This window comes from Caulobacter sp. FV1ye6ST, from assembly GCF_058681225.1.
Genome location: NZ_CM178733.1, coordinates 2,404,243 through 2,461,730 on the forward strand (window position 1 = coordinate 2,404,243; position 57,488 = coordinate 2,461,730).

General features: G+C 67.7%; 50 protein-coding genes and 1 pseudogene (1 of these 51 running past the window's edge). 26 read left to right on the top strand and 25 right to left on the bottom strand.

Annotated elements, in window-relative coordinates:
• Both ACW175_RS11820 and ACW175_RS11825 read right to left on the bottom strand, forming a co-directional pair.
• Positions 1-1,139 carry the 5' portion of an IS1182 family transposase gene (locus ACW175_RS11820; RefSeq protein WP_492102035.1) on the bottom strand. It extends 298 nt beyond the left edge of the window, so only the first 1,139 of its 1,437 coding nucleotides appear in the window; its start codon is at positions 1,137-1,139; the stop codon falls past the left edge of the window.
• Between the two features lie 121 nt (positions 1,140-1,260).
• Positions 1,261-2,559 carry an ISNCY family transposase gene (locus ACW175_RS11825; RefSeq protein WP_492102945.1) on the bottom strand — a complete coding sequence of 433 codons (1,299 nt, stop codon included), beginning with the start codon at positions 2,557-2,559 and terminating at the stop codon, positions 1,261-1,263.
• A 481-nt stretch (positions 2,560-3,040) separates the two neighbouring features.
• Between ACW175_RS11825 and ACW175_RS11830 the strand changes: the two genes are divergently transcribed.
• Positions 3,041-5,359 (top strand): alkaline phosphatase family protein, encoded by a 2,319-nt coding sequence (locus ACW175_RS11830; protein WP_492104649.1) that lies wholly within the window; start codon positions 3,041-3,043, stop codon positions 5,357-5,359.
• 63 nt (positions 5,360-5,422) lie between these two features.
• Here ACW175_RS11830 and ACW175_RS11835 read toward each other — a convergent pair whose 3' ends face one another.
• The gene (locus ACW175_RS11835) at positions 5,423-5,788 is read right to left on the bottom strand and encodes a helix-turn-helix domain-containing protein (protein ID WP_492104650.1); all 366 of its coding nucleotides are present in this window, start codon (positions 5,786-5,788) and stop codon (positions 5,423-5,425) included.
• 391 nt (positions 5,789-6,179) lie between these two features.
• Here ACW175_RS11835 and ACW175_RS11840 point away from each other — a divergent pair, with 391 nt between their 5' ends.
• The 4 genes from ACW175_RS11840 to ACW175_RS11855 all read left to right on the top strand — a co-directional run bounded on the left by ACW175_RS11840 (position 6,180) and on the right by ACW175_RS11855 (position 11,169).
• On the top strand, positions 6,180-9,131 hold the full coding sequence (locus tag ACW175_RS11840; RefSeq protein WP_492104651.1) for a LodA/GoxA family CTQ-dependent oxidase: 2,952 nt from the start codon (positions 6,180-6,182) through the stop codon (positions 9,129-9,131).
• A complete protein-coding gene (locus ACW175_RS11845) occupies positions 9,132-10,265 on the top strand; it encodes an NAD(P)/FAD-dependent oxidoreductase (RefSeq protein WP_492104652.1) in 1,134 nt (377 codons plus the stop codon). It abuts the gene before it with no gap.
• A 92-nt stretch (positions 10,266-10,357) separates the two neighbouring features.
• The gene (locus tag ACW175_RS11850; RefSeq protein ID WP_492104653.1) at positions 10,358-10,795 is read left to right on the top strand and encodes a lasso peptide biosynthesis B2 protein; all 438 of its coding nucleotides are present in this window, start codon (positions 10,358-10,360) and stop codon (positions 10,793-10,795) included.
• Positions 10,796-10,869: 74 nt separating this feature from the next.
• A complete protein-coding gene (locus ACW175_RS11855; RefSeq protein WP_492104654.1) occupies positions 10,870-11,169 on the top strand; it encodes a DUF6916 family protein in 300 nt (99 codons plus the stop codon).
• A gap of 9 nt (positions 11,170-11,178) precedes the next feature.
• On the opposite strand, the gene ACW175_RS11860 is transcribed toward ACW175_RS11855, so the two are convergent.
• The 4 genes from ACW175_RS11860 to ACW175_RS11875 all read right to left on the bottom strand — a co-directional run bounded on the left by ACW175_RS11860 (position 11,179) and on the right by ACW175_RS11875 (position 13,528).
• The gene (locus tag ACW175_RS11860; protein WP_492104655.1) at positions 11,179-11,709 is read right to left on the bottom strand and encodes a GNAT family N-acetyltransferase; all 531 of its coding nucleotides are present in this window, start codon (positions 11,707-11,709) and stop codon (positions 11,179-11,181) included.
• 88 nt (positions 11,710-11,797) lie between these two features.
• Positions 11,798-12,346 (bottom strand): phage tail protein, encoded by a 549-nt coding sequence (locus ACW175_RS11865; protein WP_492104656.1) that lies wholly within the window; start codon positions 12,344-12,346, stop codon positions 11,798-11,800.
• A 15-nt stretch (positions 12,347-12,361) separates the two neighbouring features.
• Positions 12,362-12,913 (bottom strand): phage tail protein, encoded by a 552-nt coding sequence (locus ACW175_RS11870; protein ID WP_492104657.1) that lies wholly within the window; start codon positions 12,911-12,913, stop codon positions 12,362-12,364.
• Positions 12,914-12,970: 57 nt separating this feature from the next.
• The gene (locus tag ACW175_RS11875; RefSeq protein ID WP_492104658.1) at positions 12,971-13,528 is read right to left on the bottom strand and encodes a phage tail protein; all 558 of its coding nucleotides are present in this window, start codon (positions 13,526-13,528) and stop codon (positions 12,971-12,973) included.
• A gap of 94 nt (positions 13,529-13,622) precedes the next feature.
• Between ACW175_RS11875 and ACW175_RS11880 the strand changes: the two genes are divergently transcribed.
• Both ACW175_RS11880 and ACW175_RS11885 read left to right on the top strand, forming a co-directional pair.
• On the top strand, positions 13,623-15,557 hold the full coding sequence (locus tag ACW175_RS11880; RefSeq protein ID WP_492104659.1) for an O-linked N-acetylglucosamine transferase, SPINDLY family protein: 1,935 nt from the start codon (positions 13,623-13,625) through the stop codon (positions 15,555-15,557).
• Between the two features lie 22 nt (positions 15,558-15,579).
• A complete protein-coding gene (locus ACW175_RS11885; protein ID WP_492104660.1) occupies positions 15,580-16,332 on the top strand; it encodes a polyamine aminopropyltransferase in 753 nt (250 codons plus the stop codon).
• Here the strand turns inward: ACW175_RS11885 and ACW175_RS11890 are convergent.
• From ACW175_RS11890 to ACW175_RS11905, 4 genes are all read right to left on the bottom strand, one after another.
• A complete protein-coding gene (locus ACW175_RS11890) occupies positions 16,329-18,173 on the bottom strand; it encodes an asparagine synthase-related protein (RefSeq protein ID WP_492104661.1) in 1,845 nt (614 codons plus the stop codon). The genes ACW175_RS11885 and ACW175_RS11890 overlap by 4 nt on opposite strands.
• A gap of 6 nt (positions 18,174-18,179) precedes the next feature.
• Positions 18,180-18,443, bottom strand: a complete 264-nt coding sequence (locus tag ACW175_RS11895; protein WP_492104662.1) for a PqqD family peptide modification chaperone — start codon at positions 18,441-18,443, stop codon at positions 18,180-18,182.
• Positions 18,444-18,457: 14 nt separating this feature from the next.
• Complete coding sequence (locus tag ACW175_RS11900) at positions 18,458-19,243, bottom strand: sulfotransferase domain-containing protein (RefSeq protein ID WP_492104663.1); 786 nt, start codon at positions 19,241-19,243, stop codon at positions 18,458-18,460.
• Positions 19,244-19,308: 65 nt separating this feature from the next.
• On the bottom strand, positions 19,309-20,133 hold the full coding sequence (locus tag ACW175_RS11905) for a hypothetical protein (protein ID WP_492104664.1): 825 nt from the start codon (positions 20,131-20,133) through the stop codon (positions 19,309-19,311).
• Between the two features lie 223 nt (positions 20,134-20,356).
• On the opposite strand from ACW175_RS11905, the gene ACW175_RS11910 reads away from it, so the two are divergent.
• On the top strand, positions 20,357-20,521 hold the full coding sequence (locus ACW175_RS11910; RefSeq protein WP_492104665.1) for a hypothetical protein: 165 nt from the start codon (positions 20,357-20,359) through the stop codon (positions 20,519-20,521).
• Here ACW175_RS11910 and ACW175_RS11915 read toward each other — a convergent pair.
• Positions 20,518-21,108, bottom strand: a complete 591-nt coding sequence (locus ACW175_RS11915; protein WP_492104666.1) for a class I SAM-dependent methyltransferase — start codon at positions 21,106-21,108, stop codon at positions 20,518-20,520. The two genes, ACW175_RS11910 and ACW175_RS11915, sit on opposite strands and share 4 nt — an antisense overlap.
• A 237-nt stretch (positions 21,109-21,345) precedes the next feature.
• On the opposite strand from ACW175_RS11915, the gene ACW175_RS11920 reads away from it, so the two are divergent.
• Positions 21,346-23,082 (top strand): ATP-binding cassette domain-containing protein, encoded by a 1,737-nt coding sequence (locus tag ACW175_RS11920; protein WP_492104667.1) that lies wholly within the window; start codon positions 21,346-21,348, stop codon positions 23,080-23,082.
• Positions 23,079-24,257, top strand: a complete 1,179-nt coding sequence (locus tag ACW175_RS11925) for a nucleotidyltransferase domain-containing protein (RefSeq protein WP_492104668.1) — start codon at positions 23,079-23,081, stop codon at positions 24,255-24,257. Before ACW175_RS11920 ends, ACW175_RS11925 begins: the two co-directional genes overlap by 4 nt.
• Here the strand turns inward: ACW175_RS11925 and ACW175_RS11930 are convergent.
• The 7 genes from ACW175_RS11930 to ACW175_RS11960 form a co-directional block, all read right to left on the bottom strand.
• Positions 24,244-25,281: a CgeB family protein gene (locus ACW175_RS11930; protein ID WP_492104669.1), complete on the bottom strand. Its 1,038-nt coding sequence runs from the start codon at positions 25,279-25,281 to the stop codon at positions 24,244-24,246. The two genes, ACW175_RS11925 and ACW175_RS11930, sit on opposite strands and share 14 nt — an antisense overlap.
• The gene (gene asnB / locus ACW175_RS11935) at positions 25,278-27,158 is read right to left on the bottom strand and encodes an asparagine synthase (glutamine-hydrolyzing) (RefSeq protein ID WP_492104670.1); all 1,881 of its coding nucleotides are present in this window, start codon (positions 27,156-27,158) and stop codon (positions 25,278-25,280) included. Before asnB (ACW175_RS11935) ends, ACW175_RS11930 begins: the two co-directional genes overlap by 4 nt.
• Complete coding sequence (locus ACW175_RS11940) at positions 27,146-28,513, bottom strand: O-antigen ligase family protein (protein WP_492104950.1); 1,368 nt, start codon at positions 28,511-28,513, stop codon at positions 27,146-27,148. The genes asnB (ACW175_RS11935) and ACW175_RS11940 overlap by 13 nt, the downstream gene beginning before the upstream one ends.
• A gap of 59 nt (positions 28,514-28,572) precedes the next feature.
• On the bottom strand, positions 28,573-28,929 hold the full coding sequence (locus ACW175_RS11945) for a hypothetical protein (protein WP_492104671.1): 357 nt from the start codon (positions 28,927-28,929) through the stop codon (positions 28,573-28,575).
• 99 nt (positions 28,930-29,028) lie between these two features.
• The gene (locus tag ACW175_RS11950; RefSeq protein ID WP_492104672.1) at positions 29,029-30,258 is read right to left on the bottom strand and encodes a hypothetical protein; all 1,230 of its coding nucleotides are present in this window, start codon (positions 30,256-30,258) and stop codon (positions 29,029-29,031) included.
• On the bottom strand, positions 30,255-32,528 hold the full coding sequence (locus ACW175_RS11955) for a GumC family protein (RefSeq protein WP_492104673.1): 2,274 nt from the start codon (positions 32,526-32,528) through the stop codon (positions 30,255-30,257). The genes ACW175_RS11950 and ACW175_RS11955 overlap by 4 nt, the downstream gene beginning before the upstream one ends.
• Positions 32,529-32,597: 69 nt before the next feature.
• Positions 32,598-33,284 (bottom strand): polysaccharide biosynthesis/export family protein, encoded by a 687-nt coding sequence (locus ACW175_RS11960; protein ID WP_492104674.1) that lies wholly within the window; start codon positions 33,282-33,284, stop codon positions 32,598-32,600.
• A gap of 186 nt (positions 33,285-33,470) precedes the next feature.
• Between ACW175_RS11960 and ACW175_RS11965 the strand changes: the two genes are divergently transcribed.
• Both ACW175_RS11965 and ACW175_RS11970 read left to right on the top strand, forming a co-directional pair.
• Positions 33,471-34,259 carry a metallophosphoesterase family protein gene (locus ACW175_RS11965; RefSeq protein WP_492104675.1) on the top strand — a complete coding sequence of 263 codons (789 nt, stop codon included), beginning with the start codon at positions 33,471-33,473 and terminating at the stop codon, positions 34,257-34,259.
• 113 nt (positions 34,260-34,372) lie between these two features.
• Positions 34,373-35,527 (top strand): MraY family glycosyltransferase, encoded by a 1,155-nt coding sequence (locus ACW175_RS11970; RefSeq protein ID WP_492104676.1) that lies wholly within the window; start codon positions 34,373-34,375, stop codon positions 35,525-35,527.
• Here ACW175_RS11970 and ACW175_RS11975 read toward each other — a convergent pair.
• From ACW175_RS11975 to ACW175_RS11985, 3 genes are read right to left on the bottom strand one after another with little or no spacing between them, the layout of a single operon-like run.
• Complete coding sequence (locus ACW175_RS11975) at positions 35,524-36,687, bottom strand: glycosyltransferase family 4 protein (protein WP_492104677.1); 1,164 nt, start codon at positions 36,685-36,687, stop codon at positions 35,524-35,526. The genes ACW175_RS11970 and ACW175_RS11975 overlap by 4 nt on opposite strands.
• Positions 36,684-37,808, bottom strand: coding sequence for a glycosyltransferase family 4 protein (locus ACW175_RS11980; protein ID WP_492104678.1), 1,125 nt, complete (start codon positions 37,806-37,808; stop codon positions 36,684-36,686). Before ACW175_RS11980 ends, ACW175_RS11975 begins: the two co-directional genes overlap by 4 nt.
• A 31-nt stretch (positions 37,809-37,839) precedes the next feature.
• Complete coding sequence (locus ACW175_RS11985; protein WP_492104679.1) at positions 37,840-38,790, bottom strand: glycosyltransferase family 2 protein; 951 nt, start codon at positions 38,788-38,790, stop codon at positions 37,840-37,842.
• A 105-nt stretch (positions 38,791-38,895) separates the two neighbouring features.
• Here ACW175_RS11985 and ACW175_RS11990 point away from each other — a divergent pair, with 105 nt between their 5' ends.
• Positions 38,896-39,780 (top strand): FkbM family methyltransferase, encoded by an 885-nt coding sequence (locus ACW175_RS11990; RefSeq protein ID WP_492104680.1) that lies wholly within the window; start codon positions 38,896-38,898, stop codon positions 39,778-39,780.
• Here the strand turns inward: ACW175_RS11990 and asnB (ACW175_RS11995) are convergent.
• The gene (gene asnB, locus ACW175_RS11995) at positions 39,764-41,560 is read right to left on the bottom strand and encodes an asparagine synthase (glutamine-hydrolyzing) (RefSeq protein ID WP_492104681.1); all 1,797 of its coding nucleotides are present in this window, start codon (positions 41,558-41,560) and stop codon (positions 39,764-39,766) included. The genes ACW175_RS11990 and asnB (ACW175_RS11995) overlap by 17 nt on opposite strands.
• Before the next feature lie 166 nt (positions 41,561-41,726).
• Here asnB (ACW175_RS11995) and ACW175_RS12000 point away from each other — a divergent pair, with 166 nt between their 5' ends.
• The 11 genes and pseudogenes from ACW175_RS12000 (at position 41,727) to ACW175_RS12050 (ending at position 52,336) form a co-directional block, all read left to right on the top strand.
• Positions 41,727-42,368: a class I SAM-dependent methyltransferase gene (locus ACW175_RS12000; protein WP_492104682.1), complete on the top strand. Its 642-nt coding sequence runs from the start codon at positions 41,727-41,729 to the stop codon at positions 42,366-42,368.
• A complete protein-coding gene (locus ACW175_RS12005) occupies positions 42,365-44,452 on the top strand; it encodes a bi-domain-containing oxidoreductase (RefSeq protein ID WP_492104683.1) in 2,088 nt (695 codons plus the stop codon). The genes ACW175_RS12000 and ACW175_RS12005 overlap by 4 nt, the downstream gene beginning before the upstream one ends.
• 110 nt (positions 44,453-44,562) lie before the next feature.
• Entirely contained in the window at positions 44,563-46,059 is a 1,497-nt protein-coding gene (locus ACW175_RS12010; RefSeq protein WP_492104684.1) for a heparinase II/III family protein, read from the top strand.
• Between the two features lie 5 nt (positions 46,060-46,064).
• Complete coding sequence (locus ACW175_RS12015) at positions 46,065-47,318, top strand: glycosyltransferase family 4 protein (protein ID WP_492104685.1); 1,254 nt, start codon at positions 46,065-46,067, stop codon at positions 47,316-47,318.
• A 7-nt stretch (positions 47,319-47,325) separates the two neighbouring features.
• The gene (gene wecB / locus ACW175_RS12020; protein ID WP_492104686.1) at positions 47,326-48,429 is read left to right on the top strand and encodes a non-hydrolyzing UDP-N-acetylglucosamine 2-epimerase; all 1,104 of its coding nucleotides are present in this window, start codon (positions 47,326-47,328) and stop codon (positions 48,427-48,429) included.
• Positions 48,430-48,529: 100 nt separating this feature from the next.
• Positions 48,530-49,888: a nucleotide sugar dehydrogenase gene (locus ACW175_RS12025; protein WP_492104687.1), complete on the top strand. Its 1,359-nt coding sequence runs from the start codon at positions 48,530-48,532 to the stop codon at positions 49,886-49,888.
• 32 nt (positions 49,889-49,920) lie between these two features.
• A complete protein-coding gene (locus ACW175_RS12030) occupies positions 49,921-50,598 on the top strand; it encodes a phytanoyl-CoA dioxygenase family protein (RefSeq protein WP_492104688.1) in 678 nt (225 codons plus the stop codon).
• A 105-nt stretch (positions 50,599-50,703) separates the two neighbouring features.
• Positions 50,704-50,865: pseudogene (locus ACW175_RS12035) on the top strand (helix-turn-helix domain-containing protein); the annotation flags it as partial.
• A gap of 118 nt (positions 50,866-50,983) precedes the next feature.
• Positions 50,984-51,304, top strand: coding sequence for a hypothetical protein (locus ACW175_RS12040; RefSeq protein ID WP_492105049.1), 321 nt, complete (start codon positions 50,984-50,986; stop codon positions 51,302-51,304).
• 190 nt (positions 51,305-51,494) lie between these two features.
• A complete protein-coding gene (locus tag ACW175_RS12045) occupies positions 51,495-51,848 on the top strand; it encodes a hypothetical protein (RefSeq protein WP_492104689.1) in 354 nt (117 codons plus the stop codon).
• 35 nt (positions 51,849-51,883) lie between these two features.
• Complete coding sequence (locus ACW175_RS12050) at positions 51,884-52,336, top strand: hypothetical protein (protein ID WP_492104690.1); 453 nt, start codon at positions 51,884-51,886, stop codon at positions 52,334-52,336.
• A gap of 24 nt (positions 52,337-52,360) precedes the next feature.
• Here ACW175_RS12050 and ACW175_RS12055 read toward each other — a convergent pair whose 3' ends face one another.
• Complete coding sequence (locus ACW175_RS12055; protein WP_492104691.1) at positions 52,361-53,581, bottom strand: glycosyltransferase family 4 protein; 1,221 nt, start codon at positions 53,579-53,581, stop codon at positions 52,361-52,363.
• A 131-nt stretch (positions 53,582-53,712) separates the two neighbouring features.
• Here ACW175_RS12055 and ACW175_RS12060 point away from each other — a divergent pair, with 131 nt between their 5' ends.
• Positions 53,713-55,194 (top strand): hypothetical protein, encoded by a 1,482-nt coding sequence (locus ACW175_RS12060; RefSeq protein ID WP_492104692.1) that lies wholly within the window; start codon positions 53,713-53,715, stop codon positions 55,192-55,194.
• Positions 55,191-55,913: a class I SAM-dependent methyltransferase gene (locus ACW175_RS12065; protein WP_492104693.1), complete on the top strand. Its 723-nt coding sequence runs from the start codon at positions 55,191-55,193 to the stop codon at positions 55,911-55,913. The genes ACW175_RS12060 and ACW175_RS12065 overlap by 4 nt, the downstream gene beginning before the upstream one ends.
• Here ACW175_RS12065 and ACW175_RS12070 read toward each other — a convergent pair.
• Positions 55,897-57,171 carry a lipopolysaccharide biosynthesis protein gene (locus ACW175_RS12070; RefSeq protein WP_492104694.1) on the bottom strand — a complete coding sequence of 425 codons (1,275 nt, stop codon included), beginning with the start codon at positions 57,169-57,171 and terminating at the stop codon, positions 55,897-55,899. The genes ACW175_RS12065 and ACW175_RS12070 overlap by 17 nt on opposite strands.
• Positions 57,172-57,488: the final 317 nt, after the last annotated feature.

A 57,488-nucleotide genomic window follows, 5' to 3' on the forward strand; every position in this document is an offset into this window, starting at 1 on the left:
GCGCAGCTCTGGCAACTGAAGTGATCCCAGTACCGGTGCAGCGTCATGCCGTTCTCGACATTGGTCATGTGGCGCGGCAGCAGCGCGCCCGAGGGGCAACGGTAGACGTCCTGGTCAGGCAGATAGACGAAGTCTTGCTTGCCGAACCGGCCATTGGCCTTGGCCCCGGAGGTCAGGGGCCTGGGCACATAGGGCGTGACGCCCAAAGCCTCGCAGGCCAGGATCTCCTCGCCCGAGAAGTAGCCGCGGTCGGCCAGCACCTCCAGTTCGTCGACACCCAGGGCGTCCTTGGCCTGGGCGGCCATGGCCGAGAGTTGCTGGCGATCACTACCGGTCATGACCACGTCGTGGGCGACGATCAGGTGATGCTCAGCGTCTACGACGGACTGGACGTTGTAGCCGACCATTCCGCTGCCGCGTCCCGTGGTGGCCATCGAACGGGCATCGGGATCGGTCAGCGAGACCTGGCCATCCGGCGAGGCCGAGACCTTGGCTTCCATCGACTGGAGCCAGCGCATCTGCTCGCGCAGCCGCTCGACCTTCTCCTTCAGGCGTTCCGATCGCGTCTCGGCGGCCTCGCCCTCCTGACGATCAGCGGTGTCCAGGTCGCGCAGATAGCCGGCGATGTGCTCGGCCACTTGCTCCAGGCGCTTCTTGAGCTTGTTGGTCGTGAAGTTCTTATCGCGGGTGTTGACCGCCTTGAACTTGCTGCCGTCGATGGCCACCAGGGCCGCGCCGAACAGACCAATCTGGCGGCACAGCACCACGAACTGGGCGCAGGCCGCCTGGATCGCTGGGCCGTTGTCCTTCCTGAAGTCGGCGATGGTCTTGTGGTCGGGCGCCAGCCGGCCCGTCAGCCACATCAGCTCGACATTGCGCCGCGCCTCGCGTTCCAGCCGGCGGCTGGACTGCACCTTGTTCAGGTAGCCGTAGACGTAGAGCTTCAGCAGCATGGCCGGGTGATAGGCCGGACGTCCCGTCGCCGCCGGCATCACTTCGAAGCCCAGCGACGCCAGATCCAGCTCGTCGACGAAGACATCGACCACACGCACCGGGTTCTCCTCGGCCACGTAGTCGTCCAGACATTCGGGAAGCAGCGTTGGCTGCAGGCGGTCGCAACCCTCAACGAAGCGGCTCAACTCCACCTCCTGACAGCTCGTCTGATGTCAGGATTCTAGCTGATTTGCGGGGTTTTCACACAGCCTCGGTCGGGTGCAGAAATCGGGTCTGCGCCGGAAACCGGACATCAGGGCAGGGGGCTTAACCCACCCCGAACATATGTCCGGTCTGATCGCGGCGCCTGGGACCTTTACGGGTGCGTGCCCCAGGCGGCCCTGCCGCCTGGCTCTGTTTGATCAAGGCGAGCAGGCCGCCCAGGCGCTTGTTCTCGATCACGGCCGTCTCGGTGACGCGCCGAACCTTGTCGAAGGTCCGGTAGGGCATGCTGCGACCCTTGTGGCGGATCTCCAGGCGGCCATCGGGGAAGTCGACGACCTCGACGCGCTGGCCGATCGCTCCTTGCGCGAACTCGGATGGCTCGATCATGAAGAGGATGTTGTCGTACTGGAGCGTCAGCGCCTGCGAGAGTGTCCGCTCGGCGCGCCAGGTGAACGCCTCGTCCAATCGGTCCCGCGGCGCCATGGGCCGGTGAAGATCCTTGTCGTTGAACGGCGCCTTGGCGAAGCGCGTGTTGTAGTCGGCCATGAAGCTCGGGAGGAAGGCGTTGCCGTCGTCCATCGAGCTGACGCCGGCGAGCCTGAGCTCCTTCACCAGCCGGTCCTGCAGGGTCTTGTTGGCCCGCTCGACCCGGCCCTTGGCCTGGCTGGAGTTGGCGCAAATGATCTCGATGCTCAGGGCTTTGAGGGCGCGGCCGAACTGGGTCATGCCGTCTCCATGGAGGCCGCCGGACTTGTTCACCCGAAAGACCGCATGCTTGTCGGTGTAGAAGGCGATCGGCTTGCCGTGGGCCTCAAGGTAGCGCTGGGTGGCGTTGAAGTAGGCGAAGGTCGACTCCGACTGGACGAACTGCAGGTGCATCAGCCGACTGGTGGCGTCGTCGATGAAGACCAGCAGCGTGCAGCTGTCGGCGCGGTCCTCGAACCAGAAGTGATCGGACCCATCGACCTGGATGAGCTCGCCGACGCATTCCCGGCGATAGCGCGGCTGGTAGACCCGACCACGCCGCTTCTGGCGATCGGCCCATAGCCCGGCCTCAAGCATCCAGATCCGCAGTGTCTCACGCCCGATATAAACGCCGTGGAGCTCGCGGAGCTTCTCGGCCGCCAGCGTCGGACCAAAGCCCGAGTACCGCGCGCGGATCAGGTCCAGCGCCTGCGTCTTGACGGTCGATGGCGTGCGCCGGTTGCTCGGCTGACCACGCTTCTTGGAGATCAGCGCCGTGGCGCCTTGCTCCTGATAGGCCTTGGCCAATCGCTGAACCTGGCGTCGCTCCAGGCCCAGCAGCTGCGCCGCCGCCGGCGTCGTGAGCCGGCCGCTAGCGAGATCGCGAAGGATCTCCAGCCGCGAGAGCTCCTTGTCGCTCATGAAATGCAACGCCATCCTGGAGGCCTCCGTCGCGGTTGCGGCGGAGGGTGACATGTCTAAATGGCACGGTGCGACATTACTAAATGGCGGCTACATCCACATATCGTCTAAGATATATTATCGGAATATTGTGCCTGTTCGCCGATGTTGCATATGGACATATCCCCGTCGCGAGTCAGCGGCCATGGAGGTCCATGCGGAGAAGTTCGCCGCGCGCCATCGCGCTTTAGCCAGTCGCCGCGGGGCTTGGAAACCGCTTCACGCCAAGTCTTCTCATCCGCGCCGCGACGCGCAACGGGAATCCACGCGCTCGTGAGACAAAACTCGCTATAATTGTTTTTTATAATAATCCCTTTTTGATTGACTCGCTAGCTGCGGCGCCCCCAACCTTGTTCAGGCCCTAGTTTAGAACCGCTCGCGTCCAGGCTCGCGCCGACCGCGAAGTCGCGCCGCTTGTCGCCATCCGGCGCGCCGACGAAATGGGGAACGTCAGGTCATGTCCACGCCGCAAACCGCTCAGGTCTACATCACCAACACAACCGATGGCGTGGCGGCCATCAGCCTGATGCACAACAACTCCGACTACGGTAACCAGCAGGGACAATGGACCGCCCAGCCCGGCCAGACCGTCGGACCGCTGACGGTCAATTTCAACACCGGCTTTGGCTCTTGGTCGGTGCTGGACTATTGGGCGTGCGAGATCAACGTCACCGGCGGTTCCACCCCGGGCCTCTACGAGAGCACCGGCGTCCTGCAATACAGCGACTGGAAGGAATGCCAGCTGCAAGGTCCCGACGCGGGCCAGAACCTGACCTTCCAGGTCAGCAGCACGACGTTCAACATCAACCTGAAGTCCGGCGGGACCTCGACCCCGATGAACCCGGTCGATCGGGTGTCGGCGCAGGTCTATGTGACCAACCGGACCGACGGCGAAGCCACGATCACCCTGTTCCACAACAACAGCACCGACGGCACTCAAAGCGCGACCTGGGTCGCCCAGCCGGGTCAGCAGGTCGGGCCGCTGACCGTCTATTTCCGCCTGGGCCTGAACGTCGGGTGGGTCCTGGACTATTGGGCGATCAAGCTGGCGGTGTCGAACGGCTCGGCCCCGGGCATCTATTCCAGCGTCGGCTCCTGGGCCGTCGCCAACTGGAAGGAATGCCAGCTACAGAGCGGTGACGTCGGCAAGACCCTGGGCTTCACGGTCGACACCAGGACGTTCGACATCAATGTGGCGTCCGGCGGGACCTCCACCAGCATGAACAGGATCGGTCCCTATACGGCGATCGATAACGTCTTCGTGCTGATGCTGGAAAACCACTCGTTCGACAACATGTTCGCCCTGTCGAAGATCCCTGGTCTGACCGTCGCCACGCCCGCCGATAGCAATGCCTATCAGGGCCAGACCTACAACTTCGGCCCTGGCGGCCCATCGGCCATGCCCACCGATCCCGGCCACGAGTTCGCCGACGTGCTGGAGCAGCTTTGCGGCGCCGCGGTCGCCCAGCGGCGCGAGCCGTGGACGGCCTATCCGGCGACCAACAACAGCGGCTTCGTCTCGAACTACGCCACGACGCGGAGCGAGATCACCTCGGACAATCCCAACCTCCCGACCCGACCCGAGTGGGGCGACGTCATGCTGGGCCTGGACACGCCCTCGCAGTTGCCGGTGATCTATCAACTGGCCACCAGCTTCGCGATCTGCGACGCGTGGCATGCGTCGATCCCCGGCCCGACCTGGCCCAACCGCTTCTTCGTGCACGGCGCCTCGTCGGCGGGCTGGGCGGACTCGCCCTCCAGCAAGCAGATCGCCACCTGGGAAGCGCCCGGCTACGGCTTCACCTATCCCAGCGGCAAGTCGATCTTCGACAAGCTGTCGTACAAGGGCCTGCAGTGGCGGATCTACGCCGATCAGAATGGCTCGGTGCTGGGCGGCATCCCGCAGGTCTCGTCGCTGAAGGGGATCACCTATGGGGTCGACACCAACTCGATCGGCAGCTTCGCCTCGGACCTGCAGGGCCCCTACCCGTACGCCTACACCTTCATCGAGCCCAACTATGGCGATGTCTATGGCGGCTCCTACACCGGCGGCTCTTCTCAGCATCCGATGGACTCGGTGGCCGGCGGCGAGGGCCTGATCAAGACCGTCTACGAGGCCATCCGCAACTCGCCCGTCTGGCAGCGCAGCCTGCTGATCATCACCTATGACGAGCACGGCGGCTTCTATGACAGCGTCCAGACCCAGGCCGCCACGCCGCCCGACGACGGCGCGCCGCGGGACCTGTCGATCAATTCAGGCGGCTTCCTGTTCGACATCTACGGCGTGCGGGTGCCGGCGGTGATCGTCTCGCCGCTGATCCCGGCCGGCACGGTGGACCACACGCTGTACGACCATGCTTCGGTCTCGGCGACGCTGAACGCCCTCTATGGCACGGGTTTCATGACCCAGCGCGACGCCAAGGCCAATCCCCTCACCCACCTGCTGTCGCTGTCGGAACCGCGCACCGACTGCCCCACCACGCTAAACGATCCCGCCGAGGCCATGGTCAGGGCCGCCAAGCCAGCCGTACTGTCGACGGACGATACGTCGCCGCTGCCGGAGTCGGGCAACGGCATCGGCTTCCTGCAGATCCTGGTGAAGACCGACATCGAGCTGACCCGCGGCGATCCCGCCGAGATCGCGGCCATCCAGGCGAAGGTGGCGGCCATCAAGACCGTCGGCGAGGCCGAGGCCTATGCGCGCGAGGTGACCGCCAAGGCGAACCTGGCGCGGAGCGCGCTGGAAGGCGCGACCGCCGCACCGCCAATGCGATGACGCTGAAGCGAGCTCAAGGGACCGAGCATCTGCCCGAGACGCGCGACGTGAGGCGGGGCCGGATCAGCGGACCCCGTCGTCCTCGCCGGCCATCGCCCGCACCAGATTGAGCAGTTGCGAGCGGGCGCTCTTCGACGTTCGCGGCAGCAGGGTCGCGAACTCAAGGCCTTCGGGGGAAAGCAGGAAGGCCTGCAAGGCGTGGGCCTGTTCCTCGGCCTGACGCATGGCCTCGGAAACCTCCTCGGCGTCCGTCGACGGCAGCCCCTCGAAGAACCACGACACCGGACTCTGCAGCCTCAGGGCCAAGCCATAGAGCTTTGAAGCGCTGATCCGGTTGTGGCCCCGCTCGTACTTTTGCAGCTGCTGGAAGGTCAGTCCGACCGCGTTGGCCAAGACCGTCTGGCTCAATCCCAGGACGCGACGACGCATGCGAAGACGTGATCCGACGTGGACATCGACAAAGTGAGGCGTGACGTCGTCCGACAAAGCGATGCTCCAGAAGAATGGACTCAATCCTTGGTGGAGATCGAGCTCTTTGCCCCGGTTGAGCAAGCTTCTGCCCACCGGTCTACTATCTGAAGGTCGTAAAGGCCGCGCTTACGATCAGGACACGAAAAACGGCGCCATATAGCGGTCCGTGTAGACGCGCCTGCCACTAAAGGCGTCAAGGCGACCTCCGCGCTCACCGCCTCCCGGCCGCCGCGCCGGGGGTAGCGGCGCCGCTTCGCAACGCGGCGCTGCCTTGGCGGGAAGATTAGATTGACACAACCAAGGGAAGCATGAACTCCTTGGATGACGTCGATCATCTGGGATATGGATCATGGGCAGCCAAAACCCGCCGATACCGCCGTGCTTCGACTGCGGTGACGACCCGATCAACCGCCTGATCGAGATGTTCGTCGACATCGCCCAGAAGAAGCGCATCCGCCTGGGCCAGACCCCGGCCGAGCGCCCGGTGTTCCGCAAGCTGCACGGCGCGGCCCACGGTCGGCTGGAAATGGTCAAGGACATCCCCGCTGACCTCAAGGTCGGCGTCTTCGCCCACAAAAGCCTGACGGCCTGGATGCGATTTTCCAGCGACACCTCGCCCACCTCGCCCGACCTCCAGTCGACGGTCGGCATTGGGCTGAAGGTGTTCGGGGTGCCGGGCGAGAAGGCTTATGGCGGGGCCGGCGACACCGCCGACTTCATCCTCCAGAACTACCCGGTGTTCTTCGTCGATAACGCGACGGAGATGTGCCAGTTCACCTATGCCGGGGTCGTCCAGGGCGACTATCCGACGTATCTGGCTCACCACCCAAAGACCAACCACATTCTCAACGAGATGGCCAAGGTCGAGGGCAGCGTCCTGACCACCACCTACTGGGGCATCCTGCCGTTCGGAGCGGGGCAAAAGCAGGCGGTCAAGTATCGGCTCGATCCCGAAACCCCGCCGGAAAACGTCGCCAATGACGCGCCCGACTACCTGGCCACCGACATGGCCGGCCGCCTGCTGAAACGAGAATACCGCTTCAAGTTCATGGTTCAGCGCCGGACCAACCCGGCGACCATGCCGCTGGATGAGGCCACGGTCGCGTGGCCCGAGGCCGAGAGCCCGTTCATCCACGTCGCCACTCTTGTGATCCCCAGCCAGGACGTCGAGGATCGCGGTCAGGCCGCCTATGGCCAGTCGCTGGCCTTCAACATCTTCCGCGTGCCGCCCGAGCAGGCTCCGGTTCCCGAATCCTCGATCGCCGCGGTGCGCAAGGCCGTCTACGCCGCCAGCGCGGACACCCGCCACGAGGCCAACGGCCAGCCGCTCCGCGATCCAGCCGAGCCGCGTCAGCCGCACCTGGCGCCGGACACGCCGCCCGACACCTGCGTGGTCAAGGCCGCCATCTATCCGCCGATCGGCATCGCCCGTGTCGGCAACAGCCCGGACGAATGGTATCTTGGCCCGGAAACCCCCGATCCCGAGCCCCTGCCCCGCGGCGCCTATCGCGACAAGCACGGCCGGCTGAAACGCCAGGCCGCTCGTTTCCGGGTCTACGGCGTCAACGCCAAGGGCGACATCGTGCGCGAGCTGACCGGCGAGCATGACGACGTCCAGATCGATTGGTCCGTCCAACTGGCGAACACCAAATCGGCCTGGTACGGCTTCCAACTGGCCCTGGACATTCCCGAGGCCGCCTCGGCCCCGCCGACGGTTCTGCGCAACGCCTCCATCGCCGACCGCGCTGGCCTGGCCATCACCCCGAAGCCCCGCCACGTCGCCGGGCGCGCCGCCAAGCCCAGGGCCTTCGACGACGGCGAATTCATGGGCGACAAGGTCTATCTCGGCGAGATCTCGACCGACGCCGAGCAGCGCCTGATCGTGTTGGGCGGCCACGGCAAGTCGGCCTCGTGCGATGGCAGCTGGGCCATCACCTTCGCCAACAACGAGGGGTGGTACGACGACATCTCGGACGGTCCGGTCACCGCCAAGGTCAAGCTGAACGGCGTCCCGCTGGAGGTGGTCCCGGCCTGGGTCGTGGTCGCCCCGCCCAATTTCGGCCCGCAGCGCAAGTCGGTGCGCACCATGTGGGACCTGATGCGCGACGTCGCCATCAAGGCCGGAACCCTGCCCGCGCCAAAGCGTGCGTCCTTCACCCACGACATCCTGCCGATCTTCGAGCGGATGGCTGGGCTGCAATGGGTCAATGCGGGCTTCGCGGCCGGCTTCGGCTGGAAAGGCGCCTTCGACTTCATGACCCCGGAAGGGATCGCCAAGCTTGCCGACCCGGGCCCGGCCACCCAGGAGATCCGCCGCGTCCTGTCCAACTCGTTCCGGCGGTTCGCGGTCGACTCCTGGGCGCCGACGCCCTGGCCGTGGCTGTACGGCGACGCCATGGCCATCCCAGCGGCTCCGACGCCGCGTCAGAACGCAGCGCTCAGCGACTGCCAGCTGGCCATGCTGGACCAGTGGGCCAAGGGCGATTTCGACGCCGACTACGACCCCAAGCGCGTTCCGCCGACGTCGATCGACCAGGCGCCCCTGGCCGAACAGGGCGACGTGCTCACCAAGGCGGCGCTGGACTTCTGCCTGGCCGACGCCTTCCATCCTGGCTGCGAGATGACCTGGCCGGTGCGCGCCTCGACCATGTACATGGCGCCCTTCCGTTTCGCCCACGTCCTGCCCGACTGGGTGGCGCCGAACCTGGGCGAGGTGCTGACGAGCGACGGCATGACCATCCCCAATGGCCCACTGTACGGCCAGATCCCCGGCGGCGTCACCCGCTGGATGGCCGTGCCATGGCAGACCGACAGCGCCAGTTGCCGCTCGGGCTATGACACCGCCTACGATCCTTATGTGCCCGCCTTCTGGCCCGCCCGCGTCCCCGACCAGGTGTTGACCGAGGAGAACTACGAGATCGTCATGGATAGGAAGCGGCCGCTCTCCGAGCGCCGCGCCGCTTTCGCCAACCGCGCCGCCTGGATCGATCCGCTGGGCACGACCAGCTACACCGACCAGATCAACAACATGATCGAGCACTTCGACCACCTGGGCGTGGTCGAGGTGCGCGAGGGGCCGACGGACACCGACGCCTTCCCGGCGGTGATCGAGGTCGAAGACCGCCGCAAGACCATCCACGACGTGATCCCCAAGAACGGCAAGGGTGCGCGCAGCCTGAAGTCGCCCGCCCACCAGGGCGCGACCCACGCGGGCTCGCCGGGAACCAACCGCCAGGTGGACATCTCGAACATCGACAAGTTCCGCCGTTTCCCATTGGGCCTGCCTGTGCAGTTCAAATAGATGGACGAGGTCGACGTCGCCATTGTCGGCGCCGGACCGGCCGGGGCGACGGCGGCGCTCAATCTGGCGCCGTTCTGGCGCGTGCTGCTGGTCGATCGCTGGCCCGCGCCGCGCGGCCGCGTCGGCGAGTCCCTGCCCGGTGCGGCTCGCCGGCTGCTCAGCGACATGGGCCTCTGGGAGGGATTTCTGTCCGACGGCCATGCGGCGCGCCACCTTCATCGGGGCGCTTGGGGCCGGGCCGCGCCCGCCGAGCGCGATGCGCTGGCGGATCCGGACGGTCACGGCTGGCACCTGGACCGCGCGCGTTTCGAGCAGCGCTTGCGCGCCACGGCCTTAGCCCGCGGCGCGCGCCTCCTGGCGCCGGCACGGCCGTTGACGGTGTCCCGCCAAGCCCAGGGTTGGCGTCTGTCTCTCGAGCAAGAGGGCCGGGTCCAGGGCGTCCAGGCCCGCGTCCTGATCGACGCCAGCGGTCGCGGCTCTCGGCTCCTCCGCGGCGCGGGTGTGACCCGCGAGGTCGACGATCGCCTGGTCTGCGCCTGGCTTCGCGCCGAAGCCGACCTGCCCGCCGGCGTTACCCAGATCGAGGCCGAGTCCGAAGGCTGGTGGTACGCCGCCCCGCTTCCGCGCGGCGAAGCGCTGGTGGCCTTCCACACGGATGCGGATCTTCCCCTGGCCAGGACTCTGGCCGCCAGGCCGGCGGACCTGATCACGCGAGCCGGCGCCCTGCCGATGCTCGGCGCCCTAGTCGCCGAGGAACGCTGGCGCATCATCGCGACCGGCTATTGCGCGGCGCACGGGGCGCGCGCTTCGTCACCGGCCGGACCAGACTGGCTGGCGGTCGGCGACGCGGCCCTCGCCTTTGACCCTCTCTCCTCGCAAGGCCTCTTCAACGCGCTCTATACCGGTCTTGCCGGCGCCGAGACGGTCGACCGGCTGCTTCGGGGCGACGGCGAGGCGTGCGCTGAATACGCCGCCGAGCTCGGGCGCGTGCGCACGCGCTACCTGCGGCATCTGGAGGCCTGGTACGGCGTCGAGCGGCGGTGGCCGAACCACCTCTTCTGGCGCCGTCGCCATCGGCTGGGGGCGCGCGCGCCATCGCGGACGCCCCAGCCATCCGCCTTGGCGGCGCGCTGATCCAGGTTGAAGTCGCGGCGTGCGTCGACCTTGGAAGATTAGTCTCGCCGATCGTAGTCTACAGTCGCCGCCGCACAGGCCTGGAAAGCTCGATGTCATCCTCGCGCCTCGCGCCACAGGTCGTACGTATGCGCCGCGCTCCGATCCTGGCCGAGGCGGTGCTGTGCATCGTGACCGCGCGCATCCTCCTGATCGTCGCGCCGATCGATCGGCTCCTGACGGGCGAGCGATCCCCTGGCGAGCGCGGATCGCTGGCCGGGGCGCCGGGCGATCAGCGCGCGGCGGACGTGGCCCAGGCCTTGCGAAGCGCTTCGCGCCGCCTCCCGGGCCAGACGACCTGCCTGGCCCGGGCGCTCGCGGGACAGTGGATGTTGCGGCGGCGCCGGCTCGGCGCCGTCGTTCATCTGGGCATGCGACGCGAAGCGGCCGGCCTCGCCGCCCATGCTTGGCTGGAAGCGGGCGGCGGCGTGGTCTGCGGCGGCGAAGACATGGCTGATTTCACGCCCATCGCGCGGATCGGCACGCTCTAGGCGCCAGCGCAGCTTCAGATATTATTTGAAAACACTTCCCGTTCAGGAAGAACCGTTTTGAGGAAAGCAACAGCGTGCTCGACCGACTGACCGCCGATGATTTCGCACCGCTGATCGGCCAGACCGTGCTCTTTGACCAACCCGACTACAAGGAGCCCCTGACGATTTCGGAGGTCGCCACAAGCCGCATCCCCGCGCCGACCGGCGGCCGGCAAGCCTTCATCGTGGTCATGGATGGTTCCAATCCGGCCATGATGATCGCCCAGGGCCTCTATGCGCTGGAGCTTCCGGGATTGGGCCGTCACGAGCTGATGATCGGCTGTATCGGAAAGACCGACGCGGGCGCCTTTCGGTATCAGATGGTCTTCAACTGATTGCCGGTCTCAACGCGCGGTCTCGGGTTCGACGAGGCGTTCGAGGCGATCGTAGATGTTGGCTTCGCCGGCCTTGACGAAACCCAGGCGTTCGTAGAGGCGGCGCGCTGGATTGTTCTGTTCGACGTGGATGCTGATCTTGCCGGCGCCAAGCGTGGGGGCTTGGCGTAGCACCGCGTCCAACAACGCGCCGCCCAGTCCCCGCCCCCGCGCCTCGGGCATGAGGCCGATGTCCATGATCCTCATGTCGCCAGCGCTGCAGAGTGTGTAGAGGCGACCAACGGGCCGACCATACTCCTCGACCACGGCGTAGGACGCATCCGGATAGTGCTGATCGTAGTGAAGGCGTTGAAGACGATGCTGATCCGACAGAAAGGCAAGGCGCACGGGTTCGGGCCAGCCGGTCTGGGCCACCTCCTCCCAGCGATGGGCGAAATAAACCGCCTCGAGGAAATCGGCGTCCGCGTCCGAGCGAGGGCGCAAGGCGACGGCGAGACGACGCAATTGTGGTGTCAACGGCGGCGGAGGCGTGACGATCATGTCGGAAATCTTGAACCCGTCCGAACGGCCTTGGAAGGCTTACGCGACGCCCGCCGCCTGGACGGGCGTCGCGTCCAGCGCGTTTGTCTCAGGGACGTGACGGATACGTGCCGTAGAGACAGATGAAATAGCCCATCGACAGGAAGGGTTGGCGGTTCTCATGCTGCCCCCCCGCCCCAGAGAAGCCTACCGTCAAAGGGTTGAGGACGACCTGGGGCGTGGCGGTCGTCGCGGCATAGGCGACGGCCGCGGCGGCCGCGGCTGTCCCGCCCGGCTGGTAGACCGGCGACGACAGATAGGTGTTGGTCGTCGCGGTCGGCACCTTCAAGGCCGGGGTCGTATTGTAGAAGGTCAGGCTATGGCGGTGCGCCGGCGTCGTCGTGACATCCAGAGCGACGCCCTCCACGCCCTCGACCTCGCCCGTGGCGTACATCGGGTTAGCGCCTTTCGCGACGCGCGAACGCAGGTCTGGCAAGCCGAAGGTGGTGGTGCCATTGCCGCCGTACTGAACGCCTAGCAACGAATAGAGCGTGGTGTTCTGTTGAATGGGAAGCAGCTGCCCGTTGCACAGCGCCCAGTCCGTCGGGACGAAATTGAAGGCGAAGAGCCGGATCTCGCCGGTAAACGCGTCGGCCATGTTCGATCTCTCCTATTAGGGACGGCTCGGAAAAATGCCTTCGTAGGCGATGATGTAATTGATGCTCGTCGACGGCATCTGGTTCTCGTGCGCCCCGTTCATGCCGTAGGTGGTGACCGCCTGCGGGGCGAGCGTCCAGGCCACGGGCGCGGGCGACGTGGTGGGCGTGACGTAGTCGGCGACCGCGCCGGAGCTCTGGTTCGTCGTCGGCGACGCGAACGCCGCCCCCGAGGCCAACGACGATGTGGTCGCGGGGGAGGTTTGCACGTTGAACGAGTGATTGTGCTGGGGCAGGTTGCCCTCGACCAACGTCACGGAGTCCGTGCCGGCGCGCTGGCCGAGGATCCGCGTCGTCAGGCCAGAGCCCGTCCCCTGGCCGACCGGGAGATTGCCGCGCAGGTCGGGTACGGCGAAGGTCGTCTGACCATCGCCGCCCCAGGTCGTGCCCAACAGCACGAAGAGCGCCTGGTATTGCGCGATGGATAGAAGGGAGCCGTCGCACCACAAAAAACCTACCGGCGCGAAAGTCCCCGCGAACATGCGGATTTCACCCACATACTGGTCCATGGATCGTCTTCCTTGAGGGATTGAACGTCAGGGGCGAACACCGTCGCCCGGACCGTGCTAGCTTCGGCTCGGATAGATGCCGGACAGCGCGATCGTGAAATTGACGACCGCGTACGGTTGCATGTTGGCGTGCGCGATATTGCTGCCGTCCATGCCGATCGTGGCGTTGTTCAGCGGCGTGCTGGATGACCAACTGCCACTGTATACCTGATAGGCCACTGTCGAGGTGGCCGCGGCCGGCGCGACATTGGCGATTATTTGGCCGGTGGCGTTGACCGTCGTGCCCTTGGTGTTCACGCCAATGACGTTGTGGTTGTGCTGGGGGATGTTGGTGTTGAGGAGCGTGACGGTCTCCTGCCCAGCCACCGCGCCGGTAGGATACGCTGTCAGACCCGGCCCCGTGGGTCCCCCGAGCGAGGACCCCGCCGCCACGCGGCCGCGCAGGTCGGGCAGCGCGAAATTGGTCGAGCCGTTGCCACCGTATTGCGTGCCCAGCAAGGCGAACAACGCCTGATTTTGCTGGACCGGCAGGAGGGCGCCGTTGCACAGCGCCCAATATTTGGGGGCCCAGTCAAACCCCCAGATTCTGATCTCACCCAGGAAATTATCGCCCACACTATCCTCCCCGCGGCCGTGCCACCGCGCCCTGATCAGACGGTTGCAATCATTGAAATACGCGCTTTTCTTGTGTCATGTAGGATCATAGTTGTTGAAAGCGCAAGATACGATCCAGGCTTGTATAAGCCCAAAATGGGACCGGTTCGCACAACGGCGTTATTTTCAAGGGGTTAGAGAAATCGTGGAGGGGTTGGGCGAGGCGATCGATCTGGGGCCGCCGCTGACGAAGGCGACCGCGCCTTTGGCGGGCGAGGCGCTCGCGCTGTTCGAGTCGGGGCGGCGGGCCATTCTCGCCGGCGACGCGGCGGGCGCCCGAGCCTTGTTCGACGACGCCCTCGATCTCGCGCCCGGGAGCGCGGCGCTGATCCAGCAGAAGGGCGTGACTTTCCTGATGGAAGGGCGCCTCGAAGAAGGATCCCAATGGCTGCATGAGGCTGTCACGGCAGGCTTCTCGGTCTCGGCGCTGTGCGATCTGGCCACCGCCGAGCGCATGCAAGATCAGCTGGAGTCGGCTCAAGCCCACTACAGTCTGGCGCTATCGGGAGCTCCCGATCTTTCGGTGGCCTGGGAAGGGCTGGGCTATGTCAAGCGCCAGCTGGACGACCACGCCGCCGCCGTACAATGCCTGAAGCGCGCCCTCCCCGGCGCCGGCGCGCGGCGCGCAACGATCCTCTGCGAACTGATCCACAGTCTGCAATATCTGGCGGCGTGGTCGGAAATCGAGCGTCTTAAGCCAGAGCTCGAAGACGCCATGCGGACCAGCGATTGCGAAGTCGCCTCGTTTCCTCTGCTGTCGCTCGCGGGGATGGAGGCTTGCCATCTGAAGGCCGCGCGCAGCCTCGTTCTCGATAGGGTGAAGCGGGTCAGCACCGTTCCGCCGCGGTTTTCGCCGCGGTCGGCCGAACGCCTGCGGATCGGCTACCTGTCGTCCGATTTCTTCGAGCACGCCACGGCGCGTTTGATCGTCGAGGTTCTGGAGCGGCATGATCGGAACGCGGTCGAAGTGGTCCTGCTCGATCATGGCCCCGATGACGGCACACCCATGCGCCGCCGACTCGAGGCCGCCGCCGATCGCCTGGTTCGCCTGGGGGGACTATCGCACGACGATGCGGCGGAGAGCATCAGGGCGCGGGGTGTCGATGTCCTTGTGGATCTGAAGGGCAACACCGCCAACGCCCGGCCGGACATCCTGGTCCGGCGGCCCGCGCCCGTCATCGTCCACTGGCTGGGATATCCTGGCCCGCTGGGCGGACTCGTCGACGCCATCATCGGCGATCCGATCGTCATGCCCCCGGGCGCCGAGGCCGGATATGACGAAACCCTTGTGCGGCTGCCGGTCTGCTATCAGCCCAACGACTCCGCCCGCCCCGTCGGAACAAGCCCGTCACGGGTCCAGCTCGGCTTGCCGGAGGCGGGTGTGGTGTTCTGCGGCTTCAACGCCAGCTACAAGATCGGACGCGAGGTCTGGCGTCGCTGGATGCGCATCCTCCACGCCACGCCCGGCGGCGTGCTTTGGCTGCTGCAACCCAGCGACGCGACCGCGGCGGTCTATCGGCGCGAAGCCTCGTACGCAGGCGTCGATCCTGGTCGGATCGTGTTCGCGCCCTGGCTCGGCTGGAAAGACTACCCCGATCATCTCGCACGGCACCAAGCCGCGGACCTCTTTCTCGACGCCAGTCCCTATGGCGCGCACACCACGGCCAGCGACGCGCTGTGGGCGGGCTTGCCGGCCCTGACCTTCGTCGGCGAAGGCTTCGCCTCACGGGTCACGGCCAGCCTTCTGCACTTCCTCGACATGGACGACCTGATCGCGGGGTCTCCCGAGGCTCATGTCGAGCAGGCGATCGCTCTGGCGGCTGATCCGCTCGCGCGTGAGCGGATCAGGGCGCGGCTGGAGGCGGGGCGACATCGTCCGGGAGGCCCTTTCGACTCCTCCGCCACAGCGAGCGCCTTGGAAGCAGCCTATCAGGCCCTCTATCGCGACTGGGCCGAAGGTGGCGCAACCGCCCAGGCCCACCATCCTTGATCACGACCTGACAGGAAATCCCATGCTGCCTCAAGGCGTCAACGCCTACTACACCGATCTCTTCCTGCCGGCGTATCGAGCGCTTGACCACGGCGACTGGCGGGTCCGCACCGCGCCCATGAGCCTGATGCGCGGCTATTGGAGCCCGCCTCAGCTGGTGACAGACTTCGTGGCGCTCCAGCGCGGGAGCGTGACGTGGATGTCGACCTCGCCGATGGAGCTTGAAAGCCAGGAGATCGGCATTCGCTTGTCGCGCGGCCATGTCCTGATCTTCGGCTTGGGCATGGGGTGGTGCGCGGTCAACTGCGCGCTTCGCGACGAGGTGGAGCGCGTGACCGTGGTCGAGTTGGATGAGGACGTTCTGGCCCTGCACCGTGAGCTTGACCTGGCCGCGCAACTGCCGGCCGAGGCGCGCGAAAAGCTCCACATCGTCCAGGGCGACGCCTACGCCTACACGCCCGACCGGCCCGTGGATCTCCTGATGCCGGACATCTGGCTGCCATTCATGAACGCGGGGCGGGTCGATGAGGTGCGCGCCATGCAGGCGCGCGTCGGCGCTGTCGATATCTATTTCTGGGGGCAGGAGCTGGAGATCGCCCGGCACGCGCTGGCGCGCGGACGTAGTCTGGACAAGGCTGGCGTGGCGGCGACGGTCGCCGAATTCGGACTGCCGCTGCTAGGCCCCGCCCTTCCCGACTATGCCGATACGGTCCGGATCGTGGCCGAGGCGCACCTGACCCGTTGCCTGGCGACCGAGGCGCGGACGGCGGCCTAGGGCCGGTCTTTCTCCAGGGCCGCCAGCCGGGCGGCCACGCAGAGCACACGGGCTAGGTCGCCGAGCCGGCGGTCGGCCCGATCGAGTGTTCGCCCATCCAACTCGGCCAGCGTCCGGTCGACCACGTCGAAGTTGACGAAGGCGGTCGCGGCCGGATCGCCGCGAAGCTGAATGGCCAGACGCGCGATCCGCGGCCGCGCCGCGCTCAGCCGAGGAACGACGTCAGGCAACAGCAGAAACTTGCTGTCGCGCCGACGGATCATGTCGGGCAGGACGCCCTCCATCGCGGCGCGGAACGGCTGGCGCATGAAGCCGTCCTCGACCAGCAGCCATGGCGGAAGCGAAAGGCAGAACTCGACGAGGGACCGATCGAGCAGCGGAAAGGTGAAGGCCAGGCCGTGACGAGCGGCGGCGATGGAAAGGTCGTTGACGCGGTTGGCCATCAGGCCCGAGACGACGCGATGGAGACGGTCCGCGGGCCTTGCGTCGAACCCGCGCGTGCGTGAGACCCGTCGCCGCGACAGGACCTCCGCCGTCAGCAGCGACGACACCAGGGCGCGCCCAGCCAACTGCGGCTCGCGGCCCGCCAGACGCCTGACCAGGGGGGCGACCAGCACGCGATAAGCCATTCGCGGCCAAGAGACGCCCGCGCGGCGGGCCCGCGCGACCAGATCTCGCAAGACGAAAAGCGGACGCCCCGAGGCCAGGATCGCCAGATGCAGGCGCTCGTGCTGCTGGCTGGCCGTTTCGTCGCCGCCCAGGCCGCTCATCAGACGAACGCATCCGTCGGCGCGCGCCGCGGCATAGCTCTTGTCGAGCAACGGTTCGACAAGCCCCGCCAGCAGACGGTCGCAGCCTCCGACCCGGTCGAACCGCAGGGGCATTGAGCGAAACGTCGACCAGACCAGGTTCGGCTCCTGGTCCAGGACCGAGCGAATGAACGGGCTCTCGTCGTCACGATCATCGCTGAGCGCCGAAGCGGCGAGAAAGGAATAGGCCGGCACGGTCCTTTTTCGCGGACGCGCCGCGCGAGCGGCCAGGACGGCGATCGCCGAGGAATCGAGCCCTCCGCTCAGTTGCACGCCCACCCGGTCCTCATCGGCCATGCGGGCCGTTACCGCCGCCGTGGTCAGGGACAGCAACTGGCGCCGCGCTGTCGCGGCGTCACCGCGCCATCGACCGACGTCGCGTGTCCGCGGCCGCCAAGCCCGATGCGGCGCCCCTATGGCCGACGCCGTGACGGCCATGGCGCTGGCGGCCGGCAACCAGTCGACGCCTTCCAAGCCCGTCGTCTCGATGGCGGGGTGGGTGAGGCGCTCGGCCAAAGCGCCAAGATCGGCGCGCGGCGCCACCAATCCCGAGCCGATGATCCCGCTGGGCAAGGACGCGAAGACAAAGACCTTGCCCGGGATGCTCGCGTAACACAGCGGGCGCACGCCGAACGCGTCGCGCGCCAGCAGCAGGCGCTCGTCATCCGGCGCCCAGTGGGCCAGGGCGAAATCGCCGTCCAGGTGATCGGGCAGCTCCAAAGTCCACCGTCGCGCGGCGGCGATTGTCAGGGCATGGCGAGGCGTTGTCTCGGGCAGGCCCAGGTTGCGCGCGACCTCGCCCGGACGATCAAGCCGCAGGTCGCCGGCTAGCCAAGCCCCGCCGTCGCTCGCCAGGATCTGGGGCGGGTCGTCGCGCGCGAAGTCCAGGACAGCCAGAGCGATTTTCCCCTCAGCCCGAACGCTCAGACTTGGCGACAAGGTCTCGGCCGTCATCGCGCGAGCCATGGCCCGCACGATCGCCGGATCCGCCTTGGCCCCATCCAGGCGCAGGAGACCGCAGATCAGCCGCATGAGGGGTCAGTCGCCCTCGACCAGCAGCCGGTGCTCGCGCAACGCGTCGAGGAAACTCGTCACCTCGACCTCACAGACCGCCGGGGGAACGTCGAATTCCTCGCTTAGCCTGTCGATCAGCGCGGTCGATGAGGTCGGCTTCTCCAGCAGCGCCCAGATGCGCGGCCCAACCCCTTCGAGGCTGAAATAGCGGCCTTGCTCCAGACTGAGCATGAGCAAGGTGTCGTCCAACTCGCTCGTGAAGACATCGTCGCGTCGCCGGATCGCCAAGTGCGCTCCCTCCCCTAGATCGTGACCGGCGCATAGCCGAAGCGCCTCATGGTTTCGCCGTGCGCGCGCTCGATGCGCTGAACCTGGGCGGGGGCGAGCGCCTCGACCCAGGCCCCGGCTCGCCCCTGCCGGAAGAACGGCGCGGACGCGCGCGGCGGACGCTCCCTGAAGCCAGATCGGGCCTCCTGTCCGCTCAGCTCGGCGAAATCGGCATGGCGCACCGCCAGGGCTATCTCTTCGGCGTCACAGGCGACGCCGAGGAAATCCACCGCCGCGGCGAAGGCGGCCAACGGATCTTCGGTCAGGCGCTCATAGGTTACCAGATGGACGGGAACGTCCCGCTGATCGAGCCAGCTTCTGGCATGACCGCTCCAATCACTCCAATGATGCAGGACCTGATGGGAGCCCTCGAACCGGGCGTCCGGATCGCACAGCGTGGCGATGGCGCGGTCCAGGCTCGAACCGTTGTGCGCCGCCAGGGACACGGCGACGTCGCGGGGGTCCCGCAGCACGTAGAGCGCGCAGCGCGCCCCTCGTCCGAGCACGGGCTCGCCGTCGGCAAGGCGCCCATAGGCGTCGTGGACCTTCTTGACGTCCCCCGCCCGCGGATCATGGCCGTCCAGCGGCGAGAGCAGCGCCCTGGCCCTGGCCAGTTCGGCGGGACGCAGCAGAACGCTATCGACCAGCATCGCCTCTTCCAGCGGGCGCCGCGCGCTGGCGATGCCTGACCTCAATGCCAAGCCGTTGATATCCTGAGGCCCCTCCTCGCCGGCCAGCAGGTTGGACAGCAGAACGCGCATCCACGTATTCCCGGACTTGGGATACGAGGCGAGCCAGACCTGTCCGGGCGGCAGGCTCGGCATCGCTAAGCCGCGACCTCGCGCCAATGATCGAGCAGCCGCGTCACGCTCTCGTCGAGACGGTCGAGCGCATCGGGACGCGTCAGGCTGAAGAGGCCGCATCCACGCAACAGCGCCGCGGTGATGCGCGGGGCCTGGTCCGGCCGCATCAGGGCCATGGCCATGCGCGGGCGATAGCTTTCTTCCAGGAGCTTTTGGGCCCCGGCCAGACGCGCCATCGTCGTGATCCGAGGCGCCGCCGCCAGCCGGTCGAAGTCCAGGAAATAGATCCCGCTCAGCGGCCGGCTTTCGCCGCCGTGGCGCGGCGGCGCGACATAGTACTTTTCGATGTCGCTCCGCACAGCCGCCCCCTGGCCGTCGACGAGATCCAGCCGCGCAATGCTTTGGGGGGTGAGTTTCAGGCGCCGCCCATCGGCATGGACCAGCGGCCGTTCGCTCGCATCAAGAGTGATCTGGGTGACGTCGTCGCTGAGAAACTCCGCTCCGGCCTTGCAGAGCGCCGCCGCCAAGGTCGACTTGCCCGCGCCAGACGCGCCGCACAGGGCGTAGGCCCGACCTTCGAAGGCCACGGCCGACGCATGCAGAACGACGGCGCCGCGCTGATAGAGCACAGCGCCCAGACCGGTGCCGAGGACGAACGGCAGCAGATCGTCCATGTCCACGCCGGGCGACGGCTGAGCGAACAGTTCAGTCCCCCGCCGCGCCACGAAGCCGCCAAGACCGGGCATGCGCCAGAGAAACGCCTCGCCGGAATACTCCCAGAAGGTGTGGCGCGCCGTCGCCGCCTCGATATGTTCGGGCACCTCGCCCGCGGCGAACGTGACGTCCACTTCGCGGCTCTCGCAGGGGATCGCGCCCGGCAGAGCACGGTCGGAATCGACCCGTAAGCCGCAAATCAGATACGAAGGCACGTCGGGCGGGTTCCGGCGGGAAACGAAGGTTGATGACTGCCATAACTCGCCCCACGTCACAACCCGGACGAGCTTATTGCTCCTCTTCCCGTCTGACGTATAATCGTTGGGGGGCCGAAGCCCCGGTTCGCGAGGAAGCACGATGAGCGACAGCAGTCTTGATCACGCTGGAAAACCCGCCGCCGAACAGGTTGGGTTCAAGGGCGAACGCGTGTGGCGCACGCCGAGGCTGATCGCGGCAGAGGTCGCCGCCGTGACGGAAAAAGGTCTCCTGACGACCGAAACCACCCAAGGCGCCCCCAGCTAGCGGCGGCGAAAGACCACTTTGTTATAGGCCTGATCGGCCAGCCGGCGATTGTCGGGCCCGAACAGGGGCGTCGCGGGATCAGGCGGCAAGACCATCGCCAGGACCGGCTCGAAGACCCCCGCGACTTGCGTGTCGCTCAGACGAAAATTGCTATGTCTCAGGGCCAGCAGACCGCCGGGCCGCAGCACCCGAGCGAAGTCGGCGATATGCCGTTCGAACGACTCGAACTTCAGAAACTTCGCACAGCTGTCGCCAGCATGACGGTTGAGATCGCCGCGCCGCAGCACCGATAGGCAAAAGATCCCGTCTAGGCTGGCCGTCTTCAGGTTCCGGGTGTCGGCGGCGACCGCGCAGGACAATCGCGGGTCGGCGCGCGCGGCCAGCCGGCGACGGCAGGTCGCTACATGGCCGGGATGAATGTCGAGGCCCAGGATATTGGCCCGCGGAAAGCGCTCGCGCAGGCTCAGCACCTCTTCTCCCGTGGCGCAGCCGAAAGACAGCAGCTCGACCTCATCGCCCAGCGCGTCATGAACGAAGTCGAAGAGACGCGGATGTCGGTTCGCCGTGGTGCAGCCGTCGTCCTGCATGAGCCGCCCGCCAGCGGTCAGCCTGAGCAGCGCATAGGTCGCGCCCACTCGTGATCGCAGCGCCCGCCGCGCCCAACCCGGCAGGGCCGCGCGCGTCCGCATCCTCAAGCTCATGAGACAGCACCCAGTTTTCCCATTCGCAACTGAAACGAGTAGACGAAGGCGGCACAATCTTGTCCAGTCGGGACGGATAGAAACGGCTTTGACGGATCCGCCTTGCGATCGTCCTATGGCGCCTTGCTGCGGGCGGCGCGTGCATTTTACGGCGACTTCGCCCGGTTCGCCGGTGCGAGAGGGCTTGGCGTTCTGACGCTGGTCGCGGTCGGGGCGCTTTGCGAGGGCGTGGGCCTGACCTTGCTGGTTCCCATTCTTGGCCTCGCCGTTGGGGGGACGCCGCAAGGCTGGCCGACCCGCTTGGCCGAGCACGCCTTCGCCGTCGCGGGCCTGGCCAATCCCGATGCGCGTCTGGCCGTCCTGCTGGCCGGGTTTCTAGCCTTGCTGGCGCTGCGCGGCCTGGTCATGCGCGCTCGCGATATCGGCCAGATCCAGCTGCAGACCGGCTTTGTGGAGCGGCAACGACGCGATGTGATCGGCGCGCTGGCGCACGCACGTTGGGCGGTGATCGAACACCTGCGGCATGGTCGGGTCGCCCAGGCGATCGGCGGGGATGTCCTGCGTGTGGCGGCCGTCTCGAACTTCGCGATCCAGGCGACGATGGCGGCCGTGGCGGTGGCGGTGCAAATGGTTCTGGCTTTCGCGCTCTCGCCCACCCTGACGCTGGCGGCCGGCGCCTTCGCCCTGGTCAGCGCGGCCACCCTGGCGCCGTGGCTGCGCCGGGTGTTCGTCGTCGGCGGCGCCCTGGTGCATCTGCAGGGGCAGGTGATGGAAACGATGCGGCAATTTCTTGGAGGCATGAAGCTGGCCGTCAGCCAGAACCTGCAAGGCGGTTATGTCGCTCAGGTGGAAGCGGCGCTGGCCCAACTGCGTGAACAGCAGATTGACCTGACCCGCCGACAGGCGAAGCGACGCCTGGCCGGTTCGATCATCGCCGGGTTGGTCGGCGTGCTGATCGTGTTCGTCGGCCTGCGCGTGCTGCACGCCCAGCCGCTGGTGCTGTTAGCGGTCCTCGCCCTGCTCGCGCGCGCCGTGGGCCCCGCCACACAGATCGCTCAATCGGCTCAGGCTTTCGTCCAGGCCCTGCCAGCCTATGCTCAGGTGCGCTCACTGTGCGACGAACTGGCCGCCTCACCGGCGCCCGTCGCGAACGACGGCATCGTCGCCGTCCCGCCGCGTGCCGCGCTAGCCCTACGAAAGCTCACCTACGTTCGGGATCGGGAGCCGGTTCTGAAAGACGTCGACCTCGCGCTCGCGCCAGGGGCCTTCGTCGGGCTCACCGGCGACTCCGGCGCGGGAAAGAGCACCCTGGCCGACCTGCTGGTCGGCCTAGTGACCCCGACCACAGGGGATGTTCTCGTCGCGGGCCAGCCGCTTACCAGCGACAGGCTTCCAGCCTGGCGCGATCGCCTCGCCTACGTGTCGCAGGATCCCTTCCTGTTTCATGACACCATCCGCGCCAACCTGACCTGGGGCGCGGCCGACGACGCCGAAGAGGCCGATCTCTGGCGGGCTCTGGCCTTGACCGGCGCCGAAGCGCTGGTGGGCGGCCTGCCGCGTGCCCTGGACACCGTGATCGGCGAGCGCGGGGCCCTGGTGTCGGGCGGCGAGCGCCAGCGCCTGGCCCTGGCCAGAGCGTTATTGCGCCGACCCGACTTCATGATCCTGGACGAAGCCACCAACGCGATCGATGTCTACAGCGAGGCTTTGATCCTCTCCGGGCTGAGGACATTGGAGCCCCGGCCGACCATCCTGCTGATCGCTCACCGACGAGAGAGCTTTCAGGCCTGCGATACGGTCATGCAACTCGAAGCGGGAAGGCTGTCGCCGCGAGCCGCCTGGGTCCCGGCGCGCGCGTGAGCAGCGATCCGGCCTTCGCGCTGCTTCTGGCCTGCGTCGCCTGGCCGCCCCGTCCGTCCAGCGGCGCGGATATCCGGGCGGCCGCCGAACGTGTCGAGGACTGGAATCAGGTTCAACGCCTGGTCATCCGCCATCGGGTCGCGAACCTCGTCGTCGAGGCGCTTGATCGCGCCGGGGTCGCGCCACCGCCTTCGCATCGACTCAGGCTGATGACGCGCGCCGAACGCACCGCTCGACGCGACGCCCTGATGAGCTTGGAGACCGCGCGTCTGCAGGCCCTTCTCGACGCGGCCAACATTCCCAACCTGGTGCTGAAGGGCGCCACCTTGTCGGCCTTGGCCTATGGCCGAACCGGCCTCAAGCAGTCGCTGGACATCGACTTGCTGATCCTGCCCGAGCATGTCCGCGCGGCCTCTGGCGTTCTTGAGGCGGCTGGCTACGCGCGCGAAACGCCCGCATTGGACCTGCCGGACGACCGGCTCGACGCGGTCGTCGCGCTCACCCGCGAAGGCGCGTTTCGCCGCGGCGCCGACGGCCTGTTGGTCGAGCTCCAATGGCGGGCCGATATCAACCCGCTTTGGCTGGTGGGCGTTGACGCCAGCTCGCAGACCCAGACCGCCTACCTGGAGGGCGCGCCGCCCCTGCGCACCCTGGCTCCCGAGCTGCTGTACGCCTATCTCTGCGCTCACGGGGCCCGGCATGGGTTCGCGCGCCTGAAGTGGCTGGCCGATCTTGGCGCCCTGATCGCCCGCCAGCCGCCTGGTCAGATCGAGGCGCTGCATGCCCGTGCGGAAGCCTTGGGGGTTGGTCGGGCCTCCGGCCTGTCCTTGCGTCTGTGCCAGCGTCTGCTGCGCCTGGAGCTTCCGTCGACGCTATCGGCCCGGCTCGCGGGAGACTGGTCTTTGGGATGGCTCGAAGCGCTGTGCCTGGATTTCATGACCGGGGGCGACGGGGCCGAAGCCGAAACGCGACCGCTCAATCTCTATCGTCTTCTGGTTCTGCAAATCCTCCTCAACGATCGCGGGGATCGACTGAGCGCCGAGCTGAAGCTGCGCTGGGCCAGTCCGCGAGACCGTATGGCCGTTCCCCTGCCCGCCTGGGCCAGCTTTCTCTATCCCGTCCTGCGCGTACCGCTTTTCGTGGCGCGTCGACTGGGTGGGTTCAGCGCTCCCTGAGCGCGGTCTCAAGGACGTCGACCATCTGGCGCGCGCGGTCATGGACCGAATAGCCGCTGGCCAGGCAGCGGCGGCGGCCCGCTTCGCCCAGCGCCGCGCGCCGCGTCGCGTCGGAGAGGTACCGCCGGGCCAGGGTGATCATCTGAACCTCGTCAGCGAAACCGGCGTATTCCACACCATCCTGGAAGTGCGCGTCGTGCTCGTCGGTCCTCTCGGCCAGCATCGGGCGGGCGGCGGCGGTGATCTCGAAGCTGCGCTGGGTGATCCGGTCGCGATTTTGCCGACGCAAAAAGCAGAGGGCCAACCGTCCATGATGCAGCGCCCGCACATAGTCGGGGCCGAACGCGGCGGGGCGCAGGGTGATCGCCGGATGCAGTCCACCGTGCGGCCAGCCGCCGATCGCGCCGCCGTAGACGACCAGGCTCAGTCCCGCCTCGGCAAGACGGTTCATCGCCTGGGTCCGCTCGGCCTCGAACGAGCCGGCGAAGACCAGGTCGAACCGTTCGAACTCCTCGCCCACCTCGCGCGCGCTCAAGGGGCGATGCAGGACCGGATCATAGGCCTTGCCCACCAGCATCGGCCGGCGCACGCCACGCTCGGCCAGTTCGGGAAGATTGAAGGTCTTGGTGGTGAAGAAGATGTCCCAGTCCCGCAGCGAGGCGCGAACGGGGGCCTTGAGGTTACGCGGATTGAGCGGGTCGTCGGGCGTATAGTAGGCGAGAACCCTGGGGCCGGCCCCGCGCAACGCGGCCAGGTCCTGGGGTCCGAAGACCTTGCTGCTGTCGATCAGCACCACGTCGGGACGCGTCTGGGCGACGAACGCCAGGAGTCTCGCCCGCTCTCGCGCCGCGTCGATCGGCCATCCCAGCCGCCAGGCGAGCCGCTGGCCAAGGGTGGCCGCGTCGGTTGGCGCCGTGCCGGCCTCATGCCCCAGCACCGTCAGGCCGGGCACGGCGCCGAACGCCTCGAGCCTTTGCAAGGCGGTGCTCCCGGCCCAGAACGGTCCGTGGTAGACGAGCTTCACGCCGCCGCATCCCAATCCACGGCCAGGCTGGCGGGATCGATGTCGAAGCGCCTCAGGAACGACTGCGCCGCCAGGGCGCGCCAGATCAGATCGGCCGAGCCTTGGCTCTGGCCAGCCGCCAGACGCTCGATCTGGCCTTCCATGAAGGCGGCGTCGTAGAGCTTCATGTCTCGCGCGCGTTCACCAAGGGTCTCGGCGCGGACCCAGTCGAGCTCGGCGTTCAGAAGGTCAGCCAAAGGCGTGTGAAAGCCGATCTTGTCGGTGCGGTCGATAACCGTCCGCGGCAGGAATTCCGCACAGGACTGGCGCAGAATCGCCTTGCGCCGTCCCTCCAGGAAGAAGGCGCGCGGCTCCATGCCGGTCGCCACCTCCGCCAGGCGGTGGTCAAGGAACGGCATGCGTCCCTCCAGCGAATGGCGCATGCCGTTGTGATCGTCGTAGCGAACCAGATGCGGCAGGGCCAGGGCCTCGACGCTCTCACGCCAGAACGCCCCTCGCGCGCTGAGCGGAGAAAGCCGCGGGCCATGGCCGCCGCGCAGATGCGGCGACAGCCAATGAAAAAGGCGCTGCCGGGACCGCTCGCGCAGGGTCCGCTCGATCTCTGGCGAGATGGCCGAACCCAGGACCCGCAGCGCGTGCGCCGGACCTCGACCCAGACGCGGCAGCTGGCCCAGAGCCCAGACAGCGTCACCCTCGCGCAGGGCCGAGGCGACCACCGAGGAGGACATGTAAGGATAGCCCAGCAGGAGCTCGTCGGCTCCCTGACCTCCGAGCAGCACCTTCGCTCCAGCCTGGGCGGCGGCGGCGGCGAGGGCGTCGTGGGCGATGATCGAAGGATCGCCGAACGGCCCGGCCTGGGCTTCGATGACGCGATCGAGGCGTTCCGAGAGGACCATGTGCTGGGAGGGGAAGGTCTCGATATCGAGGCGATCGCCCCATTTGGCCTTCACCGCCGCCACATAGCGGCTTTCGTCGCGCTCCGCGCCCTGGGCCTGGGCGGTGAACACCTTCAACGGCGCGCGGTCGCCCCGCGCGGCCAGGACGCCGACCACGGCGCTGGAATCGATGCCCCCCGACAGCGTCGCCGCCAGCGGGGTGTCCGCGGCGGTCTGCGAGATCACCGCCTCGACGAAGGCGTCGCGGAAGGCGGTTTGGGCCGCGGGGTCGAAGGGACGTCGGTCCGGGCGCGCGGCCGCTGGAAATCGCCAGTAGCGCTCGGGACGAACTTGAGGATCCGCCGGATCGATCCAGGCCGAGCACCCCGCGGGAAAGCTCAGGACATCCCGGAAGAACGTCCTCTCGGCCAGATGGCCCCAGGCGCCCGTCGCCAAGAACTCCGCCAGGGCGCCGGCGTCGGCGGCCGGGCGTTCGCCATCGGCCAACAAGGGCCCGACCTCGCTGGAAAAGGCGAGGGCGCCGCCCGCCAGCCTTCGCCAGTAGAGCGGCTTTTGTCCGTAACGATCGCGCGAGACCAACAGCCGCCGCGTGCGGTTGTCCCAGAGCGCCAGGGCCCACATGCCCACCAGCCGCTCAAGACTGTCCGGGCCCTCCAGCGCCAGAGCCGCCAACAGGGTCTCGGTGTCGCTTTCGGAGCGGAATCGCCAGCCGGCGCGCGCCAGGGCCGGACGAAGGGCTCGGTGATTGTAGATCTCGCCGTTGTAGGTCAGGGCATAGCGGCCATCCGGTGAAACCATCGGTTGGCGGGCGCGATCGGAAAGATCGAGGATCGCCAGACGCCTGTGGGCCAGCGCCACGCCTGTCGCCAGGAAGATATCTTCGCCGTCGGGGCCGCGATGGGCCATGAGTCTGTTGGCGCGGCGCGCGAACGCCTGGCCCGCCGCCGGGTCTTCGCCGAGCCAGGCGGCTATGCCGCACATGCCGCCGCTCGCGGGGGCGCCGATCGCGTCGACAGGGCGCAGGCCAGCGCCATCACCAGGGCCATGGCGGGCGTACGCAGCGGATAGTCGACCAGCGAGTGCGACAGCAACAGGCCGATGACGATGGTTCCGGCTCGGCCGAGCGGATCATAGAGCGACCCAAACCAGTGTTGGCGCACGGCCAGGCCCCACCACGCCAGGAAGGCCACGATCAGCGCCAGTCCGGGCCAGCCCGCCTCGAGCCAGAGCTCGGCGAAGTCGTTGTGGGCGTGGTTGAGGTAGAAGGGGTCGATGTCCTCCAGTCGCTCGGCGGCGCGATACACAAGGTCGAAGGATCCAAGGCCCGCCCCCAGGGGCTGGTGCAGGCGCGCCAGTTCCAGCACCTGAGGCAAGAGCTGCCAGCGCCCCCCACCCTGCCCGTTCTCGAAGCGATCGAGGATCAGCCCGCCCTTGGCCAGGACGATCATCGCGATCAGCGTGGCCATCGCCGTCAGCGCCGCCGACCACGCGAGCGTCCGTCCGCCGAACGCGTCGCCGCGCCGAGGCGACCGCAGAACCAGGAAACCGCCGGCCAGGGCCGGACCGGCCAGCATAGCGCCCGCCCGGGACAGAGTCGCCAACGCGCCGACGATCAGCAACGCCATCAGGATCAGCGCCACCGCCGGCCGAAAAATCGGGCGGCCGGGCGACGGTTCGGCGCGCGCCAGGGCGGCGGTAAGAACCGACGCCGAAAGCAGGAATATGGCTTGATGGTTACGGTTGACGAAGAAGCCGAGGGGCTGGCCGATGGGCGCGAGAGGGCGCCATCGCAGATAGCCCGCCTCTCCGCCGGCGGCCTGGATCGCGGCGACCAGAAGACCCAGGATGCCCGCCCCGACCACCAGCATGGTCAGGCTGGCGCGCTGTCGCGCGCCCATGGGCGCCACCGCCAGGAAGAGCGCGGCCGGAGCGATCAGGCTGAGAAGCGCGCGTTGCGTATCCGCCGGCGACAGCGTCATGGGCCGCCAATGCTCGGGCAAGCCGGCCAGGGAAAGGGCCCGCGCCAGCGGGGCGTGGCCCGGCAGCTCGGTCCAGACGCCGGGCGGAAGCGGCGCTAGCTGCAGAAGCGGCAAAAGCGCCATGGCGCCCAGGATCGACATGGGCAGGATCTGATCCGCGCGCGCAAGATCTGTTCGCAACATCGCTGGCCCCAGCAAGGCCAGTCCGACCAGTTGCACCGCCATATGACCCAGAGGATCGAGACGGCTCGCCCCGCCGAGCAACAGGCCAGCGACGAGCACGACGGCCGAAACCATGAAGATCGCCTGGGCGTGCCGATCCTGCCTGGTCTCGCGCCAGCCCGCGCCCAGAACCACGCGCCTCAAGGACCGTTCCATCGTTGGGCGGTGCGCCGAGACTCAGCCGCAGGATCCGTTCAGCCGCTCTTGCTGTTGTCGCTCGCCTCGATCACCACGGCTGTCGTGGCCACGGCGGCCGCGACGCCGGTGAACGCGCCCGCGCCGCTCTGCCAAAAAGCGCCCTTGCGCCAGAAGCGGCCAAACTTCCGATAGTTGAAGCCCTTGCGCGCCGTTTCCGCCTGTTGCGCCGACTGGACGGCCGTCCCCGCGGCCGGATCCTGCATGTCTTCGGATACCTCGTCGGCGCCGATCGAATCCATGGCGGACGAGATGGTCTCGAACTTCGGCGCCAGGGGCGCGAATACATCAGCCGCCAGGGCCGGCCCCGCGAGGGTCAGGAAGCTCACGGCGGTCACGGTCAGAATCTTGCGCACGAGGATCTACCTTGCGTGAACGGCGATGTTTGAGATGCAACGTTATCGCGCTCGCCATCGACTTGCAACCTGGCATGGGCAACAACGAGGGCGCTGATGTCAGGTTCCCGGTTGCAGGACGACCGGCCCGAACCAGGCCGAGATCGCCGAACGACGTCCTTGTGGATCACCGACCAGGACCAGCCAGACCGCATCGCAGCCGACGGCCGGAACGTGGACGGCCCCCTCGAAACGCGACCAGGTCGCGGTGGGACCAGACATTGGGCGCTCGACGAGAACCGGCCCGTCGGGCGCGCAACGGACGTGCCATCGCAGCCGATCGATGGCTCCGTTCTCGGGATAGACCTCGCCGATCAGGCGATAGTCGCCAGGCGTGACCGCGACGAGACGCCGCACGATGTCTCCGCCCGCGAAGCCGTCATAGCCGATCCACGCCGCCTGCCCGTTACGTCCCGGCGCGCCGGCGATCTCGATGTCGGCCCCGGACAAGCCACCCTTGGTCCAGGCGAAGGGCGAAAGGCCCGGCGCGGATGTGAACGCGCCGGTCCGGACCTGTTCCCGCGTCGCGCGGCCGGCCCGAAAACGCGACAATGCCTCCTGGGCCTGACCATAGCGCTCCTCGAGCGTCAGCCTCTCGATCCAGCCGGAAAGTTCGGCTTGCGTCAGGGGCGCGGGCCCCTGTTCGACCCGGGTCAGCAGATGCTCGATGGCTTCGTCCGTCTGCGGCGTCTGGGCCAGCACCTCGAAGAACTGGGCGCGCCAGGGCGGTCGCGCGGCCAGCCTTTCCGCGAAGGCTTCCGTGGCGATCGGATCGGCGGCCGCGAGCCCGCCTAGGGCGAAGACCGCCGGCCGGAAGGCCTGACGCCGGCGCGCCAGGGCGTCGGCGCGGCGAAAGGCCGAGCGATAGTCGCGGCGCCGCAGATCCATGTCCAGAAGCCAGGCCTGGACCTGGTTGTCTCGCCAACCCCGCTCCCCGGCGAAGGCCATCAACCGGCGAGCCTCCGCCGTACGCCCCAGTCCCTGCATCGCCTGAGCCCTTGTCCGGAGCGCCGGCACGTTCAGGGGGGAACGGTCGAGCGCGGCCCGCGCCATCTTGGCGGCCAGCGGGAATTCGCCGCGCCGCACGGCCTTTTCCGCCAAGCCGGTCAGGACTTGCTCGCTGTCCAGCCCCAGGCGCGCCGCGCGCGCCGGATCGCGCGAGGCCAGCGCGCCGCCAAGACCCTGATCGATGGCCAAGCGGGCCAGGCATAGCGAGAGCAGGACGACCAGGCCAAGCTTGACCCACGCGCTCCAGCTGACTTGCCGCTCGGCCCGTACGCCCCGGTTCAAGAGGCGCCGGCCCGATGCTTCGAGGCGGCCGTGTCGCGGCCATAAGCATAGTCGTAGGCGTAGGCCTCGCCATATCCCGCCCCATACGCGGCCTGTCGGGCGTTGAACTTGGTCAGCACCACGCCCAACACCTTGGCGCGGGCCATGCCAAGGCGATTGAGGGTGTTGACGATCTGGCCGCGCCCCGTACGGCCGGCTTCGACCACCATGATCGTGCCCGCGGTGACCGAGGCGATCAACGGCGCGTCGGCGAAACCCAGGACAGGCGGGCCATCGAAGATCACCACGTCGTAGGCCTGTTCGGCCGCGGCGCAGAACGCCTCAAGGCGCTCCCCGGCCAGCAGTTCGGGCGGCGTCGGCGGGATGGGACCGCTGGTCACGACGGAGAGATTGGCGATCGCCCCCTCCTGGACGACTTCCTCCAGGGTCTTGGCCCCGGTCAGGATGTTGCTCAGACCCATTTCGCTGTCCAAGCCCAGCACCTGATGCAAGGACGGCTTTCGCAGGTCGCCGTCGACCAGGAGCGTCCGCGAACCCAGTCGCGCGAGGCTGTAGGCCAGGGCGATCGAGGTTGTCGTCTTGCCTTCCGCTGGCCGCGTGCTGACCACCAGGAGGCTGTGGGGCAGGCCCTGCGATGTTGAAAACTGCAGCGCCGTGCGAACCGAGAAATAGGACTCCCAGAACGGCGAGCGCGAATCCTGCATCGCCTCCTTTGGACTCACCCCACGCGTGAGCAGCGGCACGGAGCCCAAGAGAGGCAGTCGCAGCTTCGCCTCGATCTCGCTCGGATGACGGATAGCCTGGTCGAGCGCCTCGGCCACGAAGGCGAAGACGCCGCCGGCGCCTAGGCCCATCAGCAAGGCCAGCGCCAGATTGATCATCGGTCGCGGCTTGGATGGCCCGCGCGGCGTCTGGGCCCGGTCCACCACCGATACGTTGTTGGTGGCCACGCCTGCGGTGACGCCGACCTCCTTGTAGCGCTGCAGCAGCGCGTCATAGATCGTGCGGTTGGTGTCGAGCTCGCGCTGCAGGAAGTTGTAGTGGATGCTTCGCTCTCGCAGGTTCAGAACGTCGGACTTCAGGCCGCCGACCTTGCTGGCCAGGGCTTTTTCCTGATTGAGCGCGGCGGCGTAGTCACCATAGAGCGACTGACGCACCCGCCCGGCTTCGGCCTGGATCTGGCGGTCGAGCTCGTCGATCTGCGCGCGCAGGCGCGTCATCGCCGGATAGTCGCTCTTGTAGATCCGCAGATTGTCCTGGTACTCGGCTTCGAGCTTGGCCTTTTCCTTGCCCAGCTCCTGGACGGTGGCGCTCTGGAGGACCTGCGAGACTCCAAGGCCAGCGCCCTGCGATTGACGCCATTTCTGCTCGGCGGCGATCCGCGCGGCGGTGGCGGCGGCATAGGCGGCGTTGATGGCTGAAAGATTGGTCTCGGTCAGCGACTCGACACCAGCGGCCTGTCCCGAGCCCCGCCGGTTTTCACCCAGATTGACGATTTGCTGCTGCACGGCGTAGGCCACCGACTGACGCTCGGACTCCTCCAGCTTGGCCTTGGTCTGGGCGATTTGCTTTTCGAGGAACTCGCGCGCATAGGCCGAGGATTCGAACTTTCGTTCGAGATTCATGGAGATGAAGTTGTCGGCGAACGCGTTGGCCAGTTGCGCCGAGAGCGCGGGCGACGTGCTCTGATACATCAGCTGGACCAGTCGCGAGCCGCGCACGGGATTGACCGAAAGCCCCGCCGCGGTCCGGTTGATCACCGCCTCGCGCAGGTTCGTCCGGCGACGCGCCGGATCGATCTTGGGGTCGGGCTTGATCGCGTCCAGGCCGTTGGCGTGCAGGAACGCCTGCGATTGCGTCAGATCGAGAGCATCGACGACGCGCTCGGCCAAGGCGCGACTGCGGAGCAGTCCGTACTGGGTCTGGTAGAACTCCAGGCCGTTACCGAACTCCTCGCGAGGGGTCACCTCCTGCAGATTGACGACCTTGGCCGAGGCGCGCTCGATTTCCAGGGTCATGCGGGCGACGTAGAGCGGGGTGGTCATGAGCGTCACCGTCACGCCCAGCGCCAAGGCCACGACCACGCTTAGCGAGAAGATCAGCCGGTGCTTCCACAGAAAGCGCCAATAGGCCATGAGGTCGAAGCGGAACTCGCCGCCAGCACCGGCTTGGTAGGCCACCGGCGCGGCGAGGTCGCGCTCCCTGGCCAGTAACGGCCGCGTCTCGTTTCGGACGAGCGCGCCCGTTTCGCCATCATCCCCCAGCGGCATTATCTTCCTGAACTCCAACGCGCCGCGCGGCGGCGGTCCGACCGCCCCGCGCGCGACCTCCAAAACTTGCTATCGAAACAGCGCGAAGATCGAGAACGAGCCCACGTTCTCGACAATCTCGCGCCAAGCCGCCTTGCCCTTCGACTGCGCGACCACCACCATGTCGTTGGCCTGTAGCGGCGGGTCTTCGACCTCGCCTCTTCGTATCGTTTCAAGGTCAAAGATCAGGGCCCGCCGAACCCCGCCGATCTCGCGAAAGACGATGATATGGCGCTCGTCGGCGCGATTGGTCGGGCCCTTGCTCTGGGCCAGGGCCTGCAGCAGCGACGTCCGACTCTGCAGATTGAACACGCCCGGCGAGGTCACCGCCCCCTCGACGGTGATGGTCTGGGCGTTCTGGCTGATCAGCGAGACCGAAACCTTGGGATCCTGGAGGTATTTGGCCTCGAGCCGACCCGTGATCTCCTCCGCGATCTGCCGCCCCGTTCGACCGGTGGCCAGCACCGCGCCGATCAGCGGAAAATCAAACTGGCCCGTGCTGTCGACCTGGACTTCTTGCTTGGTCAGCTCCTGAACGCCGAAAACGGTGATCGAAAGCTTGTCGAGCGCGCTGATCCGGTACTCCGTCACGCTCGTCCGCGGCGTGGCGTCGGGCGCCCCCGCCTGGGCCCACGCCGCGCCAGTCAGGGACAGCGACGCGGCGCAGAGCGCCGCCATCCACAAGCCTCGCCCCTGCCCGCACATCGCGCCCGCCATGTCCTTCCCCTCATCGACACAACCTGAGCTGGAAGCTCGGCGATGTTCGCTCGCGATCATAAGGAGCCCATTTGCAACTGGAAAGCGTCTTTCGGCGCCAGGACATCATGACGGGTTTTACTTGCATCGATCCGCGGGTGGCCGCATGTCGGCTAGAGCGGTCAGGCGGCCGCTATTGGAAATGCGATGTCCGAAGGGCTGGTTTTCGCGATCGGCGACCTCCACGGTCGCCTGGACTTGGCTTGGGCCGTTGTCGACCTGCTCGCCGCCCAGAGCCGAGGGGGCGGCTATCGCGCCATCTTTCTGGGCGACTATGTCGATCGTGGTCCAGAGAGCCGCGGACTGGTCGAGTTCCTGATGTCGCTGGCCCGGGACCCGAGGTTTGTGTTCCTCAAGGGCAATCATGAGGCCATGATGGTCGAGGCGCTGCTGCGGCGTGACCCGGCGGCTTTCGCGCGATGGCGCGCGGCTGGCGGCGGCGAGACCCTGGCGTCCTATCACGCCGAAACTTTCGACGAGGCGCTGGCGCGGGTCCCCGTGACGCACCTGCGCTGGATGGACGCCCTGCCCTTGACCTCCGGCGACGGCCATCGCGTCTTCGTTCACGCGGGCCTGTCGCCAGGCGTGCCGCTAGAGCGCCAGTCCGCCGCCAGTTGCCTGTGGATCCGCGACAAGTTCCTCAAGGCGCCGGCGCGCGCGTTCGATGTCCACGTCGTGCACGGACATACGCCCATCTGGGATGGAAAACCCGATCCGGGGGAGCCTGAGGTCCTCGCGCATAGGACCAACCTCGATCTCGCCGCCTATGCGACCGGGCGCGTGGCGATAGGGGTTTTTGATCCCGCCAGGGCTGGCGGGCCTTTGGAAATCCTGGTTCTGGACCGGTCCTTGAACGGACCTATCCGTGTCGAGCGGCGCGCGCCCGAGCCCGTCAGGCCCTCGGGTTGGTCGGCCCGGCTAGGGTTACGTGGCTGATTGGCGCCCGCTCACCGCTTTACAGCGGCGCGACAGCAGGTGATGTATAACGCTAAGTTTTATTGTGGGGGAGCTGCTCGTCTGGATTGCGATGGACGGGCGCGGTCGAAGCGATGCTGCAAGCGGTCTGGCGTACTTGGAGCATGATCTCGGCCTCGGCCCTGGCCATGGGCCTTTTGGCGATCCTGGCGACCATCGCTTCGATGCTGGCCTTGCGTCGCCTCGCGCCGAGCCTGGGTTTGATGGACCAGCCGGGCGGGCGAAAGCGGCATGAGCGCGCGACCCCGGCCGTGGGTGGCCTGGCGATCGCTCTGGGATGCGCGCTGGCGGCCAGTGGGCTTGGGCCGTTGGGTCCGCCCGAAGCGGCCTTGGCGCTGGGCGGCATGATCCTCCTGGCCAGCGGCGGACTCGATGACCTTTTTGACCTGGCCTGGCCCTGGAAGGTCGCCGCTCAAGTCGCGGCCGCGATGGTTCTGATCGGGTTCGGCGGCGTGGAGGTCAATTCCATAGACACGGCCCTGGGGTTCAACGGCCGGGATCTTGGTTTTCTGGCGGCCCCTTTCACCATTCTGGCCACGGTCGGTCTGGTCAACGCCATCAACATGATCGACGGGGTGGATGGTCTGGCCGGCGCGGCGATCCTGACGGCGCTCGCGATGTTGACGGGATCGGCCCTCTATGCCGGCAATGCCGAATTGGCCAGGACGCTCATTCTGCTTTGCGGCGGCCTGATCGCGTTCCTGCTATTCAATCTTCGTCTGCCAGGTTGGCCCCGCGCGCGCGTGTTCCTGGGCAATGCGGGCAGCGAGTTCCTGGGTCTGGCGGTGGCCTGGGGATGTTTCCGGCTAACCCAGACGCCGTCCCACCCGGTGACGCCGGTATTGGCTCCGTTTCTGATCGCCGTTCCGGTGATCGACTGCCTGACCTTGGTGTTGCGCCGGATAGCCAAGCGCCGTTCGCCCTTCAGCGCCGATCGAGACCACCTGCACCATGTCCTGGCCGATGCGGGACTGTCCCCGACCGCGATCGTCCTGCTGGTGACGCTCGCGAGCCTGTTCATCGGGCTCGTCGCGGCGCTGTGCCTGTTGCAGCACGTGCCGCAGCCCCTGTTCATCGTTGCGTTCCTGACCCTGACGGCCCTCTACGTGGGGGTCAGTCGACGGCGCGCGCGCTTTGTCGCCCTCGTACGTGGACTGACCGTGGGCCAGGGCTCGACGCCGGCTTCGGCGATCAAGACGATCGGCGTTTCCGAACGCCTGGGCGCTTAGGTCTTAACCGCCCGGCAGGCGGCGATGACCGCCGCGACGGTGGCGGGGCCGCGATGCGCCTCAGAGATGGCCAGCGAGGCTTCGCCTAGCCGCGTCGCCGTCCGGGGATCGCGAACCTTGTCGATCGCGGCGGCGAGCGCGGCGATATCGCCGCAGGAAAAGACCAGGGCGTTGCGATCTGGCTGGGCGATGGCCGTGGCCCCGACCGCGCCGACCCGGTCGCTGACCACCAGCGGCAATCCCAGGACGGCGGCCTCCAGCAGGACCATCCCGTACTGTTCGAGTTCGGCGGCGTGGATCAAGGCGTCCGCCGCGGCGTAGACGTCCGGCAGGGCGTCGATGTTGACGAAGCCCAGAAACCGCGCGTCGACGCCCGCGCGGGCCGCTTGCGCCTCCAGGGTCGCGCGTTCCGCGCCATCGCCAGCCACGATCAGAATGGGCGGATCGGGCAAGCGCGCCAGGGCCGCGATCACATCCCCTACCCGCTTGCCCGCGTAGAGCTTGCCGACGCAAAGCACGGCCGTGTCGCCGTCGGCCAGACCCAGACGTGTTCGCGCCAGCACGCGGCGCGCGGTACCGGCGTCACGAACGCGCCAGAACCCTTCGTCCAGCGTGGCCGGCGCGCGAAAGAGACGCTCGCGCGGCGCGCCCCGCGCCACCAGAAACGCCTCCGCCCGATCGCCGAGCGTCAGGAACGCCGAGAACAGTCCCAGAAGCCGCCGCTTGACGACTCTCGGCGCCAGGCCCGCCGCGTCGATGCTGGCGTCGGAGGCCAGGATCACGGCGCGGCGATGCAGTTTCGCCCAGGCCAGGGCCTTCAGGTTGGTCAAGGAAGCATAGCCGTGGAGGATGACGACATCGGGATGGTGCTCGGCCAACCGCCTGCCGACGTCGACATTGTTCAGGGCCAGGAATCCGGCGTGAGCGATGCCTTCGGCGCCCGCCAGAAATCGATGGGGATAGCCGCTGGTCAGGTCGGTCTTCCAGGCCATGGACACGCCCATCGCCGGGTCTAGACGCGGGTCCAGTCCGATGCGGCTGGAAAACAGCACCAAAGGCCGCAGTTCGGGCGCGGCGGCCAGAGCGCGATAGAGCGGTGCGAAATACTGGATGGGGTGGGAGACGACGATCGCCACCCGAAGCACCGGCGGCGCGTTCATCGGCCACACGCCCGCAGCAACATCTCGCGCAACTGGCGCGCGGCGTCGCTCCGAACCGTCTCCAGTTCGGCTTCAAGCCGCGCTCCATCGCGCCAGGTGAGGAAGTCCGCCGGCGACATCGCCGCGAAACGGTCGATGGCCTGGGCGAAGAGGTCCGGGCGCTCAAGCGACAGGTCGACCCCCGCGTGGCGCGCCTCAAGGCCCCGCCAGGGCGTGCGATCGCTGATCAGAACCGGGGAAGCGGCGGCGAGCGCTTCGAAGATGGCATGGCCGAAATTCTCGCCGAGCGTGGGCAGAAACAGCAGGTCGTGCGCGGCGAGAAGCGCTGGAGCCTCGGCGTTGCTGACCTCGCCATGGAAACGCGCCGCCACGTGAGGCGGCAGGTTCGCCGCCAGGGTCTGGCAGGCCTTGGCATAGGCTGGATCGCTGTCGGGGCCGTAGATGTCGTAGATCACCGGCGCCTTGACGCGGGCCAGAACCTTGAGCGCGAAATCCAGGTTCTTGATCCGCGAGATCCGCCCCAGGAAAGCCAGTCGAAGCGGCGCGTCAGGCGCGCGCGGATGCATCGTCGGTCTCGGAAAAAGGAATCGTGCATTGGGCGCGGTGACCGTGGGCAGGCGTCCGGCCAGGGCGCGACGGATGTCGGCCGCCTCCTCCTCGCCCGTCGCATGAAGCGTCACGCCATCGAGCAGGCCACAGGCCAGGGCCGAGGCGAGCCAGGCGCGCTTGACGGCCCCCTTCAAGGACAGCGCGCCGGCGCTGAACTCGCCGCGCGGTGAGAGCAGCACGGACCGTCGGGTCACCAGGCGGCCGCGTCGCAGGATCAACGCCGGCAGCGTGAACTCGCGATCGAAGAAGCCATTGAGCATCAGAAGGTCGTGCGGCGTCTCGTTGAGCAACGCGGCCAGTCCGCGCGCGCCCAACGGACCGATCTCGAGATATCGCGCGCGCGCGCCAGGCACGGGGCGCCAGCCTGGGCCGGTCGACTGGCTTGCCCGCGCCCCGAACGCCCGGTCGCGCGCCACGATCTTGAAGTCGAAATTCTCGCCCAGCGCCTCGCACATCGCCCGCAGGCTTTGGTTGGGCCCCGAGGCGTCGGCGCCAGGCGAGAAACAACCCATCAGGACGAGAACCCGGGGCCTTGCCCGCGGACTAGAGCTCAACGCCATGCCGCGTCCTAAGCCAGGCCTGGAAGGCCTGCGGGCCTTCACGGCGGATCATGGCGCGCGCCTCGTCGATCTTGGCGTCGATCAGCACGAACAGCCAGAAGCCTTGCAGGAAGTGCCAGACGAAACCCCGCCGACCGTCGAGAAAGCCCAAGCGCAGGATGTAGCGCTGCAGGAAATACAGCACCGCCCGCAAGTAGAGCGGCGCGCGGGCATAGATCCGGTCACGCAAGAGGCGCTTGAACCAGCCTTGGCCGAGGGCGCCGGTCTCGACGCCGCGATCGACGGGCGCGAGGTCGAATTCACGCGATACGAAATCGACCATGTGGAGCGTGGCGTAGCGATTGTGCTTGGTCGTCCACCAGTCGATGTCCTTGAGCGAGGCGTCGACGAGATCGCCGCCAGACAGGCGTATGGCGCGCCCCTCGGTCAGCACCGCCCGCTCGTCCATCCAGCGCTGTTCAATCCGCGCCGCGCCGCGCCGCCAAAGACGCGGCAGCCAAGTGCGATAGTAACCGCCGAAACGAATAAACCGTCCACGGAAGATGACCTTGAGCTTGAACTCGACGCCGGTAACCGCGCTGGACAGGCCTCCCAGGGATTGACGCAGCGCTGCCTGCAAGCCCGGTTCGAGATACTCGTCGCAATCCAGTCGCAAGACCCAGTCGGTGTCCACGTCGATCGTTTCAAGCGCCCAGTTCAACTGGTCGGCCGGGTTCTTCCAGGCCCTCTGCACGACCTCCGCGCCCATCTGGCGGGCGATCTCGACCGTTCGATCAGTCGAAAAGCTGTCGACAACCACGATACGCTCGACCAGGGGCCGCAGGCGCTCGATACAGCGCGCGATGTGGATCTCCTCCTCATAGGTCAGGACGATGGCGGTGATCGACAGGGGCGCGCCCGTTGTCGTCGCTTCCTCGCCTCCGCGTCTCCGCAAGTCGTCGCCCTCCCGTGGCGCGCGCGACAAGGGCGTCGCCTCCCGATCATCTTTGGCTATCATGGGGCGACCCATTCAACCAGACAGCGCAACGGACCGATTTATATGGCTCCGCCCGTTCAAGCCGACATCCTTCATCCGCCGCGGGCGTCGGCCCGGTTGGTGCGCGCGCTGAGGGGCCTGGGGCACGTGCGCGGCTGGCGGCGCGTCGCCGCGCTCCTGGCGCCGCCTGCCGCGCGCGGCGCCTTCACGATCGAGAACCGGGGCGTGTTGTTCAGCGGCGATCTGGGCAGTTTCCTCGACCGTGAGGTCTATCTCTTCGGCGGCTATGAGGCCGAGGCATTGGACGCCTTTCTGCGTCGCGTTCCGGCCGAGAGGCGCGGCGTCGCGCTGGATGTCGGCGCCAATGCGGGCGTTCACAGTCTTCGATTGGCCCGACATTTCGCGGCCGTTCACGCCTTCGATCCCAATGCGGCGCTGTGGAGGCAGTTCGAACGGAACGTGGCGCTGAATGGGCTGACCAACGTCACCTTGCATCGTATGGGCCTGGGCGATGAAGACGCGGTCCTGCCGCTCTATGACGTGGCGGGCGCCAACGCCGGCTTGGCGACCTTCTTGAGCGCGCCGCAGTACGATCGCCCGCTCCGGCCGGCGGGCCACACGCCCGTGGCCCGGGGCGATGGCGTCGTTGAACGCCTCGGATCGCCGCGCATCGACGCGGTGAAGATCGATGTTCAGGGCTACGAAGCCCACGTACTGCGCGGCTTGGCGACGGTTCTTCAGCGCGATGAACCCTTGGTCTGGGTGGAGGCCGGTGGCGACGCGCCCGAGGCGATCCGCACAATGACGGACCTGAAGGCGCTCTTTCCCTATCCGGTCGAGGTGACGCGCTTCCATGGCGTGCGCGGCTGGCTGACCCACGGTTGGGTGGCCACCCCCGCCGCCGACATTCTGCCGCCAGGGGACTATTGGGTCAGCCCGGCGGCCTGAAGGCCTCGGCGACGCGGAGGGCCCAACGGCGCGACTGCACGCGATCGGGTCCGTGGGGCCCAAGCGCCCAACGCGCGGCCGGAATGGCGAAGCCGGTCTTGGAGCGATTCAGCACATCCATGGGCAAGCCAAGCTCGGTCGCCCTGGCCAGGGCGCGCTTGCCGTCGCCGGGCGAGAGGCCCGCGATGTGGGGCGCCACCGCCCTGAAAAGATCGATGTCCACGAACGGCGTGCGGATCTCCACGCCATGGACCATACCCGCCCAGTCGGCGTCCCGCAGCAATTGATCGCGCAGGTAGGCCCGCGACTCCAGAAGCGCCACCCGACCGTTGTCGCACCCCGGATCCGGTTCAAGCAGACCGTCAAGTCGGTCGACCGGGTTCAAGCGCTCCAGGCCGGTGCGCACCATCTCGGGGTCCATGATGGCGTCGAGCTCGGCGGGCAGCCGCACGGCCCGCCTGAGCATATAGGCGCCGCCCCAGCTTCGCGCATGGCGAAGCACGCCCAAAACCTTGGGATTGCGCCGGACCAGCCCGGGGGCAAGGACGTTGAGCGTCGCGCTCGCCAAACTCGCAAGGCCCGGAACGCGCGTGAACGGTCGGGCTCCGCGCAGCAGGCGCGGCAGGGTCTGGAACGTCGAATAGCCCGCCAGCAATTCATCGCCGCCCACGCCCGAGAGCGCGACCTTCAGGCCCTGCTCGCGCGCGGCCTTGGCCACGAACCAGGTATTGATGCCGTCGATCGAGGGTTGATCCATGGCCGCCAGAATGGCGGGCAGGTCGGCTTCGAACTCGGCCTGGTCGACGCGGCGAAGCATATGCCGCGCACCCTGGGCCCTGGCCATCGCGGCGGCCAGAGGGCCTTCGTCGCGCGGATCGCCAGCGAAATCGGGATAGACCAGTGTCAGGGCGCGCGGCGCGCCTTGACCGGCCTCACGCATCAAGCCCAGCAGCGCACCCGAATCGACGCCGGCCGACAGGAACAGGCCGACCTCGACATCGGCCAGAAGATGGCAGCGCACGCTCTCGAAGGCCGCGCCACGGAGGACTTCGTCCAGAGGCGCGTCAGGAGGCGGCGCTTCCGCGAGGATCCGCGCCAGAGATGTGTAGACGGCCGGCGTGGAGACACCATCGCGTCCGACCCATATCGCGGTTCCAGCCGGCGCGGCCTGGATATTGCCGTGCAGGGTGAACGGCTCGGGGACGTGGCCGAAGATATGGAAGCCGACCCATCCCGCCGGATCGGGCATGTCGTCGACGCCGCCGCCGGCCATCAGCGCCTTGACCTGGGAAGCGAAGCGGAACGTCCCGCCGTCATCGGAATAATAGAGCGGCTTTATCCCGTACGGATCGCGCGCCATCAGCAGCCCGCCCTTGTGGCCGTCCCACAAGGCCAAGGCGAACATGCCGCGCAATCGCCGCAGCATCGCCGCGCCCTCATGGGCGTACAGCCGCAGGATCACTTCGGTGTCCGACTGGGTGACGAAGCGATCACCCCGCGCTTCCAGCTCGGCGCGCAGCTCCCGGTGATTGTAGATCTCGCCGTTGAAGACCAGGGTGAGGTCGGCCTCGGGCAGGCGCATCGGCTGGGCGGCGCGGTCGGCAAGGTCGATCACCGCGAGCCGGCGATGGGCAAGGCCGACCAGACCCTCGGGCGACCACCACGCTCCCTCCCCGTCTGGTCCCCGGGCGCGCATGTGGTCTCGCACCGCCAGCAGCTCTCGCGGCTCGGGCGGCGCGGCGGCGGCGCCATAGGCGAAAATTCCGTTGATGCCGCACATGATTCGACGCCCCTCCGCGCGGCGCAGATTGCACCTTGTCGCGCCAAACTATAATCCTTGCGCAATGCAACCCTAAGGGAGAGTTGCGCAAAGGGTGGGAATTGCTCGGGAAATGCCAAGCTTGACGCGGGCCATGAGCGGGAAACCGGCTCCTTCCGAGAACGGCGTGACGCTTCATGACCGTCTCGCGGACGGCTGGAGCGCGCGTTATCGCCGCGGCGGTTTCGCTCGGCGTCGCCGGTTCCTAGAGGCGGAAATCCTCGCGCCGTTGCCGATCGGCGGGCGCTGGCTGGACGCGGGTTGCGGCGCTGGCGATTTCACGCGCTGGCTGGCCGCGCGCGGCGCCCAGGCTAGTGGGCTGGACGCGTCGGCGGGCATGATCGCCGCGGCGCGCGCGGGCTCGCCCGCGATGAGATTCGACCAAGGGTTGGTCGAACACCTGACCGACAGCGCCGTCTATGACGGCGTACTCTGCTTGAGCGTGCTGGAATATATCGACGACACGAACACAGCATTGGCGCGCCTGTCGGCCGCCATCCGGCCGGACGGCCATTTGATCCTCTCCGCGCCGCGCCGACTTTCGATCCTTCGCATCGCCCAGAAAGCCGCTCATCGCCTGTCCGGCGGGCGGCTCTTTACCTATCTGGCCAGCTCCCGCAACGCCTGGGGCAAGGCAGACCTCGTCGCGGCGCTGCGCGAGCACGCCCTGGTGATCGAGAGCCTGCGTGAATTCGATCCCCTGCTCCCGCGTTTCCTGGGACCGCTGGCGAGCCTTTGGGTCGTGACCTGCCGCAAGGCGGCGCCATGAAACAGGTTCTTCAGGATCTGAACGGCGGGGCCGTGCTGGTCGAGGACGTGCCCGCCCCCCTGGCGCGCGCGGGGTTCGTGCGGATCGCCACAACCACCAGCCTGGTGTCGCCTGGCACCGAACGCGCGCTTTTCGATTTCGCGCGCGGATCCCTGGCGGCCAAAGCGCTGCAGCAGCCCGAGCGCGTGCGCCAGGTGCTGCGCAAAGCGGCGGTGGACGGCGTGGCCGCGACCCTCGAAGCCGTCCGCGCCAAACTCGATGAGCCCATGGCGGTGGGCTATTGCAATGTCGGACGCGTGCTCGACGGCGGCGGGACAGGCCTGCGGGCGGGCGACCGGGTCGTGTCCAACGGCCGACACGCCGGCGTCGTGCTGGTGGGGCGCAACCTGGTCGCGCGGGCGCCAGATACGGTGGATGATCAGGCCGCCGCCTTCGCGCCCCTGGCGGCCATCGCTCTGCAGGGGGTGCGGCTGGCCGCGCCCACGCTCGGCGAGACCTTCGCGGTCGTCGGGCTTGGCCTGGTCGGCTTGCTGACCGTCCAGATCCTGCGCGCGAACGGCTGCCGCGTGCTCGGGATTGATACCGACCCGGCCCGGACAGCCCTGGCCCGGGCCTTCGGCGCGACCACCGTCGATCTGGCGGCCGGTCAGGACCCGCTGGCCGAGGCCGCGGCCCTTACCGACGGTCGCGGCCTGGACGGTGTGTTGCTGACGCTGGCCGCGACCAGCGACGAGCCTGTCGCCCAGGCGGCGCGCATGTGCCGGCGTCATGGTCGCCTGGTCCTAGTCGGGGTCACCGGCCTTCGCCTGAACCGAGCGGACTTCTATGAAAAGGAGCTCAGCTTCCAGGTGTCCTGCTCCTACGGACCTGGACGCCATGACCCGGTCTATGAGGAGCAAGGACACGACTACCCGTTTGGCGAGGTGCGCTGGACCGAACAGCGCAACTTCGAGGCCGTTCTTGAGCTGATGGCCTCCGGCGCCCTCGATGTCACCTCGCTGATCAGCGCCCGCTTTCCCATAACCGAGGCGGCGCGGGCCTATTCGCTCCTCGGCGGGGGCAAGGCCCTGGGCATCCTTCTGGACTATCCCGGCGAACACGCACGAGCCGACCCGACGCTCGACCAGCCCGCCGCCGTCGCCTCGCGCGCCACCCAGCCGATGGTCGGCTTTCTAGGGGCTGGCGCCCACGGGCGCCAGCTGATGGCCAGCTTCGCCGCGGCGGGCGCCAGCCTGACGACAGTCGTCTCGGCGACGGGCGTCAGCGCCGCCCACGCGGCGCGACGGTTCGGCTTCGCGCGGGTATCGACGGATCCTCAGGCCGTGCTCTCGGACCCCAATAGCCTCGCGGTCTGCATCGCCACGCGGCACGACAGCCACGCCGACTACGTCCGCGCCGCCCTGGCGGCGGGCAAGGCCGTGTTCGTGGAAAAGCCGCTCTGTCTCACCCGCGATGATCTCGAGGCGATCGCGCGCGCGGCGTCCGCCCCAGGCGCGCCAATGTTGATGGTCGGCTTCAATCGCCGCTTCGCGCCCCTAGTCGTCGAGATGCGCCGTCTTCTCGAAAGCCTGAGCGCTCCCAAGGCGATGGTGATGACGGTCAATGCCGGCGCGGCCGCGCCCGGCCACTGGACGCAGGATCCGAGGATCGGCGGCGGGCGTATCGTCGGCGAAGCGTGTCATTTCATCGACCTTCTGCGGCACCTGGCCGGCGCGCCCGTCGAGACAATGCAGGTCGTAGCCGCCGCGTCCGATGTCGCCATCATCACGCTTGGGTTCGCCGACGGCTCGATCGGCGCGATCCACTATCTGGCCAACGGGCATCGCGGTCGCGCCAAGGAGACCCTTGAGGTCTTCGTCGGCGGACGGATCTTGCATCTCGACAACTACCGCCGCCTGACCGGGCGCGGCTGGCCGGCGTTTCGGACGCGAGGCGCGTGGCGCCAGGACAAGGGACACGCGGGCTGCGTGAGCGCCTTCGTTTCGGCCTTGCGGAACGGCGAGCCCTGCCCGATCCCGCTCGGAGAGGCGCTCGAGGTCAGCGGCCTGGCCATCGAGGCGGCCGATCAGGTCGCGCGCCGATGAGCCTTCCTCGCCTGGCGCGTACGGTCCGGTGGCTGAAACCGGTCCAAATCTATGGGCGGATCCTGCATCACGTTCCACGGCCAGAACCGCGCCGGGCGCCGCCGCCGGCCTTGCGTCGGCCCCGCGCGGTCTGGCGAGAAGCGCTGCTTCGCCCCTCGCCGTTCCGCGGTCCCTGGCGGGTCCGCCATCTGAACCACGAGGTCGAGATCGACGCCCCCGGGGCCTGGAACGATCCGGCCCAGTCCCGGCTCTGGCTCTATAATCTGCACTATTTCGAGGGGTTTTCCCCGCAAGACCAGGGCGAGCACGATCTCCGCCTCGCCGCGCTGATCGAGCGTTGGGTCGCCGAGAATCCTCCGGGCCAGGGTGTGGGGTGGGAGCCCTACCCCACCTCGCTGCGCATCGTGAATTGGATCAAACGCCATCTCGCCGGCGGGGCGCTGAGCCCCGCCGCTTTGGCGAGTCTTGCCCATCAGGTTCGGTGGCTGGCGGGCCGCCTGGAATGGCGGCTCTTGGGCAACCACCTGCTGGCCAACGCCAAGGCGCTGATGTTCGCCGGCCTGTTCTTCGAAGGCGCCGAGGCCGAACGCTGGCGAACGCGCGGGCTCGGGATCCTCCGGACACAACTGGCCGAACAGATCCTCGCCGACGGCGGCCACTTCGAGCGCTCGCCCATGTACCACGCCCTGGTGCTTGAGGATGTTCTCGACCTGCTGAACCTGGCGCGAACCTATGCGACGCCCGAAGAAGACTGGGCCCGCCTTATCGGGCCGATGCTGGCCTGGCAGGCGCACCTGACCCATCCCGACGGTCGGATAGCCTTCTTCAACGACGCCGCGTTCGGCGTGGCCGGCGACCTCGATGCGCTGGAAGACTATGCCCGGCGACTGGGTCTGGCGCCGGCGGCGCGTCCCGGTCCGGGCGTCTCGATGGGCGCGTCCGGTTATGGACGCCTGGCGACCGATGAAGCGGTGGTGCTTCTGGACGCCGCGCCGATCGGGCCCGACCATCTTCCGGGTCATGCCCACGCCGACACCCTTTCGTTCGAGTGGTCGCTCGGCCCCGACCGGGTCGTCGTCAACGGCGGCACGTCGCTCTATGGCGAGGGCGCCGATCGCGCTCGCGAGCGCGCCACGGCTTCGCACAGCACCGTCGAGATCGACGGCCTGGACTCCTCGGAACTCTGGTCCGGTTTTCGCGCCGGTCGGCGAGCCCGCGTCCAGGGCGTCGAGGTCGCGCGGGACGAGGCTGGGCCGCGGGCCAGCGCTGTCCACGACGGTTATGCCTGGCGGCCGGGCCGTCCTCGTCATCGCCGCGACTGGCGGCTGAGCAGCGGTCGTCTCGACGTGACCGACCGGATAGACGGTCGGGCGGACAAGGCCGAAGCCCGCTTCCACCTCGCGCCGACCTGTCGCGCGACCCTTCAAGAAGACGGACGGTCCGGCTCGATCACGACGCCCGCCGGCCGGATCATCACCTGGTCGACAAGCGCGCCCGCCCGCCTCGAGCACTCGGAGTGGCGACCTGAATTTGGCCTTCGCCAGGCCACCACGCAGCTGGTCGTTCAGCTCGACGCCCCGCGCCTGCGCACGCAATTCACCTGGTGAGGGGCATGCATATCCTGTTTCTCACCGACAACTTCCCGCCTGAGGTCAACGCGCCGGCCTCGCGGACCTTCGAGCATTGTCGCGCGTGGGTGGCGGCGGGACATCGGGTCACGGTCGTGACGTGCGCGCCCAATTTTCCCAGTGGCCGGGTGCATCCGGGCTATCGCAACCGGCTTTGGTCGCGCGAGACCATCGAAGGCGTCGAGGTGGTGCGTGTCTGGTCGTTCATCACGGCCAATGAGGGCCTGTTCAAACGCTCGCTGGACTATGCCAGCTACATGGTCGGCGCGGTGCTGGCCGCGCCCTTCGTACGCGGCGTCGACATCGTGGTGGCCACCTCCCCGCAGTTCTTCACCGCCTGCGCGGGCGCGATCGTGGCCGCCGCGCGCCGTAAGCCCTTCGTGTTCGAAGTTCGCGACCTGTGGCCAGAGTCGATCCGCGCGGTCGGAGCCCTGGCCAACGAACGAGTCCTCACTTGGCTCGAGCGCCTCGAACTGTTCCTCTATCGCCGCGCCAGCGCGGTCGTGGCCGTAACGCATGCCTTCCGGGACAACCTGACGCGCCGTGGCGTCGACGGCGCGAAGATCCATGTGGTGACCAATGGCGCGGATCTCACGCGGTTCGCGCCGATCCCGCGCGACGCCGAGCTGGCCCGTCGCCACGGGCTCACCGGCAAGTTCGTGGCCGGCTACATCGGCACCCACGGCATGGCCCATGCGCTGGACACCTTGCTGGAGGCGGCCGCGCGCCTGGAAGCTCATCCAGAGGGGCGGAGCGTGCGCCTGCTGATGCTGGGCGACGGCGCGACCAAGCAGGCCTTGAAGGCCCGAGCCCGAGCCATGGGCCTGACGTCCGTCGTCTTCCTCGACAGCGTCGCCAAGAGCGAGGTCGCGCGCTACTGGGGGCTCCTCGACGTTTCGATCATCCATCTGCGCAAGGCCGAGCTCTTCGCCACCGTCATCCCCTCCAAGCTTTTCGAGGGCATGGCCATGGGCGTGCCGGTGGCGCACGGCGTGCCAGGTGAATCGGCCATGATCGTGGAGCGTGAGGGAGTCGGGCTCACGTTCGAATCCGAGAATGCGGACTCCCTGGTGGAGGCCCTGCTCACCCTGGCCCGGGACCATTCCCTGCGCGCCGAGCACGCCCGGCGCGCGCGCGCCGCGGCGGCCCGCTATGACCGCGCCGTCCTCGCCGGTCAGATGCTGACCGTGCTGGAGATGGTGGGTCGGCCCGCCGCCAGGCTCACGCCCGCCGAATGAGACACTCATGAGAATCCTCAGCGTCGTTGGCGCACGTCCGAACTTCGTCAAGGCCGCGCCCATCGCCCGCGCTCTGGCCGCGCGACAGGACAGGTTTGAGCACCGGCTGGTTCACACTGGCCAGCACTATGACGGCCGGATGAGCGACGCCTTCTTCGCCGATCTCAACCTCCCAGAGCCGGACTATCATCTGGGTGTCGGCTCGGGCGGCCACGCCCATCAGACCGCCGCGGTGATGCTGGGCCTGGAGCCCGTGCTTGAGGCCGTGGCGCCCGACCTCGTCCTGGTGGTCGGCGACGTCAACTCGACCCTGGCCGCGGCGCTGACGGCCAAGAAACTCGGTATCGCGGTCGCCCATGTCGAGGCTGGCCTGCGGTCGGGAGACATGACCATGCCCGAGGAGATCAATCGCCGCTGTGTCGATGCGATCTCCGACATTCTCTTCACCACCGACCGGCTCGCGGACGAGAACCTGGCTCGGGAAAACCCGCCGGGTCGCATCGTGCGGGTCGGCAATGTGATGATCGACACCCTCCTCGACCAGTTGCCGGCCGCTCGCGCGCTGGACATGCCCGCGCGACTGGGCCTCCCCGCCAAGGGCTACGGCGTCCTGACGCTGCACCGTCCCGCCAACGTCGAGAGCCGGGACACCCTGGCGGATCTGCTGGACGCCGTGCGCGCCGGCGCCGGCGACCTCCCGGTGGTCTTTCCGATCCATCCGCGCACCCGGCGGCGCATCGAAGCGTTTGGCTTGGCCGATCGTCTCAGCGTTGATCCCCGTGGCCCAGGCCTTTTCGCCACCGAACCGCTCGGCTACCGGGAATTTCTCGGCCTGGTCGCGGGCGCGCGCGTCGTCATGACCGACAGTGGCGGCCTGCAGGAGGAGACGACCGTGCTGGGCGTCCCCTGCGTGACATTGCGCGAGACGACCGAACGGCCGATCACGGTTCTGGAAGGTGGCAACCGTATCGCCGGCGTGGCCCCGCCAGCGGTGCGGGCGACCATCGCCGAGGCCCTGGATCGCCGCGCGGAACCCCGTCGACCGGCGCTCTGGGACGGCCATGCGGCGGAGCGCATCGCTGACGTGCTTTACGAACTTTACCCGTTCTGAGGGAATGTCGCTGGCCTAAGTTGTGATTTCGCGCAATGTAACCCTAACGACGCCCCTCGGGAGGCGGCGACGAGCCAGTCGGACGGAAGACCGCACACGCATGACCGCGCATATCCGGACGGGTCGAGCTTCCGCTTTCCAGAGTCTGTTCGACAAGCTCGCGGCGCGAACGGCCCAAGTCGGCGTCATCGGGCTCGGCTATGTCGGCCTTCCCCTCGCGGCGGCCGTGGCCAAGGGCGGATTTGGCGTGATCGGCTTCGACATCGACACAAGCAAGCCGGAGCATATCCATGCTGGTCGCTCCTATATTCCCGCCGTGGCGAACGAAACGCTCGCCCGTCTGGTCCAGGCCGGCCGGTTGACGGCCACCAGCGACTTCGCCCGGCTTTCGGTCTGTGACGTCATCGCCATATGCGTGCCCACGCCATTGGGCCCGCATCGCGAACCCGATCTCACCTTCGTGCGCTCGACAAGCGAGGCCATCGCCCGGACCCTGCGTCCGGGGCAACTCGTGTCCCTGGAATCCACCACCTATCCCGGCACGACACGGGAGATCCTCAAGCCGGCTCTCGAGGCGGCCGGGCTGGTGTCCGGGCATGACATTTTCCTTGGCTTTTCGCCCGAGCGCGAGGATCCGGGCAACCTAAGCTACGATACCGCGAGCATTCCCAAGGTCGTCGGCGGCGATGGCCAGGAGGCGCTGGCGCTGATGGAGGCGTTCTACGGCGCCGTCGTGGAGTCGGTCGTACCCGTTTCATCCCTGGAGACGGCCGAGGCGGTCAAGATCACCGAGAACGTCTTCCGGGCGGTCAATATCGCGCTGGCCAACGAGCTGAAGGTCATCTTCACGGCCATGGGCGTCGATGTCTGGGAGGTGATCGACGCGGCCAAGACCAAGCCGTTCGGGTACATGCCATTCTATCCCGGCCCCGGCCTGGGTGGTCACTGCATTCCCGTGGACCCGTTCTATCTGAGCTGGAAATCGCGCGAATACGACGTCACCACCCGCTTCATCGAGCTGGCTGGCGAAATCAACGTGGCGATGCCGCGCGTGGTGGTCGACACCCTCACCGCGGCGCTGGATCGCCAAAGCGGTCTGCCGCTCGGCGCGGCCCGCATTCTCCTCATGGGCCTGGCCTACAAGAAGAACGTCGCCGATCTGCGCGAGAGTCCCTCGCTCAAGCTTTTGGAACTCCTGCGGCTTCGCGGCGCGCGGGTCGACTACCACGATCCGCTGATCGCCCAGGTGCCCAGCACCCGCAACTACCCCGCGCTGGAAGGGCTGAGATCGGCGGTGCTGAGCGCCGAGGCGATCGCCGACTACGATGCGGTGCTGATCGCCACCGACCATGACGCGGTCGACTATGGCCAGTTGGCCCGTAGCGCCAAGCTGATCGTGGATACGCGCAATGTCATGGCGCGCGCGGGCTATTCAGGCCCTAGCATCGTCAAAGCCTGAAGCGTCGACGGGTCAACCCGCTGAGCAAAGTCATGAGCCCTGTCTCCACGCCCACCCAGATCAACCGGCTGCCAGCGGCGCTGGCCGCCACCTTTGATCGCGACGGCTATCTCGTTCTGCGCGGCGCGGTTCCCGCTGGGTGGAGACAGGCGCTGCGCGAGACCTTCGACGCCGGGGTGGGAACGCCCGACCAGTGGGCCGCGCCGCGCGCGATCGGCTGGCGGCACGCCCTCGTCGATCTCGATCCGATCGTGCGGCGGGTCTGTCGCGGCCCCTTGGTCTTGGCGACGGCGGGCCATTTAATCGAAGAGCCGTTCTTCTTCAGCCAGGTTGAAGGGCGCGAGCCCTTGCTCGACGGAGGCCACCAGCCGCTGCACCGCGACGGCGTGGGGCAAGGATCCGTCGCCGCCCTGGTCTTTCTCGACGACTATGGGCCTGACAATGGGGCGACGCGGGTTGTTCCACGTCATCTTGACGCTGGAGCGCCGGACGAAGCCACGGCCTTGATCGTGGCCGGCGAGGCTGGCGACATCCTGGTCTTCGACGCCGATCTGCTGCACGGCGCGACATGCAACCGCTCCGGCGCGCGGCGTCGCTCGCTCTTGCTGAGCTTCCTCCCGGAACGCCATAGGGCCAAGGACGACGCCTGCAAGGCCGCGCGAAATGTTCGCATGGATACCCGCGAGGTCTTCGTCCCTCGGAAAGGATGAGAATTTTCGTGCCCTGGGATGTTGACGGCTCGCCGAGTTCCAAGGTGACGCGACGGGCGAGCCGAGGTTTATTGCTGGGGTCTCTTTCCTCGATGAAAAACGTCCGTGATCGCCCCCCTCTCCGACCGACAACGCCAGATCCTTCGCCTCGTGGCGCGCGGTCGCACGTCGAAGGAAATCGCCCTGGCGATTGGGCTGTCTCCCCACGGCGTCGATATGAGCCTGCGAAGGTCATGTGAGCGTCTTGGCGTCGCCAATCGCCGCGAGGCGGCGCGCCTGCTCGAGGCTCACGAGAGCAGTATCAACGATACGTACTACGGTTCGGCCGACCTTTCCGACACGCCGCCTCCTCTGCCATCCCATGAGCCGTTCGGAGAGGAAGGCCATGGACAACTTTTCCCCCCAGCAGGCCGTCGAGAGCGCCCGCGCTCTTCGCCGGGACATTCTGGAGTTCGAGGAGAAGTTCCCGTTGCTCCCCTCGGAACAAACTCAGATGCCGAGGTTCACATGGGCGCAATTGGAACGACAACTGGAGGACCTTTCGCGCTTGTCGACCTGCTCGCGGGATCAGGTGCGGAGCGTAATCGCGATGCTGCGGCTAAAGGCGCTTTCGGCGCCGCCCGAACTGCTGCTGCGCGAGCTGCTGGTGGCGGCTTCGATCCTCCTCGAGGAGGATTTGGCCGAGGACCTTTCGGCCGACAGCTAACCTCACTGGAGTCGATCGCCCTGGCCCTTGGCCTGGCGGTGTTGATCGGCCTGCTGCTCGCCGGCGTCCTTGTCGCCGCCGGAAGCTTCATGGGCGCGATGCAGCGCACGATCGAAGCGGCCAGCCGCGGCGCCTGAATTCGACAACAACCCGAAACGCATCGCGCTGTGGCCAGCGCCGAGGAGAACCCATGCCTGTTCCGCAAGAGATCGGCCGAGAAGTCGCCGACAAGCTGTTCGCCGCCGAGCGCGCCGTCGACGACGCCATCAGCGCCATCGCCCAGTTCCAGGGCATGCTGCCGGACGCCGGACGCCGCGCCGGCCTGTCCTTCGGCTATATCCAGGCCCCGATGGCTCATCTCGCGACCGCCAGCAGCGATCTGGTCCGGGCGCGCGAAAGCACGTCCTCGGTCCACAGGAGCCTTGAGGTCATCCAGCGCGCGACCGGCTTGGCGGCGGTTTCCTACGGCCCGTTCGTCGACAAGCCCGATGCCCAATCTCAGCCATCCGGCCGTCTTGAAGTCGTCAAGACCGAGGCCGCCTAACTGGCGCGCCCCCGGCCCAGGCGGTATGCAAGCGCATGTTCGACGCGCTGCGCTACACGGTCGGAGCCGCTTTCTTCTTCGGCGCGATCGCCTACGCCCTCTGGAAAGGCGACTGGCCAGAGCGTGTCACGGCCCTGGCCATGCTGGCGGCGACCGTACTGACCCCCCTTGTGTTCCGTCACTCGGCCTTCGCCGATCCACAGTGGGCGGTGGCGGCGGTCGACCTGGCCCTGCTCTCCGTTCTGACGGTCGTGGTCGTGAAATCGCGTCGGATCTGGCTGGTTCTGGCTCTGGCGGTTCACGCCCTCGGCGCGGCGTCCCATGTGGCCCTGATTTTCGACCCCCAGATCAAGGCCCTGGCCTATCTCTCGTCGATCGTGGTGTGGAGCTACCTGGCCAATGGGTTCCTGATCGCCAGTGTCGCGCAAGCGCGGTGGCGTCGCCCGCGTCAACAAGCCGCCCCCACCCTGCCCACGGGTTGGCGCTAAGGCCCTGACCGCTGGCGGGAGCCATCAACCACGATCAAGCAGCTCATCGTAAAGGTCGAGATAGGCCTGGCCGGCGGCGGCGTCGCTGTACAGCGCGCCGACCTTGGCCAGAGCGGCTCGCCGCATGGACCACGCCAAGTCGGGGTTGGCGTGCAGTTGAGCCAGGCGCCCGGCCATCGCGGCCGCGTCCCCGCGATCGACGAGGAAGCCGTCCACCCCATCGGAAATCACCCCCTCTGGACCGCCGCAGCGAGTGGCGATGACCGGGGCGCCGCAAGCCATGGCCTCGATCATGACCATGCCGAACCCTTCCTCGTCCGAGGACAGCAGGAGGCAAGAGGCCTGACGATAGAGCGCGATCAAGGCCTGCACGGACGGCGTTTCGACGAAGCGGATATGCGTCGCTAGCCCCGCGGCCCGCGCCTTGCTCCAGAAGGCTGGTGGTGGCGGCGTCGCGCCCGCCATCACCAGCTCCGGCGCGTCCGGCCGCCCGGCGGCGAAGGCGCCATAGGCCTCCAACAGCATCATCGGGTTCTTGCGAGGATCCGAAAAGCGTCCGACCGCGAGAACATGGGGAGGGTCCGCCGGGGACTGGTCGGCCGGCGCGGGACGATAGAGCGTGGTGTCGACGCCGGGCGGGGCCTGGACTACCCGCGCGCCGCGAGCCTCGGCGTGAGCCTGCATCCACGGGTTTTCGACCTGGACGACATCGACCGCGCGCAAGGCTCGCTCATCGAGCGTGTCCATGACCTGGGTCATGGCGCGTCGCCAGGCGCCGCGAGGGCCTATGCTTGCGCCGTCGCGCGCCCGCCGTTCGACCGCCGTCAGGGTCGCGGCCTGGACCAGCACCGGCTTTCCGAGCCCGATAACCGGGGTCGCCCAGGCCGGTACGCCCGCCACGACCTGGATCAGGTCGCATTCGGCCAGCACCTGGGCGAGGAGCGGACGCGGCGCCAGGCGGAGGATCTCGATTTCGCCCAGCGCCGCCCCGACATGAAGGTAGTCGCGGCCGCGCGCGGTCTTGGCGAGCGTCACGGGGCCGCGCGCCCAGGTGCGGGGATCGAGGATCAGCTGGCTGGCGGGATCGCGCGCCCACGTCGCCAGGGACACGATGCGAATAGCCAGGTCCGTCCGAGCCGAGAGCACCCGCAGCAGAAAATCGGCCACCGCGCCCACGCCGCCGACGTCGTCGAACGAGGGTACGACCATCGCCACGGTCGACCGCGTTTCTCGCCTCGCCGTCATCGCGCGTCCATCGCTTCGCCCTCGGCCCGGATCCTGCTTATCGTCATGGAGGAATATGGACAACAGGGGCGCCGTAGGTTGTCCAGCGCCTCGCGGCCCTATACCGTCGGCGGTGAACAGGGAGAGACAGCATGCGCGTCGCGGACGGCCGGATCGCGCCGGTGCGGGCCTGGGAGTTGGTCTCGCTCGCGAGCCTGCTGGGTGTCTATCTGGTCACCATGGCCCTGTATGGCGAGGCCGGGACCCAGGCGGTGAACCTCTTTGGCGCGATCGCGCTCGGCGTCATCATGCTGCTCGGCGCGGTGCCGCCGGCCATGCGCGAGGCGACCGTGATCTGGACCCCGCTGTTCTGGTTCCGCATCGCCACGGCCGCCTATTTCAGCTTCGGCAACGCCATCGTCCACTTCGTCAACGACGAGAGCCGTCGGATGATGGAGGCCTTCTTCCAGGACTACGAGAGCCTGATGGGCAAGCTCAACGCGGTGATCACGGTGGGCGCGCTGCTAACCCTGGCCAGCGCCTGGGTTCTGGACGCGGCCTGGCGGCGCGGCGCGCCTCAGATCGAAGGCGCGCCGAGATCGCGGCTAGAGGTTGGCGAGCCAGGCCGTCTGCTCACGGTAGGCATGGGTTTCCTGGCGGTTGGTGGGGCGGTGAAGTTTCTCTTCACGCTGCCGGCGACCCTGGGCGTCATAAGCTTCACCTTGCCCGGCGCGCTGGGCGCGCTGGCGCTGCTTGCCGATGCCGGCGTCTATCTGCTGGCGGTCTGGGCCTGGCGCTTCCAGACCAGGTTGCTGTGGCTTCCGGTCTGCCTGACCGGTCTCAATGTCGCCCTGGGCCTGCTGGCTTTCTCCAAGACGGAGGTTATCGCCTCGATCATGGTGCTGGCCCTCGGCTGGCTTTCGAAGGGGCTGACCTGGCGACGCATGCTGGTCACGGCCGGGGTGATCACCGTCACCTTCGCGCTGATCGTGCCGTTCGTGGCGGCCAGCCGCACCGAGATGGTGCGCCGCTATCAGAGCCTGCAAGGCGCGGGCCTGGCCGAGCGGCTCGAGATCGCCAGCTTCTACCTGCGGCCGACCAGCGGCCTGGAGAACCCCCAGCAGACCGGGCTGATCCGGTTCAGCTATGTCAATGGCAGCGCCCTGGCGCTCTCGCTGCAGGACAATGGCAGCCCCGGAGGCACCCTGGCGACCTTGCCGGCCGTTTTCGTTCCGCGCGCGCTATGGCCCAACAAACCGGACATGACGGTGATCGGCCGCGAGTTCAACTACCTGGCCACCGGCAACGAGGAGAGCGCCTCCAGTCCAGGCTGCTTCGCCGAGGCCTATTGGGACTATGGTTGGCTCGGCCTGCCGCTGCTGATGATCCCTCTCGGCCTGATCCTGCAGGCATGGTCGCTCGTGTCGCTGTGGATCATCCGCGGCGAGCATTGGCTGTTCTTCCCGTTCTGCCTGCTGGGCATGAAGGTCGGCTCGAGCATCGACGGGTTCATCGTCCCGACCGTGTTCGGCACCGCGGTCCTGGCCCTGATCGCCTTCGTGGCGCTGCGCCTGGCCTTGCGGGTCAACAGCCAGATCCTCGCCGCCAGCCCAAGCGGCTACCGCGCCCGATGAGCGCCAGCGCCACGCTCATCCAGCACCTCTACGGCGATCCGCGTCACGACGGCACGCGGCGCTTCTACGAAAGCGTACGCCGCGAGCTCACATCGCGGAGCCGGGTGCTCAATCTTGGAGCGGGGCCAGCCACCGGCAATCCGGTGCGCACCCTGCGCGGCGAAGTCGCCTGGGTGGCGGGCGCGGATGTCGACCCCTGCGTATTGGACAATCCCGAACTGGACGAGGCGGTCTTGATAGCCGGTGGGCGGCTGCCCTTCCCCGACGCCTCTTTCGATATGGTCCTCAGCGACTATGTCTTCGAGCACGTGCGTGCGCCTGCCCCGTTCCTGGCCGAGGCCGCCCGCGTTCTGCGGCCGGGCGGGACACTGGTGTTCCGCACGCCGAACCTCGCCCACTATGTCGCCGTGATCTCGGCCTTGACGCCGCACGCGGCGCACGCGCGTCTGGCCAACGCCGTGCGGCGCAATCCCGCCGGCAGCCAGGAACCTTGGCGAACCTGCTACCGGATGAACCGCGTGGGTCGCCTGCGTCGCCTGGGACAAGCCGCCGGGTTTGAGGGTCTGGACGTGGAAATGGTCGAGACCGAGCCCGTCTACCTGCGATTTTTCACGCCGCTGTTCCTGCTCGGTGTCGCCTATGAGCGGTTCGTCAACAGTTCCCCACTGCTCGCGCCCCTCCGCGCCAACATCTTCGGCCGCTTCACGAAGCCCTCTTGAGCGCGCCGCGCAGCAACAACGCCGTCACCAACCCCTGGACGAGGAAACTCGCGGTCGTGGCCTGAGCGGCGCCCACCGCGCCCTCGCGCGGGATCAGCACCAGGCTGAAGGCCAGATTGGCCAGCCCCCCTGTGACCAAGGGAATGAGCAGTCGCCGAGTGTGGTCCAGGGACATCAGCCGGGTCTCGGCCACCTGGATGACCCCCTGCGCGCCATAGGCGATGGCCACCCACACCAGCACGGCCGGCGCATCGTGACGGTAGGCCGGCGCCAACAGCAGTGTCGAAAGCCACGGGCCCAAGGCCCAGAGCCCCAGGACGCAGGCCAGGGCCGCGGCCGACCGGACCCACAACCAGTGTCGAAAGACCTTTCGCGCCTGCTGGACCTGACCGGAATTGACCGCCTCGAACAAGGCCGGGCGATAGAGATCGTTCAAGGCGCCGCCGATCAGCGACACGCCGCGGCTGGCGATCGAGAAGGGCGCGACGTAGCGACCCGCCGCCGCCGGCCCGGCCAAGGCGGCCAGCACATAGCGATCGACCATATTGGCCAACCAGGACAGCAGGCTCATCGGCGCGAACGGAGCGCCATAGCGCCAGGCGCGTCGAGCGAAGCTTGGCGCGCCGAACTCGGCCGGCCCCCTTAATCCAGGCGCGGCCAGCAGGCCCAGCGACGCGGCGACCGCCATGCCCGAGGCCTGACCGATAACATAGCCGTCGACCGTGGGCGCCGCGCGTAGCGCCAAGCCGGTGCAGCCCGCCAGGGCGAGGGCTTCGGCGACCAGAAGACTGGCGTAGGCGCGATTGCGGCGATCGGCCTGGACGCGGCCATAGAGCACGCCTCGGACCAGGGTGAGCAGGCCCAGGAGCAGCGCGCCGGCGGCGCCGGGGCCGCCAAGCTGGGTCTGCCCCATCGCCGCCAGCCCCGCCCAGGTAAGGGCCGCGATCACGCAGACGGCGCCCCCCGCCCCCAGGACATGCGCGAGAACCTGGCGCGTGAACCCATCGCCCCTCCCGGCCGCGACCGCTGCGCTGTGGAACCGCAACTGGGTGTTGGTGAAGGGCGTGGAGGCCGTGGTCAGGGCCAGGATGAGGAGGGAAAGGAGAAGATTTGCCTCTCCAAACACGGCCGGCGGGGCCAGTTCGGTGAAGAGTCGGATCGAGGCCAAGCCGATCACCGCCACCATCAGATAACCGCCCAACACCCAGACGCCGGAGCCGAGCAAGACCGTGCGGGCGCTTCGGGACACGGCGGTCATGCGTCGGCGGGCCCTTTCCCAAGAACGCCAGCCATCCCCGGTGGCGGTGGTTGCACACAAGCTTAGCGTGAACCGTGATCCGCGCGAAGCGGTGGCGGCGGCAGACCGTAAACGGATAAAAAACAAGCCCGGTCTCGTAGAGGCCGGGCTTGCAGGAGGCCGCCGAGCGGTGGGGTGCTCGTACGCAGCAGGTTGGGACCCTAGAAGGACCAACGCGGGTCAGACAACCGAAAATAGATTATTTTACAATTGCCCCCAGGCGGACTAATCGGCCTGGACGTCGCGTCGCCTGATGGCGACGCGACGAATTGGGGACC

Coding starts and splice junctions, on each gene's coding strand:
- wecB (WP_492104686.1), top strand. CDS start 47,326: ATGAGAATCCTCAGCGTCGTTGGCGCACGTCCGAACTTCGTCAAGGCC.
- ACW175_RS12040 (WP_492105049.1), top strand. CDS start 50,984: ATGGACAACTTTTCCCCCCAGCAGGCCGTCGAGAGCGCCCGCGCTCTT.
- ACW175_RS11990 (WP_492104680.1), top strand. CDS start 38,896: ATGGCTCCGCCCGTTCAAGCCGACATCCTTCATCCGCCGCGGGCGTCG.
- ACW175_RS11835 (WP_492104650.1), bottom strand. CDS start 5,788: ATGCGTCGTCGCGTCCTGGGATTGAGCCAGACGGTCTTGGCCAACGCG.
- ACW175_RS12015 (WP_492104685.1), top strand. CDS start 46,065: ATGCATATCCTGTTTCTCACCGACAACTTCCCGCCTGAGGTCAACGCG.
- ACW175_RS11900 (WP_492104663.1), bottom strand. CDS start 19,243: ATGCGCGTTCTGCTGTCCAACCTGCTGGCCGGCGAGGAGGGGCCTCAG.
- asnB (WP_492104670.1), bottom strand. CDS start 27,158: ATGTGCGGCATAGCCGCCTGGCTCGGCGAAGACCCGGCGGCGGGCCAG.
- ACW175_RS11955 (WP_492104673.1), bottom strand. CDS start 32,528: ATGCCGCTGGGGGATGATGGCGAAACGGGCGCGCTCGTCCGAAACGAG.
- ACW175_RS11885 (WP_492104660.1), top strand. CDS start 15,580: ATGCTGCCTCAAGGCGTCAACGCCTACTACACCGATCTCTTCCTGCCG.
- ACW175_RS12060 (WP_492104692.1), top strand. CDS start 53,713: ATGCGCGTCGCGGACGGCCGGATCGCGCCGGTGCGGGCCTGGGAGTTG.
- ACW175_RS11970 (WP_492104676.1), top strand. CDS start 34,373: ATGCTGCAAGCGGTCTGGCGTACTTGGAGCATGATCTCGGCCTCGGCC.
- ACW175_RS11915 (WP_492104666.1), bottom strand. CDS start 21,108: ATGCAGGACGACGGCTGCACCACGGCGAACCGACATCCGCGTCTCTTC.
- ACW175_RS11960 (WP_492104674.1), bottom strand. CDS start 33,284: ATGGCGGGCGCGATGTGCGGGCAGGGGCGAGGCTTGTGGATGGCGGCG.
- ACW175_RS12050 (WP_492104690.1), top strand. CDS start 51,884: ATGTTCGACGCGCTGCGCTACACGGTCGGAGCCGCTTTCTTCTTCGGC.
- ACW175_RS11865 (WP_492104656.1), bottom strand. CDS start 12,346: ATGGCCGACGCGTTTACCGGCGAGATCCGGCTCTTCGCCTTCAATTTC.
- ACW175_RS12045 (WP_492104689.1), top strand. CDS start 51,495: ATGCCTGTTCCGCAAGAGATCGGCCGAGAAGTCGCCGACAAGCTGTTC.
- ACW175_RS11870 (WP_492104657.1), bottom strand. CDS start 12,913: ATGGACCAGTATGTGGGTGAAATCCGCATGTTCGCGGGGACTTTCGCG.
- ACW175_RS11840 (WP_492104651.1), top strand. CDS start 6,180: ATGGGCAGCCAAAACCCGCCGATACCGCCGTGCTTCGACTGCGGTGAC.
- ACW175_RS11910 (WP_492104665.1), top strand. CDS start 20,357: ATGAGCGACAGCAGTCTTGATCACGCTGGAAAACCCGCCGCCGAACAG.
- ACW175_RS11830 (WP_492104649.1), top strand. CDS start 3,041: ATGTCCACGCCGCAAACCGCTCAGGTCTACATCACCAACACAACCGAT.
- ACW175_RS11860 (WP_492104655.1), bottom strand. CDS start 11,709: ATGATCGTCACGCCTCCGCCGCCGTTGACACCACAATTGCGTCGTCTC.
- ACW175_RS12025 (WP_492104687.1), top strand. CDS start 48,530: ATGACCGCGCATATCCGGACGGGTCGAGCTTCCGCTTTCCAGAGTCTG.
- ACW175_RS12005 (WP_492104683.1), top strand. CDS start 42,365: ATGAAACAGGTTCTTCAGGATCTGAACGGCGGGGCCGTGCTGGTCGAG.
- ACW175_RS11850 (WP_492104653.1), top strand. CDS start 10,358: ATGTCATCCTCGCGCCTCGCGCCACAGGTCGTACGTATGCGCCGCGCT.
- ACW175_RS12070 (WP_492104694.1), bottom strand. CDS start 57,171: ATGACCGCCGTGTCCCGAAGCGCCCGCACGGTCTTGCTCGGCTCCGGC.
- ACW175_RS12055 (WP_492104691.1), bottom strand. CDS start 53,581: ATGACGGCGAGGCGAGAAACGCGGTCGACCGTGGCGATGGTCGTACCC.
- ACW175_RS11965 (WP_492104675.1), top strand. CDS start 33,471: ATGTCCGAAGGGCTGGTTTTCGCGATCGGCGACCTCCACGGTCGCCTG.
- asnB (WP_492104681.1), bottom strand. CDS start 41,560: ATGTGCGGCATCAACGGAATTTTCGCCTATGGCGCCGCCGCCGCGCCG.
- ACW175_RS12065 (WP_492104693.1), top strand. CDS start 55,191: ATGAGCGCCAGCGCCACGCTCATCCAGCACCTCTACGGCGATCCGCGT.
- ACW175_RS11980 (WP_492104678.1), bottom strand. CDS start 37,808: ATGGGTTGTTTCTCGCCTGGCGCCGACGCCTCGGGGCCCAACCAAAGC.
- ACW175_RS11845 (WP_492104652.1), top strand. CDS start 9,132: ATGGACGAGGTCGACGTCGCCATTGTCGGCGCCGGACCGGCCGGGGCG.
- ACW175_RS12030 (WP_492104688.1), top strand. CDS start 49,921: ATGAGCCCTGTCTCCACGCCCACCCAGATCAACCGGCTGCCAGCGGCG.
- ACW175_RS11890 (WP_492104661.1), bottom strand. CDS start 18,173: ATGCGGCTGATCTGCGGTCTCCTGCGCCTGGATGGGGCCAAGGCGGAT.
- ACW175_RS11975 (WP_492104677.1), bottom strand. CDS start 36,687: ATGAACGCGCCGCCGGTGCTTCGGGTGGCGATCGTCGTCTCCCACCCC.
- ACW175_RS11825 (WP_492102945.1), bottom strand. CDS start 2,559: ATGGCGTTGCATTTCATGAGCGACAAGGAGCTCTCGCGGCTGGAGATC.